This window comes from Treponema pedis (genome assembly GCF_017161325.1).
GTDB classification, from domain to species: Bacteria; Spirochaetota; Spirochaetia; order Treponematales; family Treponemataceae; genus Treponema_B; species Treponema_B pedis.
Map to the genome: position 1 here is coordinate 2,825,900 of NZ_CP045670.1, position 57,671 is coordinate 2,883,570.

Consider the following 57,671-nt stretch of genomic DNA (forward strand, 5'->3'; position numbering starts at 1 on the left):
AGAGCTTGTAACCATAACAAGGGCGATTAAAAAACCCAATTCTGCAAGCATATTGAACTTTGAAAGCATTAAAACCGCAAAGCCCGCTCCTACCGAAACTGCGTTAAATAAAATAGCTTTTCCCGACCCTAAAAATGCCGAATATAAAAACGACCCGGTATCCCCCATTTTTAAAATACACTTATGATATGCCGCCAAAAAGTGAATTGTGTAATCCACTCCTATTCCTATTGCAAAACTTGCCACCATTGCCGTTCCTATATTCAATTTTATTCCTAAAAAGCCCATAAAACCGAAGTTGGCTAAAATTGAAAGACTTAAAGGAATTATTCCGATTATGCCCGCAATTGCGGAGCGGTAATATACGGAAAGAATTAAAAAAACTATAAAAAGAGAAACCCCTACGGAAATCAATTGCGATTCCACTACAAGATGATTAAGAGATTTTTCAATTAAAACAAAGCCTCCCGTTTCCACTTTTACATCTTTAGGAAATTTCATTTCGATGAATTTATTTATTGCGCTCATAGCCCTATCGGTATCTTGCTGCCCCACCGTTCTAAGCTGAATATTTACTTTTAACATTTTAGGAGAAGCCGTATTATCTACAAATTCTTCCGCATTTTTTCCCAAAAGAATAAGATAATTTTCTATAACTCCTATAAGCTCACTTTGAGTCTTTTTTCCGTATTTTTCAGGACTCACAGGAATTTCATAATATGCAAGTCCGTCATAATTTGTTTTTTTTCCGAAGCCTTGCAATAATTTTTCTGCGGAAATATGGGCCGTATTTCTTTCTCCGATTATATCGGTTAAAAAATTCATAATCTCTCTTTGGCTATAAAAACGTTCGGACTTTTTATCTCTTACCTCTAAAGAAGTTTCTTCTTCAAAAGAGACCGTATCATTTTCCGCTTCTCCGAATCCCCAAAAATCTTCGTCTTCAGCGTTTTTACTATCCGTATCGGAAGACTTATTTTTTTCCGCATCGATAATTTCTTCCGCACTTTTTACCGAAAGCCCCTCCGGAAGTTCATCGGCATTGTACACTTGATTAATCCGCTTTAATAATTCCGTAATTGAAGTTACCTTTCCGACTTCGCTCACTTCCTCTTCCAAAAAAACCGCCATATCATCAAGAGCTTTTAAAATATCCGGACGTATAACCGTACTTCCGTCATTTACCGTAATAAGTAAATTAAGCAACTTTGAACCGCCGAATTTTTCCCGCATAAATAAATCCGATTGAACTACGGAAGTTTCCTTATCAAAATATTCCATTAAAACATTGTCTATGACCAATTTTTTTAAGCCGAACACGGAAATGACCACTATTACTGCTGCAAAAACCACAACGGAACGGCTGTGCTGTGCAATTATTACAAAGGTATTTGAAATACCCCTATCGAATTTACTGGATTTTTCTTCATTATGTTTTCTTGCCCATTTCATAGAAGCCTTTTTGGGGCCGCGTATTATTAAAATACTGGGTATTAAGGTAATGGAAATTAAAAAGGCGGACATTACTCCGAAACTTGCAAAAATACCGAATTCAAAAATAGGAACAACCGAAGTAAAACAAAAAGAGACAAAACCTGCAAAAGTCGTAAGAGCCGCTAAAAACACGGGGCGTATTACCTCCCTTAAAGCCCTTATAACCTGCGTTTTATGCTCTTCTTTTGAAATTACATCATCTTGAACGACTTCATCATAATAATTGTTTATAACATGTATTCCGTAAGCGGAGCCGACTGCAATTAAAATAATCGGCAATATAGTTGAAAGAATGGAAAGAGGCACTTGAAACAGGGCCATTGCTCCCAATGCCCAAATTACCGAAACAATTACGGTTAAAAGAGGTAAAAATACTCCCGAAAACCTGCCGAAAGATAAAAATAAAACCGCTACTACTATTGCAATTACAAGAGGCACTAAAACGGTTAAATCATGTGCCGTAGCCTGATTTACTATTTCGTTAAAAACGGGAGTCCCCGTCAAATATATTTTTGAATCCGGGAAACTCCATGCATCGGTAAGAGCTATTATTTTTCTGCAAGCCTCTACAGCTTCAGGCGAACCGCTTTCTTCGTTTGTTACATTTAAAAAAATTAGAATTTGAGTAGCTTTTACGTCTTCGGACACTAAGCTGCGAGTATAAAGCGGCCAGCTTCTAAGTTTACGCTTTACTATTTTTACTTCTTCTTCCGTTCCGGAAAAATTTTCGGGAATTAACGGCTCGGTAATAATTTCTCCGTTTCCGGCTTCTATGTGTTTTGTATTTGTAAGAAGGACGATGTTTTTTACCAGCTCAAGTTTTTTTAAATTTTCCTCCAATTTTTTTATCTCATCTAAAAAAGGTTTTTCCAAAATAGAGGAAAATTGCCGCTCAAGGCCGATTAAAATAGGCACTTCATCTCCGAAAATATCGGTAATTTTTTGGGTATTTACACGGGACACATCATTTTTAGGAATAAAGCGAAAGTTATTATTATCGAATCTGAGCCGTATAAGTTGAAGAGCGAAAAATAATGTAATCGCTAAAATTGTTATAAGCATTGTTTTAGTATGCTCATAAAAGCGTTTTGTAGAAAACACACGTTTAAATACGGTATTTTTTTTAATAGTATCGTCTTTTTTATCCATACCTTCTCCCGTATATTCCGGTTATCGGAATTATCTATTATTATAAGGATAAAAGGGAATTATCCGCATTATCCGAAGCCAACCCGCGCAATATAATTTCAAATACGGTGCGCATTTCCGAAATAATCGCCTTTGAATTCCGCATATCTTCAGGCAAATTTGCCGTATTCTGCACAACCGCAGAGGCAATGAGAATTAAAATTCCGGTGATTTTTTGCGGATTGATTTTTTTAAGAAGAGTTCCGTCTTTTACACCCTTTTCTATTATTTTTTCAATCAGTTTTACAAGTCTGAAAAAAGGTTCTTCTTCGGATTTTAAATTTTCTTCAGCTTTAAATTCGGCATTAAAGCTGTTTTTTAGGCCTATACATATAAAAATATCGCCGAATTCTCCGAAAATATCTATATAGCTTTGCCAAAGGGTACGCAAGGCTTCAACTCCGCTCATTTCAGGTTCAATTCTTGCATTTACGTAATTTACGAAGTCCTGACAAGCCTCGCTTACCAAGGCGTCCATTAAGTCTTCTTTACTTTTAAAATAAAGATAAAGAGTTGCCTTGCTTACCTCCGCACGGTTTGCAATATCCTGCATACTGCAGGAAGCCGCCCCGCATTCGTGAATCAGTGTCTTTGCATGGGATAAAATAGCGGCTCTGCGCTCTTCTTTTTCCCGCTCTTTTCTTTCATAAATTCCCATTACGGCATACTCCTAACTATCGGTCATTATATAACCGCCGGTTAGTTTTGTCAAGCGGTAAACCGCAAGACAATTTATATATAATTACGATTTTATTTTTTTTCTACAAAAATATTTTCTAAAAGCAAGACGGAACAGGATAAGTTTTTTCCGTCCAATAATATTTCGGCTAAACCCGAAGCTTCATTTTTGTTTATTAAAACCGCTTCGGAGCCTAATTTTAAATTTATTTTTTTGTAATATTCAAACCGCTCTTTTGAACCGGTAAGTTTTACTACATTTAATTTAATTCCGTACTCCGAATCTTTTAATGAAAAATCCGATTTTATATATTCGCTTTGGTTTTTTTTAGGAATAACCGCACCGTGAGGGTCCCGTTCGGGATTTCCCAAGTATAAATCTATTATATCTATCAGCTTATCGGAAGCGGCATGTTCAATATTTTCCGCTTCGTTATGAATATCTTCCCAATTCATATTAAGCGTTTTATATAAAAAAGTTTCTATCAATCTATGCCGCCTTAAAATATTAAGACCGTACATTTTTCCTCTTTCCGTTAAAGAACAGCCGGCACGGCTTTTGTGCATTATGTAACCGTCCTTTTCCAATTTTTTTACCATAGAAGTTGCGGTGCCCGGGGTTACATTTAAAAGTTTTGCAATTTCTCCGTTTGTAATTACCGTACCGTTATTATCCGATAAATATTTTACAATGGCTTTTAAATAATTTTCAGCAGTTATTTCGGAAATAAGCGACATAAAATCCTCCTATAAAAACTTTAAAAAAAATTACTCAAAAAAAGTTTTCAGTCCATTTGTAAGCCCTTGCCCTACAAACGGGCTTGTAACAATCGATGTTTGCCGAAACGACAAACTCGAAAAATAAACGGAAAGACTTCACTTAAATATTTAAAAGAGAATTTACCGCCTCCGTTTTTCCTTTAGGCAGTAAAACTAAAATTCCGTTTTCTTTTTTTATATATTCCATTTTTTCGGCTTGCATTACAACCGCCCCGGCCGTTTTTTTACTCATATTTATATGCTCGGTTAAATGTTCTTCTCTGCATTCATACTTCATACTTTCGGAACCCTGATGATGAAGTAAATGAATAACAAGCATTTTTACAAAAAATTCGATTTTTAATTTTCTTTTTTTATTTGTTTAAAAATAAGTCCGTGCCCGGGTGAAAATAAATAGACAGCCGCAAATATAATTCCCGTCATTAAGGATATTGCCCCGGCGATACTGCCGTCTATTTTAATTGCAAGGTAAAATCCGCTTATTGATGCAATACATGCGATAATTACGGAAACAATCAGTGTGTAAAGCAAGTTATCGGTAAGCAATAAAGACGCTCCGGCAGGAGCAATCATTAAGGCCGTTACCAAAACCGCTCCTGCGGAATCAAAGGCTCCTACGCAGGTTAGCGTTACCGCAAACATTAGCCCGTAATGTAATTTAGCGGGACTAAAACCGGACAATTGCGCGGAAGCGGGGTCGAAGGTTGTAAATTTAAGTTCTTTAAAAAATAAAATTATAAAATTAAATCGAAGATTAAAATTAAACTCATTTGAATCAAGCTCTTAGGTAAAGAAAACCCTAAGAAATTTATTCTATCGAACGGAGCAAATGCAATTTCTCCCAATAAAACGGAATCCGTATCCAAATGAATATTGCCTGCATACAGCGAAACGGCTATTACGCCCAAACCGAATAAAAAAGGAAAAACCAAACCTATTGCCGCATCGCTTTTAATAAGTTTTGTTTTTTGCAAAAGCTCTGTAAATAAAACCGAAACAAACCCGGCAACAACGGCACCTGCAATCGGAAGCATCGAATTAAAGCTTTTACTTATAAAAAAGCCCAAAACTATTCCTATTAAAATTGAATGACTTATAGCGTCGCTCATTAAAGACATTTTACGTAAAACTAAGAATACTCCGCATAAAGCGCAAGATGAAGAAACAAGACTTGCAATAACTATAATTTCCATATTCATAAATTTTACGCCTTAAATCTTTTTAAATATTTATGTAATATACCGCGTGTAGGACTTAAAAAAACGGAAAGCACCGCTATAGCGGTTAAACAACAAACAATAACGGGCCCTGTAGAAAGTTTTACTACCCTTGAAGAGATAACCGAACCTACTATTCCTGAAACGGCACCGAAAACCGATGAAAGGGTACACATAATACCCAGCTTGTTTGTCCACTGTCTTGCGGCGGCGGCAGGGGCCATAAGCAAGGCGCTCATCAAAATTACTCCTACAGCCTGTATCCCTATTACTATAGTAATAACAATTAAAACCGTTAAAACGGCTTCTATAATTTTCGGAGGGAATCCGATGGAATGAGTAAAATCGTTGTCGAAGGTGGAAACTTTTAACTCTTTCCAAAACAATAAAATAACTGCAAATAAAATCAATTCGGTATAAAAAATGATTGTAACATCGCTGTGTATAATTGTCGCCGCCTGTCCGAAAATAAATTTATCCAACCCCGCCTTTGCGGCACCCGGAAATTTTTGCACATAGGTTAAAAGTAAAATACCCAGACCTAAAAAAACACCCAAAACAATCGCCTGAGCGGCATCGGTATCCAATTTTGAAGTGTTTACAATTAGGTTTATAAAAAGAGCTCCCAGCAATCCTGAAATACCGGCACCTATTAAAAGCGGAAGGGTAATTTTTGAACCCGTAACTATAAAAGCAATTACAATCCCCGGAAGAGCCGCATGAGAGACGGCATCGCCCAGTAAACTTTGCTTACGTAAAACTGCAAAAGTTCCGACAAAGCCCGAGCCCATTCCTAAAAACATTGTACCTAAAAAAACATTCCGTAAGGTATAATCCGAAAAAAAAGCCGTTATACCGCACATATCTGCTCCGAAGAATACGCAGCCCGCCCGCCATAAGTTATACGTAAATTATCCTGTGTAAAAACCTCTTCTACCGCCCCTTCTTTTATTAAATGAACATTTAACAAAAGAACCCTGTCAAAATAATCTTTTACGGTTTGTAAATCGTGATGAACTACCAAAAGAGTTTTGCCCGATTGCTTTAATTCTTTTAACAATCTTACTATTGCCTGTTCCGTTGCGGCATCTACACCTTGAAAAGGCTCGTCCATAAAGTAAAGCTCCGCATTTTGAACAAGTGCCCTTGCAAGAAAAATGCGCTGCTGCTGTCCGCCTGAAAGCTCGCTTATTTGCCTTGAAGCAAATTCTGCCATACCGACTTTTTCAAGAGCCGAATAAGTTTGTTCTTTTTCAAGTTTACCGGGACGTTTAATCCAACCGAGTTTTCCGTAAGAACCCATAAGCACAACATCGAAAACCGTAGTGGGAAAATCCCAATCTACCGAGCTTCTCTGAGGAATATAAGCTACACGCTTCCGTTGGCTTTTAAAGCTTTTTCCGAATACCCTTATCTCACCCGAAGCGACGGGAAGAATTCCCATTATAGCTTTTAACAGAGTGGATTTTCCCGCTCCGTTAGGCCCTATGACGGCTTCCATCGAGCCTTGAGGAACTCGGATATCGATATCCCAAAGTACCGGCTTTTCGCGATAAGCCATTGTTAAATCGGAAACGGAAACCGCAGGGCAATCCTTATCGGCAGCCGATTGACTATTCTTATTGTTTTTTATCATCGCAAGTGTTTTATCTTTTCTTAGGTTAAAACCGAATCGGGAGCTATGTTTACTTAAAGACAGAGCTCCGTTTTTAAGCCGGTACGGTAACCCCCGCACCGGCGGCAAAAATTATTTTTTCATTGCTTCCGCAATAGTATCTATATTGTGCGTAAGCATACCGATATATGTTCCTTCAAAGGTTCCCTCATCTCCCATAGCATCGGAAAACAGCTCTCCGCCTATTTGAACCTCATACCCGCGGGAGCTTACTGCGGATTGAAGGGCTTTTATATTTTTTTCCGGGACGGAGCTTTCAACAAAAATTGCAGGCAGTTTTCTTTCTGCAATAAAATCCGCCAAATCCTGAACATCTTTCGTACCGGCTTCGGTTACCGTACTTATACCCTGTAAGCCCCTTACTTCAAAACCGTAAGCCTTACTGAAATAGTTAAAAGCATCGTGAGCGGTAACTAAAACCCGTTTTTCTTCAGGGATTTCAGCCGCCTTCTTTTTTATATAAGAATCAAGCTCTTCAAGTTTTTTTAAATAAGCGTTATAATTTTCGGTAAATATATCCTTTTTTTCGGGGGCGGTTTTACACAAACCTTCATAAACCGAAGTTACCGCATACTTCCATAAAGAAACGTCAAACCATACGTGGGGGTCGAATTCGGATTCTTCAAACGGAAGAAGATTTTCCGAAGGTATACTTTCGGAGACGGCAACGGTATTACGGGTTTCGGAAAGTTTTTTTAAAACATCGCTCATTTTCGCTTCGAGATGAAGCCCGTTGTAAAAAATTAAATCGGCTTTTTCGAGCTTCGTAATATCACCCGCGCTTGCCCTATAAAGGTGAGGGTCAACACCCGCTCCCATAAGAGCCGTAACCTCAACTTCTTGCCCGCCGATTTCCTTTACCGTATCCGCAATCATACCGACGGTTACGGTAACCCGTATTTTTTTACTTTCCCGCCCCATACTTGCCGCTTCGTCTTTTTTTGTGCAGCTTAAAGTAAATAAAGCGGCAGAAAAGGCAAGCATTATAAAAATAATTCTTTTTGTTTGTTTCATAAAATTTCTCCTATTTTTTGATATATCAAAATTATATTTATAAGTTATCAAAAAATAAAAAATAAGTCAATAGGAAATGTAAATGCCGCTTATTTTAAGCGGAAAGCAAAAAAAATCCCTGCAAACAAAAAAGTTTGCAGGGATACTTGCCGCAAAACGGCAAACTAAGCTAAGTTAAACAAAGCCTTAGTATGTGATTTTTGCGGAAAGAATAAAGCGTCCGTTATCGGCTTTATGTTGACAAGGAGCTGACCTCCATTGACCTGCACCGAACATTAAACCGTTTCCCATTACAGCACCCGGAGCAAAAGCCTTTCCGTGTGACCAGTTTAAATCAATGGTAAGTCTTTCCATAGGGCTAACGGCAAGACCTACTTTATAAGCTAAACCAAAGTATCGTTTTTGTTCGCTTTTAGGAGTATCATCACTATAAATACTGCTGTTTGTTTCACCCCACAAGTCTGCATAGGGCTTAATCCAAATGGAATCCGTAAGCATAGCCTTATAACCTGCACCTACATTTAAACCGAGAGGGAGAAGCCAACCGTTCTCTCTGTCTTCTTTTGAAATTTTATGAAGAAGACCGAATACATTTAACCTTGCATGTAAATCCAAGCCTTCAACTGCAGGAAGACCTGAGTATCCGACTGTAAAGGCAATATCGGTAATACCGCGTCCGGGTTTACTTCCGTCAGCAAGAGGCTTTTCTTCAACTCCGCCTTTTCCGTCAGATACAAGATTTAATTTATACGGATCAAATGTACTGCCGTTTCCGTAAGGAGTTCCGTCCGAAGATACATATAAACCTGCATCTATTGTTCCGGCCTTTGAATTCTTATATTCCGTTCCGAAGCCCAATGCCCATGCAAACAGGGGAACTGAAACATCCGAGGTCTTCTTAAAGGCATGGCCTCCGTCAAAGCCCAACTTAAACATTAATCCGTCAATAGGCTCGGATTTAATCATTGCGCCTACATTCATAACGCGCATATCATCAAAATTGGATTCGACATCCGTTCTGTACGAACCGGCCGTGTCAAATGTCATATTGAAATTTGCATCAACAGTTAAATATTTTTCGACGGGAGCCATGTGGAAGTCTATACCTAAACCGTAATGACCGTTCATCCTGTATCGATAATAAGAGCTCTTATATATCATGTACTGACCGGAGGGAACACGTTTCCAACCCGGACCTGTTGCTACAACCTTACCGCTCATATCTCTAAGTTCATGACCGTCTTTTACATATATTGAACCTGTTCCGTTAACACGGTTAGCCTTTACGGTAACCGTCTCAACATATTCGGCACCTAAAGATCCGTCTCTGTCCTTCCATGAACCGTTTGAAGTAAATTTAATACCTACGTCAAGGTCCATCAAATCGGGGTTTGCATAACCGATTTTCGTACCGTAGCCGCCGAAACCGGAATTAAAAATACCGTAGTTATCATCGGTTATTAACGAAGTTGCGTCCGCCGCATACTTGGTTTTCATTTCGGGAGCATTGTATACGGTAATATATGCACCGTAAAACACGATTTTGGCTTCAACTTTATCAATTTTTCCTGTAGCCTTTGCTGCTTTTAAGTCGGCTTCAAGTCCGAGTTTTACGCCGTCAAGGTTAATAAGAGCATAAACATCTCCTTCACCTTTTTTAGAACCGCTTTTTACAAAGGGCAAACTGACCGAAGCCGTTGCTTCATTTAAAAAGCCGTGCGAAATCAGTGCCGAACCGTATTTATCGGTACCGTAACCGAGATCAATACCCCACGACAGTGTAGCACTGCCCTTAAATACAGGCGCAGGCATTTCAGGTGCATCTTGGGCAAATACAGCTCCGCCCACTAGAACCAAAGCAATTAAAATTGACAGAATTTTTTTCATAGAAAAAATCCCTCCTTAATTTAAGTGATGAGATAATTCTAACATAAAATTTTTCACCTGTCAAGCAAAATTTAAAAAAAGTTACACAATTTTAAAAAAATTATTAAAATTTATTTATCGCCCGAATTTTAAGTATGAAGGAAAAACCCATACACTTATTCCGAAAATCCTTAGCGGTTAAAATAAAACCGCAAAGCTCGCAGAGTACGCAAAGAGGGAATAGGGGTCTTGCACACGGCACCACAAAAAGCCTTAGCGTCCTTAGTGCTCTTAGCGGTCTTAGCGGTTATAAAAACAAACCGCAGAGCACGCAGAGTACGTAAAGAGGGAATAGAGGGGCTTATTAAACGCACAGTGTAACGGTATAAGGTTAGTCGGTCTTACCACATAAGGTAAGACAGACGAACCACATAGGGTAAGACAGACGAACCACATAGGGTAAGACAGAGTTACCGCATAACGATGGACGGTCTATACACGTAATGGGGAATTGGACATTACCCGTTAAAAAAGGAGGCTTATTTTAGACAATGCAAATAGCATTGTCTAAAAATGCCGGTCGAGTTTGTAAAACAAACTCTCAATATTATATGCCGTTTCTCACTACGTTGCGAAACGGCGGAACATAAGCAAGCGGAAAAATATCAATTTTTGAGCCTTGCTTATTTTATAGGAACATCGGCAAAGCAAACGCCTTACCGATTGGCAAACCACCCCCTCGTACACAAGCAAAGCGCGTCAGCGCCTTTGCCGCAAACCTAAGCGGGAGCGGACAGGACGTCCGCCGGAACAGCCCCGGCGCGAGTTTTCTTGTAAGAAAACTCGAAGCCCAAAAAGGTACAGGACGTACCTTTTTAATCGAACATCACACGGTTAAATACCGGGGATTCCAAAGGGGACACCCCTTTGGCAGCGTTGAAAAGGAGATAGGGGGTCGTAGGGGGAAAGAGGGAAACTTGCGTCTGACAAGTGTCTCTCTTTCCCCCTACAAAACCGAAGGGGGCTAAGGGGAACCTTCCCCTTACAACACGGTTCGCCTCTCCCCCTTTTAAATCCCCGCATATTATGCTATACTTAACAGTGAGGAGGGACAGACCTGATGAGTAAGAGCTTTGACGAACTGACAATTGTCGATGATTATATGTTTTACCGCGTTATGGAAGACACCGATATCTGCAAAACGCTTCTTAACATCGTCTTGCGCGGTAAAGCCGAAACGATAACCGAAATCGAACTGCAAAAAACCCTTGCCGACGCTGGCAGAGCCAAAGGAGTGCGCTTCGACGTATGGGCAAAAACTCTAAGCGGTACAATCTACGATGTGGAAATGCAGGCAATCAATAAAAACGACCTTGCCCGCCGTATCCGCTACTACCAATCGGCAATCGATGTAAGCGTGTTGGAGCGGAACCAACCTTACGAAAACCTGCCCGACTCGTTTATCTTGTTTTTCTGCACCTTTGATTATATGGGAAAAGGCTTGCCCGTTTACACCTTTAAGAGTACATGCGCCGAAAACAAAAATCTCTTACTTCCCGACGGTATAACGAAAATCATCATCAACAGCAAAGCGGCGGAAAAAGAAGCAAACGCAGAGTTAAAAGCATTTTTACACTATATGAATGGGAAAGAAAGTAATGACGGCTTTATCCGAAAGATAGAACAGCGGGTAAGAGAAATAAAAGAAAACGAAACATTGAGGAGGGAATATATGCTAATCAACTCATTTGAAAGAGATGCCCGAAACGACGGCTGGAAAGCAGGTATGCAGGCAGGTATAGCACAAGGCAGAAGTGAAGGTATAGCACAAGGCTTTTCCGACGGGGCGAGGCAAACAAAATTGGAAACGGCAAAAGTATTAAAACGGCTTGGCGATTCGGTACAAAAAATAATGCAGGCTACAGGTTTAACCAAAGAAGAAATAGAAAAATTGTAAAAGCCCTTAGTGTGTACACTTAAAAACAAGCCTCAAACCATAACCGTAAGCGGGCTTCCAAAACGATTACAAGCCGATACGGCAATCTAAGCAGTTCGGCAAACCGAAAAAGATAAAAATTGCTTGACATAATATACAAATAGCTGTATATTGTATGCGGGAGATGACTATGCCTTTATTACAAGTAATAGCCTGTCTTGAAGACGTTCATAGGAAAATTTCATACCGTTGTAAAAGGTAAAAATAGGACTACGGCCTAATAAGCTGTAGGTTTACTTGAAAAGGGCTTAAATCAACAAAAAGCAAATACCGAAAGACGTAAACGATTGGTGAAAAACTTAAAAAGAGGAAAAACGGGTAAATTTAAAAATGTATATAATCAAGCTTCTTGAATTATTGCACACGATTTATTTATAGCCGAAATTACAAATATTTTATGGAAATATTATAAGGCGGGAGTACTAACCGATATGGACTGTATTCAATAAGTTCAAGATGAAATCGATATGATTGATGACTTTATCGGTGTTAGAGAATTACGGAAAAAATCTTTAGCGGAAGGAATTAAAAATAATAATTCGATTTATAATATGTATTATGCCGTATTGGACAAGAAGAAATAATGCGGCTTTAATCACAAATGACGGATATTTGTTCGGAATCTGTGAAAAATTATCTATAGCAATTTGAGCAATTTGTAACTGAAAAAAGATATTTAATTCCGCGGTTTAACGCCGATAATGTTTCGCAATAATCGGATTAAAACGGATAAATTTTTAAATTTTAAGGAAAAGCAAATGAAAAAATTGAAGATATTTTTACATCATCAAAATTTAAGAAGGCGAGCTGCCGGTATTGCAGGAGGAATAGAAATAGCCCTTTCTTTTGCAATGCTTGTAGGTATTCTGCTTCTTTCAATTCAAATCTTTTTCGATTTAAAAGATATGGTAATTGCAGCCGTAGAAAAAAAGACAATGCCGCAGTTTTCCGATTTTTTATCCATGATTTTCTCCCTCGTAATAGGGCTGGAATTCGTAAAAATGTTAATAAAACAAACTCTTAGCAGCGCCATTGAGGTTGTTCTGTTTACTCTTGCAAGAAAAATCATAGCCGACCACGGAAGTATGATAGACGCTCTTTTAGGCGTTGCGGCAATTGCCGTTCTTTTTGCAATAAAGAAATTTTTAATTCAAAATACCGAATATACGGGCGAAGAAGAATGCGATTACATCGTAAACGGAGGAACCAGTATTCGTGAGGTAAATCACCGTTTGGATTCCGATTTTGATGAAGCCTACGGAAACACGGTTGCAGGCTACTTATTCAACTATTTAAAACGCGAAGGCAAAACCCCGCACTTCGGTTTGGAAACGGAGATAGGCGAATATAAATTTATAATACACGAAATGGATAATGACCTTATCCGCTACATAAAAATCGTACCAATTCAGCATTAGCAATGGAGCTTTTAAAAGACCTTTCATAAGGGGGAAAATATGAAAGATGAAGAAAAATACGAACAACTTTTTTCGATGATTGTAAATGCAAAACATTTTGTAGCATTTACGGGAGCCGGAATAAGTACCCTTGCAGGTATAAAGGATTTCCGCGGAAAAGACGGGTTATATAAACAGCCCGATACCGAAAAAATGTTCGACATTGACGTATTTTTCCGAGACCCTTCCGTTTATTACAGCATGGCAAAGGAGTTTATCTACGGGCTTGATGAAAAAAAGCCTGCGGTAGTCCATACCGTTCTTGCGGAGCTGGAAAAATCAGGTTTTTTAAAATGCGTTATTACCCAAAATATAGATTTACTTCACCAAAAGGCGGGAAGTAAAAATGTTTTGGAAATTCACGGCTCTCCTTCCGTTCATTATTGCATTAACTGCAATTATACCGAAACCTTTGAAGAGGTTTCAAAAATTGCAAAAACCGGCGCCGTACCCGAATGCCCTCACTGCAAAAGCCAATTAAAACCTGCAATAACTTTTTTCGGAGAAGCTCTGCCGCGCGCAGCTCTTTTTAATGCCGAAGCGGAGTGTTCAAAGGCCGATTTTTTGCTTATATTGGGAACGAGTCTTCAAGTTTATCCTGCCGCAGCCCTGCCCGCTTATACTATAAGAAACGGCGGAAAAATTGCCGTAGTAAATAATCAACCTACACAGTTCGACTCCTATGCCGAAATCTTACTTGAAGACTTGGGCGAAACATTCGAAAAACTTGAGGAAAGGTTAAGAAAGCAAAAGCTATGATTGAAATGCAATATGCTTAATAGGCTGCAAAGCTTCTATTTCTTTAGAGTGTTTTCCGACAGCAATATCAATATCATATTTATTTTGAATATTAAGCCAAAAAGCCGCGCTCGTATCAAAAACTTTTGCCAATCTCAACGCAGTATCTACGGAAATTCCTCTCTTTTTCTTTATAATCTGACCTATACGAGTTTGAGACATACCGGTATACTGTGCAAGTTTATAAACAGTTATATTAAGAGGTTCCATAAATTCCTGCAATAAAACATCTCCCGCATGTACGGGTTTAAGTTTATATTTCATAAAAACTCCCATAAAAACCTTTTTTAAGTAGTATCAATTCTTACAAAAAGTTTTCAAACACTTTTGTAAACCCGAGTTAAAAAAGCATATACAATATACAATATTTGCCTTAGGGCAAATTCCAAGATAAATAAAGATGCTATATTTTACCTAGCCGATTATCATGACTCCTTAATGATAATCTACTATATCGACAATAATAACATTTCCATTATTCCAAATAAAACATATTCTCCATTGGTTATTTATCCTTATACTGTGTTGCCCCCTTCTATTTCCTTTTAGAGCTTCAAGCATATTTGACGGCGGATTTTCCAAGTCTTTCAACGTAATAGCAGAATCTATCATTATAAGTTTTACACGCGCCCGTTGTTGTATTTTAGGCGGTAACTTTTTTGCCAGTTGCATATTCCATATTTTTAAGGCCTCTTTATCTTTCCACCGAACTATCACAACCATATACTAACCGATATGGTAAGTATTGTCAAGAATTTTAATTTTTATAAAAAAATGCAAGGCAAAGCATATAATAAAACCGATAAGATTTCGGAAACATACATCAATTTAACGGTTTTTAAAATATCGTTTTTTTCTATTTGTTTAAGAGCGTCTCCTATATACGGTTTTTCCTCCAAAAAGCCGTCATAGTAATTGGGTCCCGCCAAGCGTATTCCCAGTAAACCTGCGGCGACGCTTTCAGGGTGAGCGGCATTAGGGCTTGCGTGTTTAAGGCGGTCCCTCCGCCAAATTTTAAAGCCGTTTTTTAAATTAAACTCCGATTTAAAACATAAGCAGGCGCTTATAAGCATAAGCAAAGCACAAAGACGGGCGGGAATATAATTTGCAGCATCGTCCAGTTTTGCAGGAAAAAAGCCTAAATCGGAATACTTTTCATTTTTGTATCCCAACATAGAATCCATTGTGTTTATCGCCTTATAAGCCATACCGCCGGCCGCGCCGAAAAGCATTATAAAAAAAATAGGAGCTATTACTCCGTCTCCGGAATTTTCCGCAACGGTTTCTACACAGGCCCTTATAACTCCCTCTTCGTCCAAGTTTTCGGTATCCCTTCCTACAATATTTGAAACCTGTTTTCTCGCTTCCTTAATTCCGTTTTTAAAAGAACGGAAAACCTTTACCGCCTCTTTGTGCATACATCGGGCGGCAATACAGGTGTAACAAATTAAAACCGAAGTACAAAAATAAATAAAGCGATGAGCTCTTATTAATTCCAGCGGAAAAAATATTACACAAAAAGCCGCCGCCGTATTAAACAAACCGATAAAAAAGCCGCTCAGTCTTAACCCCTGTCCGTAAGAGCCGCATATTTTACGCGCCGCTTTTTCCTCAATCCGTATAAGTTTTCCAATCAGTTTTACGGGGTGAGGAAAGGAATAGGGGTCTCCCAAAATAAAATCGAGTAAGCATGCGAAAATCAAAATTCCGGCATTAAGCTTATAATTAAAAAACACAAGGTTCCTCGAAAGAATTTTAAAGTGCTTTTAAAAAACTATATCATAGTTGTAGGCTGGCCGGTTGCATCAAGAGCGTCCCGCCAAAGCGAGCCTTCAGGGTTTACATAATTTCTTTTCGATACGATTTGCTCTATCGGCAAATGAACGAACTTATTGTTTACCAAGCCTATCAGCATACGGGTTTTTCCGGCCATTGCCGCATGCACGGCGTTATTTCCCAGCCTCTCACAATAAATTGAATCAATCGGTGCCGTAACTGCGGAACGGATTTGATAACTCGGGTCTATGTATTTTATATTTATGTGCATTTTAATTTTTTCAAAATATTCGGCAATTTCTTTTTTTAAAAAGGCTCCTATATCGGCAAGTTTTTTATTTCCCGAAGCGTCGGTTTCATCTTCAACTTGCATTAAATTTTGTCCCGCACCTTCGGCGGCTACAATTAAAGCATAACCTGTTTCGTTAAGCCGATTTTCAAGGTGTTTTAAAAAGCCGTTTTCACCGTGAAGCGCAAACGGAACTTCCGGAATAAGCACAAAATGAGCTTCATGGCTTGCAATTGCGGTATGAGTTGCTATAAAACCCGATTCTCGCCCCATAAGTTTTACAAGACCTATACCGTTAATTTGCGAACTTGCTTCCATATTTGCAGCCGAAACCGATTCAGTCGCCTTTGCAATTGCGGTATCGAATCCGAAAGATTTTTGAATAAATGAAAGGTCGTTATCGATTGTTTTGGGAATACCGATAACCGAAATTTTTAACTTGCGCCGCTCTATTTCACGCGAAATTTCCAAAGCACCTTTTTGCGTACCGTCGCCGCCTATTAAAAATACCATATTTATATTCATTTGCTCTATTCCGTCTACAATTTCGGTAACCCGATTACCGCCTCCGCGGGAAGTACCTAAAAAAGAGCCTCCGGTTTTATGAATCCCGTTTACAACTTCCGGCGTCAGAGGAATGGGAGAAAACCCGTATTCGGAAATAAAACCTTTGTAGCCGAATTTTATTCCGCTTATTCTTTTAACTCCGTATCTGGTACGTAAACAACGGACTATTGCGCGGATTACATCGTTTATTCCGGGACATATTCCGCCGCAGCTTGCTATTGCCGCATGCACATAATTGGGACTGAAATATATTTTTTGCCGCGGACCGGCTTTTTCGATTATATCGGCATTGGTAAGAGGCTCTCCCGTTTCGCCTAGACTTGCGTCTATTTTATAACGGATAAATTCCGTATCTTCAACATAATTGGCAATGGAATCTCCGTGAATTTTCGATAAGGCGATGGGAGATTGAATTTTACATTCTCCTAAAGATGAAATTAAAAAATTCGGTTTTTGCATAAGGTCTCCTTCCCGCGTATTTTATTGCAATTGCATTTTCTTGTCAATAGAAAGTTTTTTTATCTTTAATTTTTCAAAAAAACACCGTTTTGCCCGCTTCCGGAAATTCATCTATTGAAAAATACTCTAGAAAATATTAAAATGGAGGGTATGAAAGACATAACCAAAACAATATCTGCGCTCAAAAAAGAGCTGAATGAAGTTAATTTGGAGCTTGCCGATTCTTATAAGGTTTTAGGGAATAAACTTATGCTTGACGCGGCGGACCCCGCCTCGGAAAAAAGTACTCCTTCAAAAAATGAGCTTATAAGTTGGCAAAGACTGCGAGATGAACGCTCTTTTTGTACCAACAGCATTTTGGAAATAAAAAATAACTCCGCACGGTTTGCCGAAATTGAAAAATTTAAAGCCCAAATTAAAAACGGTAAAAATTCTTCAATAAAAAAAATTGCCGAAATCAAGGGAGCCTTTTTAACAAAACTTTATAAGGACTTTTTCCCTAACTGCCCCGCTCTTTTTTCAAGCGTAACAGATAAAACACACCCCGTTGAAGCGGTAATAGATGAAGCAAATACCGCAATCGCATCTTTGGAGCAGCAAAAAGCGAAAGCAAACTTTTTTTCGCGCTTGGGTCTTTCAGGTAAAATTACGGCACAAAAATCGAAAATAAAAAATGCCGAAAAAAGTATAACCTCAATTCTTGAAAAAAATATAACGGATATTCAATCTTCTGAAGAGATTAAAGCCGTTATACAATCGGAAAATACCGATAAAAATTTAAAAACCGAATATGAAGAACTTACCTCTCTTTACAATTCTTTGTCCGATTCCGACAACAGGATTAAAATGCTTGAAGAGGAAGGAGAATTTATAAATTCCAAACTTGCGGAATTGGACGCTAAAAAAAATCCTTCAAAGCGTATAAATACTATAACAAACCGCATTAAAGAGCTTGATTCCGTCATAGATTCCGTCCTGCAAAGAACGGCTCTTAATTACACAAACGCATTTTACACCGAAGAAGGTTCTTTTATTTCAGACGTAAAAGAAGAAAATTTGGGAGTATATCACGAATATCTAAAACGGATAAGCGTAAACAGAAAACGGGCGGCACAAATAAAATATAACATAGAATATTGTGAAACTCTTCAGGATATTAAAACCGAAGAAACAAGAATTGAAAATCTTAACCGCATTATAAAAAATTCGGAAGCGGCAATTGAAGAAGCAAACAGAAAAATTACGGACTCTAAAACCGCAATTTTAAATGCCGAAAATAAAATTACCGATTTAACGGCGGCGGCAAATGAGCTTTTTAAAAAGTTTTCAAATAAAGATGCAGCCGAAAATTGCGATGAGGAGACCTGCTGATGGCGGAAAAAAAAGCGGCTAAAAAAACGGTTTACGATGAATCAAAAATAAAAACCCTCAGCTCGCTGGAGCATATACGCTTACGCACGGGAATGTACATAGGACGCTTGGGCGACGGTTCAAACCCGGACGACGGAATTTATATTTTAGTAAAAGAAGTTATAGATAACTCCATAGACGAATTTATAATGGGAAACGGCTCCCGCATAGATATTCAATTGGAAAAAGATAAGGTAATAGTACGCGATTACGGGCGGGGAATCCCTTTGGGAAAACTCGTAGAATGTGTTTCGGTTATTAACACCGGAGCAAAATACAATGATGAGGTATTTCAATTTTCGGTAGGTTTAAACGGAGTCGGAACAAAGGCGGTAAATGCTCTTTCGGAGCACTTCAGGGTAGTTGCAGTCCGTGACGGAAAATATGCGGAAGCCGTTTTTAAACGGGGAAAACTTGCAAGCGAAAAAAAAGGTAATGCAAAGGCGGGAGTTAAAAACGGAACTCTTGTAGAATTTATTCCGGATACGGAAATTTTCGGAAAATACAAATTCAACACGGATTTTATCGAAAAACGTATATGGAACTACGCTTATTTAAACGCAGGCCTTGTTTTAAGTTTTAACGGAAAAACCTTTAAGTCGGAAAACGGTCTTTTGGATTTATTGGAAGCAAATGTCGGCACGGATACTCTCTACGATGTCTGCCGCTATAAAGAAAAGCAATTGGAATTTGCTTTTTCGCATACGAACAATTACGGCGAAACATATTATTCTTTTGTAAACGGGCAGTACACCTCCGACGGAGGAACCCACCTTTCCGCTTTTAAAGAAGGTTTACTTAAAGGTATAAACGAATATTTTAGAAAAAATTATAAAAGCGAAGACGTCCGTGAAGGAACCTGTGCCGCAGTTTCGGTAAAAATTCAAGCACCGGTTTTTGAAAGTCAAACAAAAAATAAGCTCGGCAATACCGAGGTACGCAGCTGGATTGTAAACGATACAAAATCCGCCGTTGTCGAATGGCTTCAAAAAAATGCCGATGCGGCTTCGAAACTTGAAAGTAAAATTATTGCAAATGAAAAACTCCGCACGGAATTAAACACGGTAAAAAAAGAAGCAAAGGCGGCGGCAAAAAAAATCGCTATAAAAATTCCTAAATTAAAAGACTGCAAGTTTCATTTGGGTGACGGTAAATTCGGTGAAGACACAATGATTTTCGTTACGGAAGGAGATTCCGCAACGGGTGCTATGGTTTCAAGCCGCGATGTATTAACACAGGCAATTTTTTCGCTCCGCGGAAAACCTGAAAATATGTACGGAAAAAAACGGGCTCTTATTTATAAAAATGCGGAGCTTTACAATATGATGATGGCCTTGGGTATAGAAAACGATATAGAGGGTTTACGATATTCTAAAATAGTAATTGCCACCGATGCCGATAACGACGGTTTCCATATACGTAATTTGCTTTTGACCTTCTTTTTAAGCTATTTTGAAGAGCTTGTAACTTCAGGCAGGGTTTATATTTTGGAAACGCCCCTTTTCAGAGTGCGTACAAAAAAGGAAACTTGTTATTGTTATTCCGAAAAAGAGAGAGACGATTCCGTTACCCGCTTAGGCTCTTCTTCCGAAATTACAAGATTTAAAGGTTTGGGAGAAATAAGTCCTAACGAATTCGGGCAGTTTATCGGAAAGGATATAAAACTTTTACCCGTAACGGTACAAACATTAAAAAAAGTACCGAATATTCTGGAATTTTATATGGGCAAAAACACCCCGGAGCGCAGGAAATTTATAATGAAAAATTTACTTGCCGAAATAGACGCTTAAAAAAAGACCGATAAAAAACATTGCGGTTTACGGGAACCTTATGTAAACCGCATTTTAATTTTAATCCGTTGTAAAAGGTAAAGAATCTTAAAAGCATAACTTTTATTTTTTAGATTTTTTTCCGCGTGTGCTTTTTAACCCGGCAGCTCTTTTAGACGATTTTTGCACGCTCCATTGTTCAAGCGATTTTTCATAGTCTTTATTTAAATCTCTAATAAAAACATATCCTGAGTTTTCCACTTTTACCGCGTTTTCTGCCGAACCGTCCGGCTTCCACACACCAGCTTTTTCGGCATCTTTTGCAGCTTCTTCCGTTTGAGCTTTTTTCCATTCGGTTTCTTTATGATTTATACATAAAAATGCATCTTGAATTTTTCCTGTTTTAGATGTTTTCAACAAAAATACATTCGTTTTTTGCACGGTAAATCTTTTTATCCTGCACCAAAAATCTCTTATACCGCTAAAAGCCTCATCTGCCTTACATTCACCGTCGGAAGTTATTTCATCAACGGCCGCTTCTGGAATCGAGGGTAAGTGTCTGTGCAAAACTATAACCTCTCCCTTAGACACCTCCGCTGCGGGAAACGCATAGTTTTTATCTTTTTCGGCGGCACTGTAAAGGTATATACCGAATAAATTCCCGCCTTCCGTTACGGTAAATTTAATATAAGAATTTTTTGCCTTTGTGCCCGGTCTTATTTCCGAAAACTTAAGTTGCGCAGGTTTTGCATTGGCGCCTTCAAACGGTAAAGAAAAATCCAAAATACTGTTTTCTCCGCAAGCTGCCGAACCGATAACGGTAAACTTTTCCCCTATTTCAAATTCCGAAAGAGGAGAAACTTGAAAAACGGAAACGTCTTCGGGAGCTTCCATTTTTTCAAAACTGCAAGCTACTTCTTCGGAAGTGTTTTCCTTAACGGCTCTTACCGTTAATGATGTAACCTTTCCGCCAAAGGTAAGTAAAATTTCGTTATTTCCGGATTGTATAAAATCTTTAAGTACCGCTGTTTTCCCTTCGTCCGAAAAAACCGAAATAAAACCGGGCTGTTCAACGGAACCTTTGCAGCCGGCCGCAGCTGCAATAAGCAGCATAAATGCCGCAGCATGGATAAATTTCTTATAAGCCATATAGACCTCCTATATTACTTATAAGAAATTTTCAGTAATTTGTAGAAAATTTAAAAAAAAGAGGCTTAAAGCCTCTTTTTTTTTAATTTATTTTACTTCAAGCAGTTCAAGCTCAAATACAAGATAAGCATTGGGAGGTATAACACCGCCTGCTCCCGCAGAACCGTAAGCCAAAGCGGGAGGAATAATAATAATACGTTTTTCGCCCGTTTTCATCTTTACGGCTTGGCTGTCAAACCCGGAAATTACCTGCTGAGCTCCCGCAACAAATTCCAAGGGTTTATGCATATCGGAATCGTCAAACACCTTTCCGTTTTCCAAAAGAGAGCCCTTATACTTCATTTTAAGCTTTTTACCTTTCTCAGCTTTAGCTCCCTTTCCTTCTTTAACTATAAAAAAGAAAACTCCGTCATCGTCTTTTTTTGCAGGCGGATACTTGGAGCTTATTAAACTTTTAATTTTCTTTTCAGCATCTTCAATGCGCTTTGCTTCTTTTTCTTTAGCCGGCAAAAGATAAGAGTAAAAAGCTTTTTGGTCGGTTTTAAAAGATTTGGCATCTTCTCCCACCCTAATTATAGTAACGGTTTTAATTTTATCGCCTTGGGCAATTGCATTAACAACGGATTGACCTTCAACTACCTTACCGAAAATCGTATACTGTCCGTCAAGCCACGGAGTTTCCACATGTGTTATAAAAAACTGCGAGCCGTTAGTACTCGGACCTGCATTTGCCATAGATAAAACGCCGGGGCCGTCATGTTTTAAACCGTCCACTATTTCATCGGGAAATTCATATCCCGGTCCTCCGGTTCCCGTACCTTCGGGGCAGCCGCCCTGAATCATAAAATCGGCAATTACCCGGTGAAAGGTCAAACCGTTATAAAAGGGTTTTCCCTTTGCAGCGTCAAGAGTTCCCTCCGCCAAACCGACAAAATTGCAAACGGTAAGCGGCGTTTCTTTGTAATAAAGTTTTACGACAATAACGCCCTTATCGGTGTCGATGGAGGCATATAAACCGTCCTCTTTAAGAGCTTCAATTTTTCCACTCATTTTTCCATCTCCTCGTTCTGGATTATTTGTTATCATAATAGCAGCCGCAGTTGCCGCAGCTATAACCATAAAAATTACCGCAATGATAATTACCAACATTTTTTTCATTCTCATTCTCCTAACTCCCGGTTTTGTTATATTCCTTTATAAACCACTTATAAAGAGCTTCAGCCCGCGACGAAAAAGAATTTTTAAGTTTTTTTTCGAGGCCGGGTAATTTTGTAAAATCGGCAGCCGTGCAGCAATACACCGCAAGATAACCGCCCAAATCGTGTACGGCAAGAACAACTCTTAAATTTTTCGGAGCAATAACTTTAAAGATGGAATATTTAAGCGTTTCATTATTAAGGCAAACCATACCGCAAGAATGTCCGTCCGTGAAGTATTCGTATTCATAAATATAATTTCCGAAAGTTAAATCTTCTTGGCGGGCTAAAATTTTTAAACCGTCGGCACTGCCTTCAAGCACATCGGAAATCTTTTCATAATTTATTTTCTCACCGCTTTTAACTTCTTTTACCGTAAAAGATTTTGAATAAAGGGTTCTCATCTTGCCTCTGGAATGGGAATAATACTGTATTCCCTCAAGGCCCGAAATACTTCTTAAAATTTTGGAAATATCGAAAGATTTATCGTTTGCTTTTTTATAAAGATAAAGACCTTCCATCAGAAAGACCGGTTTTAAATTCGATTTTAAAAAAGATGCGGTTATTTTTTCCATTAAACCGGAAGAAGGGCTCAATTCCGGCGTCATATCCGCCGTTTTATATTTATAGGAAAAAACGGAGCCTTTTTCAAAAAGCTCTTTTGCGGTATTTTTATCCAAAACCGGCAAAAGAGCTTTTTCAATATCAATATCTTGACTCTCCGCTGCGGCTGACCTTTTAGAAGCGGCGGTTTTGCCGTCTGCGGAATTATCTTCCGCAAAGGCAAAACTCGAAAAAATAAAAAAGAATAGAAACAATACTTTAAATTTCATAAATATCCTTGCGGGTTTAAAATTAAAATCCTTTATAAAGCACCCGCACCTGTTTATATAAACCGTTTCCCTCGCTTTTAGTTTCAATATCGTGAATGGCGTTTAAAGTTGTATGAATAATACGTCTTTCATAAGGATTAAGAGGCTCCAATAATTGGGAACGCTTCGACATGCGCACCCTGTCGGCAGTATCGTAAGCCATACGAACGAGAAGCTCTTCCCGCCGTACTCTGTAACTTTCGCAGTCAACCGAAATTCTTGCATGAGAACAGCCTATCGTAGAAGCATAAACATTGGCTAAAAGCTGAATGGAATCCAAACTTTTCCCTTTTTTACCGATTAACACCGCGGCATCTTTAGATTCTATCCTATAGGCAAAATGTTTTTTATCAGCCGAAAGGGTTACGGTTTTACAATCATATCCCATTTTTTGTACAACAGTTTCGATAAAAATACGTGTTTTTTCGGCGCCTGCACTAATATCTTCAGGTGCAGCCTGCATTGACTCCGACTCGGATTCGGACAGCCTTTCATTCCCGCCTGCAACAACATCTTTTCGTAAAGCTTCATCTACATGTACGCGGATTTTTGCATGTCCTTTTTTAAACAGGGAATTCTTTTGAATTTCCAAGATTTCAACATCAAACTGATCCTTTTCAAGACCTAATTCGGCTACGGCAAGCTCTATAGCTTCTCTTTCGGTCTTAGCTTCAAATTCATAAGTCATAAAACACATCCTAAATTATAAAATTTTATTTTGCCTGCATCGATTTATTGATAATAATCTGCTGCAATAACATCAAAATATTGGAGAAAATCCAAAACAACAACAAGCCCGACGGCGCATTATAAAGAATAAAGAATAAAAACAGAGGCATAAAATAAAGCATTATCTTCATTGAAGGGTTTTGCTGAGTTTGCCCCGGAGTTTGCGTCAATTTACCGTATAAAAGCTGGGAAACCAAATAAATTACGGGTAAGAGCCTTAAATCGGTCCAGCCCAAAAACGGAAGAGCAAACCCGAATTTTAAAATACTGTCGCCTAAGGATAAATCGGGAATCCAGCCCGGAATAAAACTCGCACCTCTAAATTCAAAATAGTTATTAAATAATCTGTACATGGCAAACCAAAACGGGATTTGGATAAGCATTGGCAAACAGCCCGAAAGCGGATTATGTCCCGCTTCTTTATAAAGTTTTGCCATTTCCGCATTCATTCTTTGGGGATTATTTTTATACTTATTTTGAATTTCGGCAATTTGAGGCTGCATTTCCTGCATTTTTTTCGTCGCTTCGGAACTTTTTTTCGTAAGCGGAAAAAATACTATCTTCAATAAAATTGTAAGAAGAATAACCGCAACACCCCAGTTCGGAATAAATTTATACAATAATTCCATCGCTTTTTTTAAGAGCCATTCAAGAGGATATAAAAAGCCGCCTGAAGAAGCAACTTCATCAATTCGTAAATTGTTAAACCCGTAATTATTCGTTAAAGCCGAATTATATGTATTAAGCAATTTTTCGGAGCAGGGGCCTATATAAACTCGATATAAATCGTTGGCGGCGTTTCCCGCAACGGGTTGACGCGAAATAAATATTTGTGAGTTTTGAACGGCATTATTTTCCGCCTTAAACCCGGAGAATGTCATTTTTTTAATCGGATTGTCGGGAATTACGATAAAAGTAAAATACTTTCCCGAAACGGCAGTCCACGAAGCCAAATCGGTAATTGTCTTTTGTTTTCCGGCCGAAATTCCCCTTTCCTCATATTTTTTACCGTTTGCAAAATAAGAAAAATAACGGTATTCATTTTTATCCTGACTCTGATTCCATTCAGGCCCTATTTGAGGCGCAGTTCTTAAAGTATAAGCCTCATCGCCGAAAGAAAGCCCCTTCATTCCGTCTTTTCCGTCAATAGTTATCTCGAGAGAAAACATATAGTCTCCGGGAATAAAAGTATAGCGTTTTGCCAAAGTAAAAACGGAAGAACTGCCGTCAGCTTTATTTTCCACCGTTATATCGCGGAAAAATCCGATTTGCTTTTTTCCGTCCGGAAGCGTTTCCTGTTTTACATGAAACAGGAAATTAATCGGAGCGCTTTCAGCTCCTCCGAAAGCCAAAGATAAGGCACGCTCCGAACCTCTTGTATTTTCAATCATTTCCACGCGCTCTTCGCTGCCTGCGGAAGCGTGTTCTTTTAATTTGTAAGATACAATATCCCCGCCCTTATTTGTAAAAACGGCGCGGATTAAATCGGTTTCTACGGTATATGTTTCTTCACGTAAAGACTCATCGGCATTTTCCGATGCGGTTACGGCGGAAATTTCATTACTTTCAGACTGAACAAAGGTATTTTTCGGAACCTCGGTATTTTCGGTAACGGCGGGCTTAGACTGCATAGTATTTTCTACGGGAAAATACTTTTGCTGAATATACATCCAAACGCCGAAAACAATCATAGATAAAACAATTGCCAAAACGGTATTCTTTTTCAATTAAAACTCCTTAATTTTTCCATAGTGCGGAACAACTTTTCAAAAATCCGATTTACGGGACAGGGTCGTAACCGCCTTTGTGAAAGGGGTTACATCGTAAAATTCGGGATATTGCCATCGCAAACCCTTTAAACGGACCGTATTTTTTTATGCTTTCAAGAGCATACTCCGAGCAGGTGGGATAATATCTGCAACAAGAAGGAAAATGAGGAGAAACGGCTTTCCTATAAAAGATAATACAAGCACATAAAAACCTTTGCAAAAGTTTTTTCATAAGCCTCACATCTTATACATTTCCGCCTTGGTAAAAAGATAAACCAATTGATTAAAACGTTCAAAATAACCGTCTTTTGATGAAAACACCAGCAAAACAAAATCTTTGCCGGTTTTAAGCTGCGGTTTAATCTTTCTATACGCTTCTTTTGAAATTCTGCGGGCCTTGTTCCGCTCTACGGCGGTACCGAACCCCCTCTTAAAAGTACATAAAAACCTGTTATACTCCAACCCGTTCGGCACAATAAACAAAGCGGCTCCGCGGCAAGTTATTTTTACACCCTTACTGAAAACGTGTTTTATAGCTGCTTTGGAGCGAAGACGTTCCTCTCTTGGAAATGTGAAATTATCCACACCGGAGAAAAAAATTAAAACGGTTTCTTTTCGTCGGAAGCTGAAAGCTTTCGTCTGCCCTTTGCTCTGCGGCTGCTTAAAATAGCCCTTCCGCCCTTTGTTTTCATAAGCGCACGAAATCCGAAACGTCTTACGCGCTTCATTTTACTTGGTTGATATGTCCGTTTCATAAACTAGACTCCTTATATTTTAGAATAAGATGCAAAGTTTTACTCCGCCGCTTATTCAAAGATGTAAAGCTAAATGTACGGTGAAGTCCGTACAATACGGGAAAATGAATATAACACTAAATTGAATAAAAGTCAATAGGCGGAAAAGTTTACAAAACCGGAATACGAAAACACGTATACCGACTTACAATAAACCGAAACCGTACGGCCTAAAATTTAAATCGGGAGTAACCTCAGATTACTCCCGATACATTGAAAGCACCCTAAAAAGGACAGGGTAAAATTTTATAAGACCGTGCCGGTTTTAAAAATTCTTAAAAGAATAAATGAGCCATTACTACAACTACCGGAATTGTAATAATCGTTCTTTCCAAAAAGATAATAAACAAATCGGATAAATTTACGGGAAGTTTTGAACCTAAAATAACGGCTCCGGTTTCGGACATATATAAAAGCTGAGTTACCGAAACGGCGGCAACTATAAAGCGGGTCATAGGCGATTGAATACTTGCCCCTAAAATCGAAGGAACAACCATATCGGCAAAACCTACAACCATAGTGGAACTTGCGGCAGCCGCTTCCGGAACCCTTAACAAATTAAAAATAGGCTCAAACGGTTTTCCAAGCCAAGTAAATACCGGAGTCGCCTCCGATAAAATCAAAGCAAGCGTTCCCGCAGCCATAATAATGGGAACAACACCCAACCACAAATCAAGCACGGTTTTTGTTCCGTTTTTTAAAAACTGAACGGGATTCCCGTTTGTTTCAGCCTTTTTTACCGCAAGATGAAGCCCCCATTGGTGCCTTGAAAATCCCGGAGGAATTATTTCGGTTTTCGCATTGGGCTGCATTTTTAAATATGTATCTTTTTTTAAAGAAAGCGGCGGAATACGCGGCACTATAATTGCAGCTACGACACCCGCAACACTTACCGTCAAATAATACTGTGCAAAATAATCCGTAAGGCCTACATTTTGAAGAACAACCAAACAAAAGGTAATGGAAACGGCGGAAAAGGTTGTGGCAATAACCGCAGCTTCTCTTGCACTGTAATATCCTTCTTCATACTGTTTATTGGTAAGGGCTACGCCTATAGTTCCGTCCCCTATCCAGGAAGCCATACAGTCTATCGCCGAACGTCCCGGCAAACGGAAAATCGGGCGCATAACCGCAGTTAAAAATACACCTACATACTCCAACAAACCGAATTCTATTAAAAAAGGCAAAATAAAACCCGCCGTTAAAAATATAGTAAATAAGCCTCCGATTAAATCGTACAAAATAAGTCCGCCCGTATTTTCACTATAAATAATTTCAGGGCCGAGCTTAAATGCCGTCATTAAAGCCAGCGCAAGACCGGCAAAACGGGCTATAACCCAAAAATAAGATACATTACAAATCCTCTTTAATAATTCATTATTTTCGATAAAAGAAGGCTTTGCAATTTTATAAATAAGCGTAAGCAAACACGAAACCGTTATGGCAATCAACACGAGGATATAAATCGGCACAACCGAATTTATTCCTTTATTAAGCAGTTTTGAAATAACCGATACCATAACGGTTGAAGCTCCGTCAAGTTTAAACGGAGTCATTAAAAGCAACACACCTACTACGGAAGGAACTACAAATTTTAAAATTTGTAAAATTGAAAATTTTTCTTTTTTTACGTCGTCCATAAAAAAATCTCTCCTATTTTTTTTATTTTATGATTGCCTCAAGAGCAATCTCCATCATATTTTTAAAAGTTTTTTGTCTTTCTTCAGGTGTTGTAATCTCATGCGTTACAACATTATCCGAAATCGTAAGTACCGCCAAAGCCTGCCTGCCGTATTTAGCTGCAAGGGTATATAATTCGGCGGCTTCCATTTCTACTGCAAGAACTCCGTATTCCGCCCAAAGTTTCCATGTTTCCAAATCATCGTAAAAAACGTCGGAACTGGCTATCTGTCCCACAAGCGGAGTAACTCCCATTTTTACCGCATAATCGTAAGCATTTTTTAAAAGGCTCCAATCCGCAGAAGGCGCATAATGGCAGCCTCTAAAACGGTGAGTGTTTATCCCCGAATCGGTACAAGCGGACATACCCAGTACTACGGAGCGAAGTCCGATATCTTTTTGCAATGCACCGGCGGTTCCTATGCGTATAGCCTTTTGAATACCGTAATCTTTAAACAATTCATTTACATAGATTGAAAGAGACGGCTGCCCCATTCCGGTTCCCTGTACCGAAACGGGAACACCCTTATAGGTGCCGGTAAAGCCCAGCATTCCGCGAACATTGTTGTAGCATTTAGGATTTTCCAAAAAATTCTCGGCTACAAATTTGGCGCGCAGCGGGTCTCCGGGCAAAAGGATTTTATCCGCAATTTCGCCCTGTTTTGCTTCAATGTGAATACTCATTTTTTCCTCCTGAGATTTTATTTAAAAAGTATACATCATTAGTAAAGAATAATCAATAAGAAAATAATCAATTTTAATTGCTTGAAATTTGCCGGGCGTTGTGCTATTATAAAACAATAGGTTACTGTTTTAACCTAAAATTTGAATCTTTGGAGGATTAAAATGAAAAAAATTATTTTTATTTTGGCGGCATTATGCTGTGCGGCTACCTTACCGGCATTTAATTTAAGCGATATTTCAGGCGATGTAAGTATAGGCTATATGAACCATACTATGGTTACCACCTACAATTCCGAAACCATTAAACAGCAGATTGAAGTTCCTCTTCAAACCGCATTGGGAACAGGCAGTCTTACATTAGCCGACCAAAAATCGACCGATGTATATAATGCCTTTGTTGCGGGGTTAAGCTTAAAAATAAGTTATCTTTATCTCAATTTAGGAGCGGGCTTTCCTTCAAAATCGCTGCCCACAGGCTTTGACCCGTTGGGAGCAAAACTTAAAGCCTTTAATGTTTCCGATAAAATAAAAGGCTCCGTAATTATAGACGGTTTACTCGGCGCCGGAGTTACCCTTTTTAAAAACACTCCGTTTAATATCGTTCTCGGAGGCGGTTTAGGTGTAAACTATATTAGAACAAAAAGAGATTTGCCGGAGGCTTTTGTAAAAACTATAGTGAACGACAAAGGGGAAGCGATTGCAAAACAGTTTACCGAAATAAGGTCTACTGCAAGTATAGGAGTAGGCGCGGATATAGGTATCAGATACTACTTTACTAAAAATATCGGAGTTTCTTTCGATATAAAAGATACCGTATATTTTTTACCTGTAATGAACCAGCGATATTATAACGGAACCCTTGTCAACGGACAAGCGGTTACTTACAAAATTACAAAAGAGCAAAAACAGGACATTAAATCTTTAATTAAATACCAGTGGTCCAATAATTTTACCGCCCGCTTGGGTATTGCATGGAAGCTGTAATAAAATTCTGTTTTTAAATAATAAGGCGGTACGGTTTAAATTTAAAATTGTACCGCTTTTTTTGTAACTATAGGATAGGGCTGATATTTATATTATTAAGACTACATTTTCCTTTCGGGGAAGTAATTTTTACGGAGGTGTCTATGAAACACAAAAAAATTTCATTATTTTTATCATGGCGGCAGCCTGTACGGCAATGCTCTTTGCCGATTTGGCTATTTCTTTCGGTCCCGCTTACACAAATTATCTTGTAAAGCCTAAAACCGAAGAAGGAAAACTTAGCGGGAATGCGGTACAGGATTCCATCATAAGCCAGTTAAAAGGCGCAACAACGGAAAAAAACAATGCGGCAGGTTTTGCAGTCGATATCCGCGGAGATTATTTATACGGCATGCTTCAGATAGCCTTCCCTTCAAAAACTCATACCGACCTTATAAAGGGCGGAACTGCGGGCCTTAAAAAAGGCGCATTTATCATGGATACGCAGGTAGGTGCAGGATACACATTTTTTAAAGACAGCCGCTTTAACCTGTTTTTAGGAGCCGGTTTGGGCTTTAATCTTATGTCTTCCGAGCAAACGATAAGCATTCCTTTAGCGGGAGATTTTAATTATAAAAAACTTGATGCTATGATAGGCGTCGGCGGGAATATAACTGCAAGTTTTTACTTTACAAAACACGTAGGTATTTTTGCAGGCATCGCCGATACCGTATATTTCGCACCGATAAAAGCTAAAAAAACTTTTACCGTAGCGGGAGAAACAATCAATTTAGATGAAAAAACGGAAGGCACAAAACTTTCAAACAGCTTTGCAAACAGCCTTAATTTAAAAGCCGGTATTTCATTTAAACTGTAAAAATTAAGGCCGAACGGCATAAAAAAAAGCAGCCTTCTAAGGCTGCTTTTTTTTATTGATGTCTTTACTTTAAAGAATTAAGAACACCTGAAAGTTTATTCTTATCGTATAAATCGAGCGGCCGTCCTTCGGCATAACGCAAAGCCTCTTCCGTAAAAGTTCCGGCGCTCATACAAATACCGGTTCCGCCTTTTACCTCCTTAAGACGTGCATGAAGTTCTCTCAAAAGCAGCTCTCCTACCGTACCCTGCGAGCGGAAAAACCTGAAAATAACCGTATCCGAAAAACGCGGCGTATCCACTTCGGCAACTATATCGGTATACGTCGCTAACACGGAAATATCCAGAATTTTTACCTTTGCTTTAGGATAAAACCTGGCAACAATTTTTCTGCATAAACCGACAAATTCGCTTTGTCCCGACATTAAATAAATTTGTAAATTTCTATTTTGGTTCAGCTCCTGATACCTCATAATCAATGTGGCGGCATCTTTATATCCGGGGCTTATCATTTGAATTTCTTTTAATAAATGGAGAGCCTTGCCTATATCCTGTGTCTTTATAAATGCCTGTGCCAATCTGTATTTAAGCTCGTTGGAAGTTTCCATAGGAATATTTTGGTGCTTTAATCCTATTTGAAAATCTTCGATAGCACGGTCAAGCTGATTCGCCTTTGTTCTAATCATTCCGGTATATAAAGCCGAGCGGGGGCCGAAAACAGGGTCTACACGCAAATGTGTTAAAATTTTCAAACATTTATCGTTTGCACCCGCCTCATAAAAACATTCTCCCATTGAAAACAAAACTTCTTTGTCATCGGGCTTTACATCCAATGCTTTTTTTAATGCGGGAAGAGCATCGTTGTATCTGTGCAAATGCTGAAAAGTATAGCCTGCATACTTTGTCGCCAAAAAATTATCCGGTTGAGTAATTAAGGCTTTTTTAAAATACGGGAGGGCTCTCTCATAATCTTTTTCCATATAGTACACATAGCCCAGCGTATAATTTACATCAAAATGTCGCGGATTTAAAGTTTCCGCCAACAATAAGCCTTTTTTAGCTTCAGGCATTCTATTCGTTTTTAAGGCGCAAATACCGTACCTTAAAGGAATATCGAATTGTTTTTCAAGGTCCAAACTTTTAACATGGTCGATTAAAACGGAATATGCGGCATAAGCTTTTTCCCATTCCTGCCCCTGATATTGCACATCGCCCATAATTAACAGACCCTGAATATCCCGAGGATTTTGATTTAAGCGGCGTGCCGCATCTTTCATTAAAGCAGCCTTTCCTTTTACGGTTTTAGCTCTGCCCTGACCGCCGGAATTTGAGGTTTTTGAAGCAATAAAATAAATAATCCCCAGTACAACAATAACAATAAAAGCCGATATAATAATAGTTGCCATTCTTCTATTATGCGTTTTATTTTAAAATATGTCAATGGAAGAAGCCCGTAAATTGTTTTAAAATATGAAAAAATGTCAATATTTTTATTAAAAAGTATTGACATTTTTTTTTACTTTTGCTAGAATACGCAAGCCTATGGGGGCGTAGCGAAGCTGGTTTATCGCGCTGGCCTGTCACGCCGGAGATCGCGGGTTCGAGCCCCGTCGCTCCCGAAAAAGCTCACCGCCTAACGGTGAGCTTTTATTTTTTATAGCCGTCCTAAAACGGGCAGTAGCGCAGGGGTAGCGCGCTTGGTTCGGGACCAAGAAGTCGGGGGTTCAAATCCCCCCTGCCCGACTATTTAATTATAAAAAATTTCCGATATTCCTTATCTAACAAAAGGGAGCAATACACGAACTGAAAAAATCCGTCATATTTAAATCTTCGGAAGAGAATTCTTTTCTTCTTATGGATTTGAGAAGATAAATAACGGCTTTTATTTTTCCTTCATATATAACGGGAGCAGCTATTACCGAATTCCAATTGGGTATTCCTGTAAGTTTATCTTTCCCGACGGCATTATCCCAATCAACTCCGGAAAAACTTTTTTTGGAAGTTACGGTTTCTTTGATAAAATTCTTATTCAGTTTAAATTCCGCACGCGGAGTTTGCTCCGGTTTTAAAATACGCTCCGAAGGTTTATTTTCCCTTATCGGAATAATAACGGCGGTATCGGCATCCGTAAGCTCTTTTATTTTAGACAAACAGAATTTCAAACGCATATCTTTGCCAAGTTTTTTTCTTATTGAGGCGGTAACTTCAGTAAGTATTAAAATATTTTTCGCATCCGTTAAAGAATCCCCCGTAATTACACCCGTCATTCTGTCGGTTTTTAAATCTTTATATACAAAGTCGGTATTCCAAATACATACATTGTTTCTGCCGGAATTCTTGGCATTATACAATGCGGAGTCCGCTTTTAATAAAAGGTCTCCGGCAGTTACCGCATGCTGCGGAAAAGAAACGGCTCCTATGCTTACGGTTATTTTTATTTCAGGATTTTCGAATTTCAAGGCTTCTATTTGCTTACGGATATTTTCAGCGATAAAACCGGCCTGATTTATTTGAGTATCGGGTAAAAGCACAAGAAATTCCTCTCCTCCGAAACGTCCCAAAATTTGTTTCTTTTTTAGAACTCCCATTGCAGCCGAAGCCGTCGCCTTTAAAACCTCATCTCCGATTTGATGGCCGAAAGTGTCGTTTATTATTTTAAAATGGTCCAAGTCGTACATTAAAACGGAAAAAGGTTTACCGGTATTTTTTGCGGCATCAAATAATTCATTAAAAGCCATATCAATATATTTTCTTGTAAATGCCGATGTAAGTTTATCGGTTGAAGCTTCATAATGCAATCTATAGCTTTCAATTAAAAATGCAAAAATATTTTCATAAATTTTACAAAGCTCTATTCCGAAAGTATTGCAATTATTTATTTCGCGTTCCGATATAAACACAAGATATGCGCATATATTATTTTCCATAGGATTTATATTTTTGCATTTTATCGGCAGTAAAATATGAGCGGGTAAATTTTCGTTTTCTAAAACATTATCCTGATTCCCGACCGAATTTTTTAATATCTGAGCAATTTTTTCTATGCTTTTACATTGCCCGAAAGAAAACAAAGACTCTATATTATTTTCATTATCAACTATAAAAACATCATAGGCGGTTGCCAGCAAATTCAATGAAATAAAATCCAAAAAAATTTTTATATTTTGTAAAAAATTATTGGAAAATTTTAATATAACATCTTCTGCCGTTTTATTTTTAAATTTTGTCTTAGATTTTTCAATATTTACAATATCGGTTAAAAACTCCCTGTTATTTTTTAATAAGGTAAGTGTATTTGCCGTTAAAACGGTTTGTATCCGCTTAAGCGAAAATTTCTTATTATAGTTGCGGTAATCCGGTTTAAGTTTTTTGTTAAGATAATCGTCTATAATATCAAAAGCTCTTCCGTAACGGTTTGAATTAAAAAAAGCCCGTTGTTTATTTATCGGCATTAAATTCATTACCGTCCCTATTATTTTTTGCACTTCGGCAAATCTTACAATTCCCATTACGGTATTGCCCGAATTTAAATACAACAGGGCCAACTCCGTGTTAATATCGATACTAAAGCTGCAAAACTCTTCGGAATTTAAAGCGAGGGCTTTTAATAAATGTTCTTCGGCTTTTTCTTTTTCAATAAATGAAAGAATAAAAAGCATTCTGCTCTTTAATATATCCGATAAATCGGATATTTTGTTTTTTACTATATATTTCAATATAGGAGTAAAGTCCATATCGCGCCTTAATATTATAAGTCTTCTAACCGATTCCAATACATTATAAAAGACAAGATGCAGCAGTTTTACATATTTAGATTCGGTAAACATTGCGGTATAGATATTTTGCAACACACTTATATCGTCCGTCTTTTTACTTATCAATTTATTTGTTTCAAGACAGGCTTCCATAAAAAGTTTTTTTATCGCAAATCTAAAGTTATTTGCCTCCAAACACTTTTCCAATAATTTTTTTTCTTTTTCATATTCCGCAAATACCGAAGCTATTTTTGCCGAAGTTTGCGTATACGATATAATATATGCAGGACGCTGCAAAATTCTTTTATCCTGCATCATAGTATCTATTTTTATTTTACACGCCAATGCGGCATTATAATCGTCAAATACCGATAAAAAATCATACAGTAAAGTGTAAGCGAATAAATAACGGTTGTATAATTGATTTTGCTTTATTTTTTTTATAGCGTCCATACATAAATCATAAGCCTCTATATATTCGCCTGCGGAGGCTTTTAAAGTGCTTATGTTCAGCATAGCCAATACCTTAGTTGAAACATTATTGTATTCTTCGCTTTTATCGATTATGTCATTATAAAAAGATAGAGCCTTGGAAAAATTTTGATATAAATTTAAATAGATTATAGCAAGGTTATTAAGCGCAAAATTCTTAACTTTAAAATTGCGGGCTTTTGAAGCCGTCTTTACCGCTTCAATATAAATTTTTTCAGCTTTATTAAAATTACCGGAATAATAAAAATTATTTCCAAGTTCAAGCAAAGCGCCGGCTTTTAAAAATTGATATTTTTTTATATCACCGCAAAGTTTTACAACTTTTTTTGCAACCCTGATTCCTTCAGCATGCCTCCGACTGTATTGTAAAAATTTAGATTTAACTTTTAAAAAAGATAAGGTTACGAATTTATCTCCCGCTTTTTTAGCCGCCTGCTCCGCTATGTCGAGAGTTTTTTCGATTGAACGGGAATCTACATTAATTAATATTTCATAGTTCGTTTTAGTTATATAAAGAAGGGCAATCAGGTTTTTATTGCTTATCCGTTTATTTAACAGCATTTCAGCCTGTAATATTTTATTTGCACAATCAAAAACATTTTCGGTATCGATATAAGCTTCTGCAAGCAGCAATAAAACATATAATTGCTTGTCCGTATCGGTTTCACATATCAAAGTATATATTTTTTCAAAAATCGAAATGACTGCGGAAACCGTGTGTGTTTTTTTTATAACGGCCTCGTGTTTAATACAATAATCGACAACTTCTTCAGCCAAGCCTGCACGTTCCGCATGCCAAATATATTCATTTATATTGATTTTAGATTTTTGTTTTATTATGCCGGCTATTTTTTTATGAAGTGCAACTTTATATTCCGGGTCCAATTCGGCATATAAGGTATTGTGCAATATATTATTAACAATAATATATTCGGAGGAAAGCCCCGAATCCGCCTTGGCTATGATATTATTTTCTAAAAAATTATAAAAATATTTTTTTATATCCGCTTTTTTAAAAGCTGCAATATTTACAATATCATCAAGAGTAAAAACGTTTTGAAAAATACTCATTGCGTTTAAAAGTAAAAGCTCTTCGGTATTTAAATTTTTAAGATGAGTTTTAACGGCTTGTTCTATATTGGACGATATTTGAATCGGCAGCGAGACATCTAAAATATTATTCGAAAGCATACATATTTCGGTAATTTCATTCTTTTTAATATCTCCGTTATATACCAATTCTTTTACCACTTCGGTAACAAACAGAGGGCTGCCTGAAGTATGCGAGTATATTTTATTTATCAATACATACGGTACATGTCTTACCTGTAAAAGGTGCCGTATTAAAACACCGGTTTCATATTCGGATAAATTGCATAAATTTATCTTTTGGGTATTATCTTGGGCGGTCAAGACTTCAACCATTTTTTGCGCCTGAACGTTTTGCTTAATTCCGAATTCATCGTAAGAAAAAATAAGCATAATTTTTTTATGATTTACACTTTCAACGGCTAAATGTAAAAACAAATTTAAGATAAAATCCGCTCCGAGGTGAATATCGTCTACAATAAACACTGCAACTTTTGAAGCCGTCCTTTCGGCGATTAAATTTGAAATGCGGTTTATAAGTCTATACTTCAGCATATTAAGCTTATGCGCGGGATATTTACCCTTTGTCAAAATTTCAATTCCTTCAAGGATTTCTTTTTCCAAAACATTTACGGTATTTAAGGGGACGTTCATCAGCATAGTGCGCATTAAATGAATCAAGAATTGCTCTTCGTTAAAATTACCGAGATTAGGAAAAATTGTAAACATCGCATTTTTCTAAAGAAAATAAAAAATTAAGCTCGGCAAGAAAAGACGTTTTGCCTGCACCCAACTGCGCCGTTATAAAACATACATTATTATCGGATACATTATTGTATAAATTATAAAAACTTGAAAGAAGCTTATTTTTTTCTTTATATCTTCCTATAGTTTTAGGCGATATAAATTTATCCTTACGCGCCGCCTTACAGGCGACGGAAAATGTACGCTGTAACTGTTTATTTATATCCAGTATAATATGGTGAAATAAATAAGTTGTGTGGTCGGTCATACTGGAAATAGCTTTATTGCAAATACCGAATAAGCACTCCGCAATTTTTTTATCGTTTTTATCGGTACAAAGTTTTAAACAGGAAGTTTTTATCGATGAAAAATCCGGTATATCCAAATTTGAAAGCTGACGTCTTGCAAGTAGAGACAACAAAATAACCGCAAAGGACTCTACATCATATTCAAAATAGTCTTTATTTATATTTTTATATTCAATTAATTCTATATTTTCCAAAAGTTTATATGTGATAATATCTTGAAGTTTAATTGTAAGTTTTTTTTCGGTTTTTAGAACATAAATATTTTTTAAATTAAAATTTTTGTATTCCATTTCATATTTACAAAGATAATTTAAAGCCTTGCAGATAAGAACCGTAATTTGTAAAATCTCTTCCCATGAGGCGGTTTTTAAAAATTCCAAAAGATAAGTTGCGGAGTCTACTTTTTCACAAGTATAAATATAAGAATCTTCAATCGTTTTAACGCCGTTTATGCTGATTAATCTCGTAAAATCATATAATTTAGAAAATAAAGAGCAGTCTATTTGTTTTATTAAAAAGAATTTATTTCTTAAAAATTCCATAAAAGAATTTTCAAAGGCGGTTGTTTTTACAATGTTTAATTTAAACCGTTTTCTTTCGGAGGAGTTTAAGTCTTCCGCTATAAAACTGCGGATATCGTTTGTCTTTGAATTAAGCTCTTTTATTATTCCGTAACGCTCGTTAATTATATCCATAAATGTGCACCTAAATATTTGCGGAAACGATATCCGCAATAAATTTCAGCAAGTTTAAATCGGTAGAATTAAACTCCCGTTTCTTTTCAGGAGAAGCCAAATATACAACGCCTGCGATATTTTCGTTTTTAGTTAAAGGCGCAACGGCTACCGAATTCCATTCGGGTATATTGCTTACAATATTTTTTCCGGCAACATTATCCCAATCTATTCGACAAAGACCTAAGCCCGTATTTAACACCGAAAAAACAAGCTCTTCGTTTATAGTGTATGTAACAAAGCCCAATTTTGCGGCTATATTAAGTTTTAAGGCTTTTGTTTTTTTATTTTGCGAAACCGTAATAACGGCGCAGCTTTCAGCATTAAATAAATGCATAATTTTAGCGGCAAAATCGGAAAACATTTTATGGCGCGGCTGCTTTATTTTGGGAATATCCGCCAACTCAGCGGCGGCATTAACGGTTTCGGAATATTTTGTTTCATCTGCAAGCAATAAACCGCCTATTGCGGTTGAAGTTATTTGTTCCGACAAAATACTATACGACCATAAACACGAACGATTTCTCCCGGAATTTTTTGCTTTATATAATGCCTGGTCGGCTTTTAATAACAAATCGGGAATTGTTTTACCGTGTTCGGGATAACAGGAAATTCCCAAGCTGACGGTTATTTTTATCTCATCAAAAACAGCTTCTTCAACTTTAGTTCTAAAGTTTTCGGCCGCTTCACACACTTTTTCCATTCCGATATTCGGAAGTATAATAACAAACTCCTCTCCGCCGAATCTTCCTAAAAGCTGTCCTTCTTTTAACTCCTTAAAAACGGTTTTAGCTACATTTTGTAAAACCATATCACCTATATGATGTCCGAAAGAATCGTTTACGGTTTTAAATTTATCCAAATCGTATATTATAATGGAAAACACCGAATTCGTTTTTATAGAATTCTTTAAAATATTTTTAAGAGATATATCAAGATATTTTCTGGTTAATGCTCCGGTTAAAAAATCATAAAATGCCGTTTGTTTAAGAATATTATTTTCCAATATCATTGCCAAAAAATGCGAAACGTCTTTAGCCGTTTTAAGTCCGCCGCTCGAAAAATTATTTACAGTATTTCCGGAAACAAAAACCATAAATCCCAACAAGTCATAAATTTTACCGTTAGAATTTTTCTTTTTAATCGGAATAATCATACATTGTTTTTTAATCTTCTTTTGAACGTTACCGATTTTATCGTAACCGAATTTTATAATTAAATCATATAGAATTTTTACATCTTTATGGAATTTCGATAAAGCGACACTTTCCAATTTACCTATTCTGTTTAAAACGAGTAAGCCGAACTGAGGTGCAAGAAGCTGAAAAGAAAGAAATTGCATAAATTTCCGCATTTGCTCTTCAAAATTATTATTAAATTTTGCAAATATGCCGGTATGAGTCATATTGCCGAAACCGTTTATTTGCATTAATCTGGAAGTTAAAGCCTTTTTAAATTTAATATCTTTTTGCAAGAGCTTAATATGAGAAGCCGAAATAATTGTATTCAGCTCTTCTTCGGAAATCCGCTTTTTGACAGGATTTATTTTTGAAATATCTTTTCCTTCAATAAATTCCTGTACCGCATTAAACGGAATATTATAAAATGAATTATTATATAAGGGTAATCTATACTCTTTCGGAATATTTTTAAATAATTCCAGAATTTCGTCTTCCGCTTCCAAAAAGTTAAAAACGGCAAGAATATTATCACCCTTATTTTTGTGATACAGCCCCAGCCTTATATCAAGCGGTATAAGCAAATTGGTATTATTTTTATGTTTGCTTATTTGAATAGCCCTTGATAATAACTCACCTTCATTTTCTTTGTCAATATAAGCTTCAAAATAAAGCATCGCAATATATTGAAATGTACTTAACCGTATATCTTTATATTCAAGTAACTTTAAAATAAGAGGAGAAAAATCTATGTCGCTGCGCTGTATGGTTAATGCAATAGTAAATTCCAATAAGCTCTTTGAAATTATTTTAGAATAATCGCTTTGAGAATTTTTATTCAGTTTTTTTGCATAAATATCGAAATATTTGATAAGGTTTCCTATATCCGTTTTTCTGTTTAATATAATACGTGAAGCTTCTATCCTAAAATAAATAAGAGCTAAGCTGACATCGCTTCTGTAGTCTTTAAGTTTTAAAAGCCTCTTTAAAAGGCGGAAGCCTTTAGTATGACACCATAAATATTGGCATGTTTCCGCAAGCAAGTTATAATAAAGGAAATCGTATAACAGTTTATTTTCAAGTTTTGTATTTTTTAAAAAATGAACGGCCTCTTTTCTGTATTTAAAAAAATCATTGTATTTACACAAATTCATGGAAGTATTCATAAAGGTTAATATTTTAGGATACTCAAGTGTAAGGATATTGTTTGCAATAATTTTTGCGGAAGCTTCTTTGACATATTTATATGCCAATTTACTGTTATGAATTTCCACCAGCATAATAGCATAATTTAAAAGAGCATAAATTTCAATCGAGATAATATCCATTGAGCGCGCTTTACTTATAAGTAAGTGCATATATTTAAAGGCCTTATGTATACCGTTACGGCTGAAAGCATAAGCTATTGCAATATTACATAAAGCCGTAAGCTCGCACTTTGTATAATTACATTGCCTTGTAGTTTCCAAACAATATTTATAGTATTTAAAAGACTCTTTATAATTCCGTTTTATATAATTTGCATAGCCTAAAAAAACCAAGGCATCGCACTTATAAATTAAATACTCTTCTTTATCGCCGCAAAGTTTTAAAACCTTATAACTGTTTTTTTTAAGCGCTTCTATATTTTGCGATAATTTATAATACATACAATTTACGCCGTGTAAATTTATAGTTATAATCGGAGTTTTACATTTTTCGTATAACAGCTTTAACTTTTCCGAATAATTAAGAACCAGCGCTTGGTGTTCCGAAATATATTCGTAATTTGCCGATTGGTAATAATAAAGAGATAACAGTTCATAATTATTTATTTGAGGGATAATTTCGGATATAATCTGAAGAGTTTCTCTTTCTTTTTCTCTTAACCCAAGCTGATAATACAATTTTGCAATTGTAAGCATTGTCTTGCAGCGCATTTCAATATCGGATTCTTCCATAAGCTCCAAAATTTTACCGTAATTTAAAATAGCTTCATTTATTTTTTTATTCTTAAGAGCGTTATCTACATTTTCCATACAATATTTTGCGGCCAAACTTTTATTACCGGACTTTTCCAAATGCCAAATTAATTCATTCCGGTTAACGGCTTCATCTTTTTGTAAAATTTTAATTATTTTTTTATGCCCTGCAATTTTTATTTTTTGATTCGTATCTTCATATAAAATATCTCTGAGAGTTTTGTTCGTTATTGAATATTCGACTTTATTTCCGGAGTGTATTTCAAATATAAGTGCCTTATCTATTAAAATCTTAATCGACTTATCTATTTTATTTTTAGGCATAGGAATTAATCCGTATAAATACTCCAACTTAAAAGTATTTTGAAATAAGGCCATAGTAAGAAGCATCTCTTTTTCTTTTTCTGGCACGAATTTAATTTGATTTTTTAATGTTTCTTCTATATTTAAAGAAATTTTCTTTGATATGTTTTCATTAAAAAACCGTTCCCTAATATGCCACATACCGTACCGCTTATCGATATACATAATATTATTCATTATCAATTCTTTAACGGCTTCTATTATAAATAACGGATAGCCTTTAGTTTGTTTGTATAAAACGGAACCTGTTTTTTTCGGAGCATATTTTAACAGTAAAATGTTTTTAAGCATAATCGTAGTTTCTTCTTCGGAAAAGTTGGAAAAAGAAAAAGTTTCCACGTTTTTATGCAGCTGCAAGGTTTTTAAAAATGATTCGAATTTTGAAGATGCCGGAGCGGCCGTTTCATCATAAGAAAAAATAATTCCTAATTTTTCCTGTTTTGTAATTTCAGCCGATAAATATAAAATTGTTTCAAGCACAAAATCATTTGCAAGATGTAAATCGTCTATTATAAGAAAAACAGGCATTCGGCCTACCAATTTAAAAAACAAATTTTTTCCTTCATTAAATACTTTAAATTTTAAATGCTCGTATTTATGCGGTATATCTTTTTTTTGCCGTTGATTGTTTATATATTCTATATTTTTTAATATCGCGGTTTTTTCCGAAATATTTTGCGCAGGCAGGTTGTTACAAAAGGCTTTTTCCAAAAAATCGTCCCAAAAATGTTTGGAACCGTGTGTTTTTAAATTATAGTTAAAGTATACATTTATACATTCAAGCGATAATTCGTATCCGGCCTCTCCTAAAAATCTTGTTTTACCTATTCCGAAGGGGCCTTTAATAATAAACACGTTTTTTAAAGCATTACCCGAATTTATTTCTCCGGCGGATTTTAATACGGCTTTTATATACCGCTCCCTTCCTACTATGCGCGGACGGAAGGTAATAGGTTTCATAACTTCCCCGGCGGTTATAGTATAGTTTAATCCTAGCGCAACGTTTATATCCGAAAGCAGAGAACTTATTTTCAGCTTATTGCTTTCTTTTGTTTTTACGGCGGCTTTTTTAGCAACATTGCATAAACATTCAAATATTTTTAAATCGGATTTATTAAGATTTTTCTTCTTGAAGTTTTTTTTTAATTCCGCAAGCGAGCGCAAAAAATTACTTTTAATATATTTTCCCGCCAATATTGAAAGAATAAGATAACCTATCATTTCTATGTTTTTATCTTCATAGGCGGCATCGGCAGCTTCCGCAAAATGAACGGAAAACGGGTCTTCCAATTTTTTTGTTATAATATCCTTAATTCTAATCCTGAACCCCGTCTTGGTTTTAACTACAAAAATATCGCTCGGGGTAAATGCCGTATACTCAAATCCCATATTTCCGATATAGGTTAAGGCTCTAAAAACCGAAACCGTTATTTCAAGAAAATCTTTCATCGAGCAGGAATTAACAAAGGTCAGCAAGGGAGTGTAATCGGAAAGATATTCCGTAGTAAGTATATAACATTTTTCTTCGGGCCTCGTAGAAAAAGACCTGAATAGAGATAAATATAAACTTGCAAATCCGTAGTTTTTTAAGTAAAAATAGTTGTCTATTGTTCTTATATTTATAAATCCGTCTTTTATAAAAGAAAAAACTTCATCGGAGAGAGCTGAGGCAGGAACAATTTTCAAGTTAAGCTCCCTTTCTTTTGACCAAAGGTCTACAGCCAAAAACTCTTCTACATTATGAATGTGAGAATCAAGTTTTTTTAAAATATGATACCGGTTATTTATGACGTCCATACAAGTTATGCAAATTTTATGTTCGACGGTAAAATTTACAAGAGAGATGTTAGCACATTTAGATAAAAATGTCTACCAATAGGGTAAACCCCGAACACGGGTAAACTTCAGTACAGGCAGTTATATCGGGAATTTTCATTTGCGTTTTCAATTTAAAGGAGTAATCATCAGGAGTTTCCCGTATATAAAATAAAAAACCCGACAGGTAAAAACCTGCCGGGAAACTGCAAAGGAGGTAAATTGAACACTATCATCTCGTTCAATGTACACTTAATAAAACGAATTATCTTATTTTAGTTACAAAAATTTTTAAATTTTTTACCAAATAATTCAAAAGTTAAGATTTATTTACTTACAGCTGTTAAAATAATAACTTCCTTTATTTACCTCTTTTTAAAAAGGCTCCTTCAAAGCCCAATTTTTTAAACCGTTCTATTACAGCCCCGGTTTCTTCACGCTGCAGGGGACCTATAAATACGGTATAAACGGTTTTTCCTCTTTTTTTGTCTTCTTCGACAAATACGGGATATTGTTTACCGTGATTTTTTACGGCGGAATCCGCAGAGTATTTATCGTTATAAACTGCAATTTGAATATACAGTTCTCCTTTTTTTAATTTTTCTGCCGGTTTATCGGATTCTAAAGACTCTTTAACGGGAGGTTTTTCCTCAACTGCTGCGGGAGCTTCTTCTTCCGTCTTTACAGGTTCCGTTACCTCATAAATTTCTTCGGTTTCTTCTTTTGCGGGGCTTTCAGGTACACTCTCAGGCTCCATAATATGACCGACTTCTTCAGGCTTTTTATCTTCCTCAGGTTCGTCAGCCTTAGGCTGCACAATAGAAGCGACATAACCGACCTCTTTATCAGGTTCGGTTTGAGGTTTTTCGGGCTCCGTTACAGGAGGTATTACCGAAACGGCAGGTTCTTCCGCCTCTTTTTCTTTTTTAGGAGCTGCGGGCTCTTTTACGGTAGTTACGGGAGGCTCCGCTTTTTCTTTTTTTTCGGCAGGTTTTAAAATGCCCGATATTTCTTTTACTTTTTCAGGTTCTTTTTCGTTATTTTTTTTAGGTTTCGTTATTTTTGAAACCACAATCGGCGGCCTTAAATCGGCAGGCTCCATATAAACCGTTACGGGAGGCTCAGGCACGAGTTTAACTTCAGGCTGTTTTTCCGGAACAGGCTCAACCGGAGGAGGAACTGCCGGAGCGGGTTCCGGTTCGGTTTCTTTAACGGGAACGATTTCTTTTTCAGGTTCCTCCGGTTTAGGTTCTTCAGCGGGAGGAACGGTTTCAGGCGGTTCTTCGTAAACAATGGGAGAGCTTACAGGTTCTTCGGCTTTTGAATCGGTTTCGCGAGGTTTTTCCGCTTTATATTCGGGAGATTCGGTTTCGGACGCTACTAAGAGGGCCGGATTGGAATCCAAATCCATAGATTCGGGGGAAGATGTCCCGGCGGCAATGCCGTCATCGCCTATTTCCTGTACGGGAGACGGAGTAACAACACGGACGCGAACAACTTTTCCCGAAGCGATAGCCAATTTAGCTCCAAGCTCTGGGGATAAACTTATTAAAAGCCCCGGAATTCCGGATTGCCCTACAACTACAGCCCTAAGCGTTATGTTTTTTTCCAAATTTGTGATTTCCAAAAGGGTGTGTTTGGGAAACATATCGCTTCTTACAAAAAGACCTTCGGCGGGAAAGTCCGAAGCGGCGCCTATACCGCCGTTTCCTTCCCAAACTGCCCATATGCAGGAAAATGAGAGTATAAATACTATTGAAACAATCAGTTTTTTCATTTATTTCTCCTTTTATCTTTATTTATAGTTTCGATAGCCTCTTTGGCAACTTGTACCGAAACGGTTTCGCATTTTTTTTCGGGGTCTATTTCTTTAAATTTGGTCATATCAAATATTTTTGTGTAAATTTCTTTTCCCGTAGAAAAATTTACGAGAGAAACCTTTAAAGTTTTCCAATCGGGAATTTTTCTATCGAGGATTTTATTAAAAACAAGGTCTTTTCCGTATTGCATACGGCAAATTAAAATATAATCCGAAGGTTCTTCAAAAAATTTCTCTATTTCGCCTAATTTTATTTCTTTTTGCGGTTCCAAATCGGCGGAAGGAAGGCTTGTAACAATAAAACCGCTTTCAAAAAACGGTTCAAACAGTAAATCTTCAAATTTGCCGGTAACGTTTCTGCATTTATCATCTATTTCCTCATTTTGAAAGCAGGCGATAGCCAAGGTTTCGGTAAATGCGGATAAAGTTAAAATAACGGTAAATACCGCAAAGCAAAAATACTTCTTAAACATATCTTAGTCCTCGAATTAAATTATCGGTATAGTTATATCCGACTTTATCTTAAACTTGCATTTTTAGTTAATATTCGGTATAATTACCCTTTATGAATCTTGAAGCTTTTATTTTAGGCTGCGGCGGAATGATGCCGCTTCCATATAGACATTTAACTTCCGTTTTGTTAAGACGCGAAGGCGATTTATTTTTATTTGATTGCGGTGAGGGTACTCAGGTAGCATTAAGACGGCTTAATTTGCGCTGGAAGAGGATAAACGCGATTTTTATAAGCCATACTCATGCAGACCATATTACAGGCTTACCCGGCTTACTTATGCTTTCTTCACAGGTAGACCGCGACGAACCTATGTATATTTTCGGACCGCCCAAAGTTGCCGAATATGTAGAATCAAGCTGCCGAGTTTTGGATATGTATATAAATTACGAAATTATTGTAAAAGAAATAAACGAACCCGGAATTATTTTTTCTACGGACGAGTTTCAAGTGAGGGCTTTTAAGCTGGACCATACAAAACCGTGCCTAGGTTATACTTTTGAAGAATTTGAGCGACCCGGAGAATTTAAGCCTGAAGCCGCAAAAGAACTCAAGGTTCCGTGCGGCCCCTTGTGGTCTAAGCTGCAAAGCGGGTTTTCCGTAAATGCGGAAGACGGCAGCCTCGTTACTCCGGAGCAGGTTATGGGGAAAAAAAGGAAGGGGCGCAAGTTTGCGTTTGTAACCGATACAAAATACCTTCCCTCAATTGCAAATGAGGTAAGAGGGGCTGATTTTTTCGTATGCGAGGGAATGTTTGAAAAAGGTATGGAAAAAGATGCCGCCGAAAAAAAGCATATGACGTGTACCCAAGCCGCTAAAATTGCAAAAGATGCGGAAGTAAAAAAAATGGCCCTTATTCACTACAGCCCGAGATATACGGATAACGATTTAAAAAATCTTGTCGAACAGGCGCGGGAGGTTTTCCCCGAAACTATTTTATCTAAAGATAAAATGACGATAAAACTTGAATACGAGGATTAGTATGAGCGATATTGAAAGCAGAATGCTTGAAAAGGGGCTTATAAAAGTACCCGTTGACGAAAAACCGAAAGAAAGCCCTTACAGGCGCGTTGCAAAGTTTTTATTTATAATAGGAACGGAACAGGCGGCAGGCGTGTTAAAACAGCTTACAAAAGAACAGGTGGATAAGGTCGTTGCGGAGCTTGTTACAATTCAAAGTATAGATAAATCGGAAGCTCTGCAAATTTTAAATGAATTTAATGCCGTTTATACTAAAAATAAAAACTCTTTAGGGGGTGTTGAAACTGCAAAAACTATGCTTACCGAAGCTTTCGGCAGTACCAGAGCGGAAGAAATCTTAGAAAATGCGGTACCTGAAAAAAAGCCTGTCCCTTTTGAATATTTACAGGGAATGAGCGGTGAAAATTTAACCCGTATCTTGGCAGGAGAGCTTCCCTCTTCAAAAGCAATTGTTTTATCACAGCTTGAAGCCAAACAGGCGGCCGAGTATATAAGCTCTCTTTCCGATGAAGAAGAAAAAAAAGAAATTGTTTTGCGGCTTGCAAAAATGCAAAAACTCGACTCTGGAATTCTTTATCAGGTAAGCGAAGCCTTAAAGAAAAAAATGGTTGATGTTAATTTAAACAAAACGGCCTCGATTGACGGGGTTTCCGTTTTGGCTGAAATACTCAGGCAAGTAGACTATAAAACGGGAAGCAATATCTTGGATTCCATAAAAGAACAGGACGAAAACCTTGCGGGAACTATAAGCGACAAACTCGTTACACTTGACGACATTATAAAAATGAATCCGAAACATATTCAATATTTAATTTCACCTATGACGGGAATAGAACTTGCCCGTCTTATCCATGCGAAAAGCCCCGAATTCAGAAAGGCGATTTTAAGTAATCTTTCAAAAACCCGCGCCGCCCTTGTTTTGCAGGAAGAAGAATTTATCTCTCCCATTTTAAAAAAAGAATTAAACGAGGCTGCCGATTCTTTTTTAGCTAAAATAAGAGCCGAGGCGGAAAAGGGGCGCATTATTCTTAATTTTAATGAAGAAGAATACGTGTAAACTTTAAAATACAACCCCTTTTTAAAAGCTGTGAGGAATTTTCAAATTCCTGTCATTGCTTATTTTTGCAGTTTTGTAACATTTAGAGAAAAACGGCATACGATAATGCAAGTTTGCCGCACAGTATTCCGATTCCCGATTAAATTTATCTAAACCTGCCTTAAAATCCTGCCGAAAATATAAATAAGACCGTTTTTTACGTTTATTATTATAAAGTGTAAAACTAAAGCGTAAAACGGGTCAATTCCTAAAATCGGAAAAATATCGGGAGAATACTTATGGTTAGAAGTTTATGGACGGCAGCTACAGGCATGAACAGCCAGCAGGCTAATATCGATACCGTTGCAAATAATTTGGCAAACGTAAACACAAGCGGCTTTAAAAAACAAAGAGCCGAATTTGAAGACCTTTTATATCAAACGGTAAAAACCGCAGGTACTCCCGCCACGGAAGATACCATTACGCCGGTAGGAGTTCAAATGGGACACGGTGCAAAACTTGCCGCAACGCAAAGAATTTTTGAACAAGGCTCTTTACAGCAAACTGGTGTAACAAGCGATATTGCAGTACAGGGAGAAGGTTTTTTCCGTGTACTTCAGTATGACGGCACCTATGCTTACACAAGGGACGGCTCGTTTAAAATCGATGCGGACCGCCAGCTTGTAACTTCAAACGGCTTACGCGTTTTACCTGAAATTATTTTTCCTGAAGGATATAGAGAAAATACAATAACGGTAAGCCGGGACGGAAGAGTTACCGTAAAAGTCGGAGACATTGACGACCCTATAGAAGTCGGGCAAATAGAACTTTACCGATTTCAAAACAATGCGGGCCTTTCGGCGGAAGGCACCAACCTTTTCCGCCAAACACCTGCATCGGGACAGGCTATACCCGGAAGACCGGGCTTTAACGGTTTCGGAAAAACGGAACATAAATTTTTAGAAATGTCCAACGTTTCTACAATAAGCGAAATGGTAAATATGATTGTTGCCCAAAGAGCCTACGAGTTTAACTCAAAGGCAATTCAAACAAGCGATAATATGCTGGGTACTGCCGTAAGTTTAAAACGGTAAAGCCTGAACAAAAAAAATAACCGGAGAGTAAAATGAATATTGCGGAAATAAAGGGTAAAGCGGAATATATGGGGACAAACGGAAATTCAATAACCGAAAAAAAACGTCAACCCGGAGAAGAAAGCGGACAAAGCAGTTTCAGCCTAATAATGGATAACCTTAGAACCGCACAAAATTCCGCAAATATAATTTCTCAAAATACAAACAATTCCGCCTTCGGCGATACCCGTCTTCCCGGCGATTATATAAGCTCGTTTAAACTTCAAAACCCGGGCAAAGCCGATTACGAGAGAACCGCTCAGGGTATGGCCTCCGACTTCGGAAAATCGGGAAACATGGTTATTCAAAAAAATGAAATAGATAAAACCGGCGAGCTTTATGAAAAAGCCCTCGAACTTGAATCTTATTTTGTAAAAATTATGCTTGATTCCATGCGGAAAACCTTAAGCGGAAAAACGCTTTCAGGCGATGAATCTTTTGCAGGCAAAATGTACACCGATATGATGTATGAAGAACTCGGAAGAAACGTAACTAAAAATGCAGGCTTCGGACTGGCAGACCAAATTTATCTTGAACTTTACAGAAAAAAATAACTTATAGATGGACTTAAAACAAATACCGAAAAAAAGCGGATTACCTGAAAATTCTTTACAATTTAATTACCCTTTAAAAGAATTAACTTCGTTTAAAATAGGCGGCAATGCCGATATTTTTTTTACTCCGCGCACCGAAGAAGAATTACAAAACGGTGCCGTATTTTTCCGTTTAAACGGCATTCCCATTTCCGTCATAGGCGGCGGAAAAAATCTGCTTATTTCGGATAAGGGAATAAGAGGGGCGGTAATAAGCTTACAGCATTTTTCCGAAATAAAAATCAAAAACGAAAACAAAACGGAAATCCTTATAGAAGCGGGGGCGGGAGTTTTAATAGACGAGCTTGCAGACAGGGCCGGAGAAAATTCTTTATCCGGTTTTGAAGACTTCGGCGGGCTTCCGGGAACGGTCGGAGGAGCGATTTTTATGAATGCAAGGTGTTACGAAAAATCAATTTCCGACATACTTGTTTCCGCACGTACTATGGTTTTTAACCCGTCAGGCATAGAGTTTGAAACATATCTTTTTTGCGCCGATGATTGGGATTATAAAAAATCGCCTTTTCAAATTCACACGGAAGGCATAAAAATTCCGGAAAACGGAAAAATTATTGTATCGGCGGTATTTAAAATGAAACGCGCCGATAAAACGGAAATAAAAGCACAAACCGAATTAAGGCGTAAAGATAGAATTCAAAAAGGACAGTTTAGGGCACCTTCGGCGGGAAGTACTTTTAAAAACAGCAGAAAGATAGGAAGCCCGAGCGGAAAGGTTATTGAAGAAGCCGGTTTAAAAGGTTTTTCTATAGGAGGTGCTCAAGTAGCTCCGTGGCACGGAAACTTTGTTATAAACAAGGGAAACGCTTCTTCCGCCGATACTCTTAAACTTATAGAATATATACAAAAAACGGTCTTGGAAAAAACCGGTTTTTTACTTGAACCTGAGGTTATTTTTGCAGGGGAAAAATAAGCTTGTTAAAAATAAACGGGCGATAAAAGATAAAAAACGGCCTGTATGGAAATTTTAAAATTCACATACAGGCTTCAAATTTTATAAAAGCTTTAATATTTTAAAGCATCATTTTCACTTATTTCAGCGGAACAAGAGGAACTCGTTCAAGCTCGGCATCTTCTCCGTATCTTTTTTTTACGGCAAGAGCCGCGGCATCAAAATTATCTGAACGTTTTACCTCGCTTATATCATAAAAAGGCGTCTTGCATTTTACGATAAAGTCCCCGAGATAAACATATTTTACTCCTTCCCGCACTTCTATTTTTGAGTGTATAGGCAAATTTATAAAAGCGATTCCGGAGCCCGCAAAAAGGTATAAAAGATTATGTATTTCGATATACCGTTTCCCGTATGCAAAAGGAAGTTTATACATACTGAAGTCAACACTCTTTGCGTCCTCGTCCGATATAACCGAAAGTTTCATACGCCTGTTAGCTCCTTCTAAACGTATCTTGTCCGCAATAATCCCGTCGGCACCGCTGCCTATTCTACCGAATTGTACATTTCTATAATTTGAAAAAAAATTCAGTATTCGGCGCCGGTAAGACTTTTACAGAAAACACGAGTACTATTTCATTTTTCGTCGGAGGCTTTGTATCTTTCGTATCGGCAAAAATAAATCCTGTAAAGATAAATAAAATAATACATAAGACAATAAATTTATTTCTTTTCATTTTTTAACTCCTCTATTCTGGCTTCGATAAGAGGAAGCCATGCGGTATTTTTCAGCTTGGATTTTAATTTGTTCAGGCACTTTAATTCGTAATTTGCCTGTTTATCACGGGGAAGAGGTACCAGAGCTCCCGCCGTTCCCTCGGTTTTAAAATCGTATGCTCCTATAAAGTATAATCCTGTTTTGCGTGTAATAAACGATATATTACCGTTTGTTCCCAATCCGGGTGAAAACGTAGTTGTAGTTTTTGTCCAAAAATTGTCATACCACATGTAACTTAACTGAAAACTTAAGTCCGTTTCAAACGGAGGAAAACAGTAATATCCGTCTCCGAGGGAAAGCGGGGTGGTATAAATAGCGGTCTTTGAAGAATCACATTGGATATACATCGTTTCAGGTTTTACTTTTAAATAGTAAAACGAAAGACAATGTGTTTCGGGGCTGCCCAGGGTCTTGATATTAACTTTTTCTCCGTTTATGCTTGCATTGCCGGATTCGGAAAGAGCCTTAAGCCCTGTGAACAATATACAGGAAGATGTCGATAATACCGCCAATACCAACACGGACAGCATAAAAAACCTTTTAAGTAATTTTTGCATGAAATTTTTCTCCTTAAAAATTTATAATTAAAACGGAATATTCTCCCGCTCTAAAACCTGAATGAAAACGACAGCAATAAACCGGCTTCGGTTTGTTTTACGCCGGTTAAATAACTGCGTAAAATACAACCGGCTTCAACGGACAAAGTATTAAAGGCTGCGGGAATAAATTCCAATCCTGCCCCATATTGCATAAAAATATCTATATCCGGAAACAACATTCCGGCACCGCCGAAGGCATTCGGAATAATATATACCTCTTCTTTTACGTTTATAGGCAGATGTATACGAAATTCCGGTTCAACGCCGACGGCGATTTTTGAAGGTTTTGAAAGAAACGGTTTTACAACAGACCGAGGTTTACCTATAATTATTTGGCCGCCCAACTCAAAATATTTAAAAGAATAAAACAGCCCCGCCATTCCTCCGGACCTCCAACCGTCTTCTTTATTTTTAAGCCCCGTGTAGCTTAACTTTATACGGAATCTTGAAGGCATTTCATCTATGTAAACACCGGCATTAGCTTTTTTATCGTTTTTCTTACCGCTTTTTTTATCCGTTTTTCCGGGATTTTCCGCAGAGGCTTTTGCTTCACTTCCGAAATTAAAGCCGTCCAGCTGCCATGTCGCAAATGTATTTTTCCAAACCGTAAAAAGCTTTTTATTTTTTCCCTCCGATTCCGTTAAAACAAATTCATAATTTTTACCGTCTTTTTTCAGAGTTGTAATAGACGGTTCTTTTTCCGGTTTATAGTTATTTTTTTCAGGGTTAAGCGAAGTATAAAGCGTATAAGCTATCGCAGTTCTTACTCCGTCTATAGGATTACCGAAAACGGTTGCGGAAAGGATTTCGCTGCGGAAGCGTTTGGGAGCCTTTCTTAATGTTTCCATATAAATATCAAGCCCGTTGTTTATCGCTTCATCTTCCGAAATAAAAAGAGCCAGTTTGCGCAAACGCCGGGATTCTTCTTCATGCTTTTCTTCTTCATTTTTAATTTCAAAATGAGTAAGAATATCGGTAAATTCTTTCAAAGCGGTTTCTACGGAAACTTCAATATTTTTTTGAGAAGCGAATACGCGTTCCGATAAAAAAATTTTAATTGAAGAAATGGGAATAGAAAAATTTGCCGCTTGGCGAAAAATTGCACTTGATGAATTTATTCCTACTACGGTGTAACCGTTAGGAGATTTTGAATCTTTTTGTAAAAGCGGCCCTCCCGAATTGCCGGAATCTATTTGTGCCGAATGTTGAATAAAATATGATTTTTTAGGGTCTATTTCTTTGGGAAGACGGGCTTTTGCATTGGTTACGGAGCCTTTCCCCAACTGCCACAAAGGTTTTTTACCCAATGCAGGGTAACCGGCAGACCACACATCGGTTCCTTCAGGCGGCTCGCTTTCGGCAAAAGTTAAAAAAGATTTTACCTTGCCGGCAGGAACTTCCGCAGCTGCAAGGTCGAGCTGTTCATTAATTGCAACAATCGGACATCCATCGATTTTCGTAATTTCACCTTCGGCATTTTCTATTTCCACGGTAACGGCTGAAGCATAGGCTACTACATGGTAATTGGTAAGTACATACACATTACCTTTTTCCTTGATAAAAAATCCCGAGCCGAATATCCCTTTAGCCGCACCCCTAAAATATTCCGCTATATCGAAATAACCCGAACGGGAAAGCTCCCCTTCAGCCTCTTCCATAAAACCAGTTATTTTTTTGCCGTATTCGGGTTTAACTATACATACGCAATCACGTATATCGGCAAAACCGATTGAACCTACCGCAAAAAGAAAACATAACATAAAAACTTTTATTTTCATAAACTAACAAGCCTCCAAATTTTTATTGTTGTTCCGGATAATATAATATCGTTTATTATTAAAATGTTCAACAGGTAAATTTAACGACTCCTATTGACCAAGTGTAAAATTTAATTGATAATGCTCCCAAGGTGTACATCGGAGGCAAAATGAAAAAAACAATCTGTATACTAATTTGCATATCGGTTATTTTCGTTCAGGAAATGTTTGCGGATAACGAAGCGGGCACTAATAAAATAGGCGTGTACGCAGGCTATCCTTTCGGCATTTCTTTTTCGCATAATTTTACAAAAAAAGACCAGCTGGATATTCAGGCCGCTCCTAATATGAGGTTTATTATCAAAAACAACGACTCATATTTTCATTTCGGAGGAGATTTTTATATAGGCTATCTACGCTCCGTAGCCGAACCTATAATACGGGGAGCCGTTTGTCCCTTTGAAATAGGCGCCGGTATCGGGTTATTCCCCGGAGTCGAACAAACTTATCCCGATAAATCTAAAAATTTTGCTTTTTACGTGGGAACCTTTTTTGATTTACGCTGGGAAGTTTTTTTTACAAATGTCCCTAAATTTAGCTTATTTTTGGATTTTGCTCCGGGCGTATATTTTAACCCCACTGCATTCCGCTACAACAGACACCTTGCGGTCTTTGCGGCAAGGGGCGGTATAGGCTTACGATATGTTTTTTAATTTCGGTAATTACTCATGAATATTTTAACCGATAAATTCAAAGAAGTTTTAATGTCGGTTTTACCGATTGTTATTCTTACTACTGTTTTAAATTTTACTTTTATTCATATAGACTATCATATTTTTATCCGCTTTTTACTTGGAAGCGTATGTATGATAATCGGCCTCGCTTTTTTTCTTTTCGGAATAGATATAAGCGTGGCAAAAATCGGTGTTCACATGGGCGGCGAAATTACAAAACGGAATAAACTTTTTATTCTTATTGCGGGAGGCTTTATTCTCGGCTTTTTAATTTCAATTGCGGAACCCGATTTACAAATTTTTGCAGACCAGGTAAAGGATGCAACACGGGGTGAAATACCTTCGATTTTCCTTGTGCTTGTAGTTTCCGTAGGCGTCGCTCTTTTTGTTATGCTCGGTCTTTTACGGATTGTCTTTAACGTTTCGCAAAAAATATCCTTTTTAATCTCTTACGGAATAATTTTTATACTCGCTCTTTTTTCATCTGCCGAATTTATTTCGATATCGTTCGATTCTTCGGGAACGACAACGGGAGCTATAACGGTGCCCTTTATTCTCGCCTTATCCTTAGGAGTTTCGGGAATGAAAAAGAATTCTACCGAATCGGAAGAAAACTCTTTCGGGCTTGTCGGCATGGCTTCCGCCGGTGCAATTCTTGCAGTTCTTACTCTAAGCGTCTTAAACAGTTCCGCTCAAATTTCAAGTGAAGGTTTCGAATTCAATTTGGATATAAGTACGAAAATATTTAAACCGTTTAAAGATATTTTCCTTCATACCTTGCAGGAATGTTTTATTTCCCTTCTTCCTCTTTCGCTGATTTTCTTTGTAACTAATTTTATAAGTATAAAATTAAGACGTAAAGATTTAATGCAGATTGTAAGCGGTCTTATCATTACGCTTATAGGTTTATTCCTTTTTATGTGGGGTGCAAAATCGGGTTTTTTAGATGTCGGTATTTTAATAGGCAATAAAATAGGTGAAGCGGGAGTCCGCCCCCTTATTCTTTTTATAGGGGCTTTAATAGGGCTTGTTACAATTCTTGCGGAACCCGCCGTTTATGTTTTAACCGTTCAAATCGAAAACGTAACAAGCGGACACATAAGGCGCAAAGTAGTTTTAATTTTTTTGTGCATAGGTGTAAGTTTGGCGGTAATGCTTTCTATGCTGCGGATTATAGAACCTGCTTTTCAATTATGGCATATTCTTTTACCCGGCTATATAATTTCACTTATTCTTTCGTTTATCGTACCGGACTTATTCGTAGGCATTGCCTTTGATGCAGGCGGCGTAGCTTCAGGCCCGATGAGCGCAACCTTTGTTCTTTCGCTTGCACAAGGCTTGGCGAATGCAACCCCGTCCGCAAATGTATTGATTGACGGCTTCGGAATAATCGCTGCAATTGCACTGGCTCCGATTATTTCACTTCAAGTACTGGGTTTGATATTTAAAATAAAAAGTGCAAGGAGTAAAAAATGAAGGATTGTTCGCTTCTTATAATTTTAGTTCCCTTCGGACATGCGCCTAAGATAGTAAAGTACGCAAAAGAAAACGGAATGGTGGGAGCTACGGTTATGCTTGCCTTCGGTACCGTTAAAAATAAAATTCTCGATTTTTTAGGCATTAGAGAAATAAGAAAAGAATTGATTTTAACTGCCGGTCGCACCGAATTTTTAAATGAACTTATGGGAAAACTCGAAAACAAATTTAAAATTACACGTAAAAATTTCGGGATAGCCTTTACTATTCCTTTGATGTATATAAACCATAAACAATTAAACAATGATGAAAAAATTAATTTTAAAAATTTTAAAGATGAGGAGATTAAAACGGTGAAGTCTGCAATATTTACAATAGTTAATAGAGGAAAAGCGGGAGAAGTGGTAGATGCAAGTTTACAGGCCGGCGCAAGAGGCGGAACAATTATAAATGCACGCGGTTCGGGCTTAAATCAAACTATGCGTATTTTCGATATGGAAATAGAACCTGAAAAAGAAATTGTTTTAACTGTTGTTGATGATACAAAACTCGACGGTATTGTACAATCCATACGGGAAAAATCCGATGTGGAAAAAGACGGACACGGAATTCTTTTGTACTGCCCGTAAGTAAAAGCTACGGAATAAAATAATAAAAACGCCAAGATACTAACCGTTAAATACCCGCATATCGTAAAGTTTTGCAAATTTAACGGTTGGAAATTTAAACTTTTATTATCTTACGCTCTTTTATTATATTTTAAAGCCTACTAAAACTTAAATCCTGAAAGGAAGTACAAAGAATCCATAAATTCCTTTTTTTTCGTTTTTAATAAATCGAAAAATATTTTATCAATGCTTTCCACTATCGGAACGGCTTTTTTTAAGACTTTAACACCGTCTTTTGTCAAACTCACGGATTTTGCGCGTGTATCCTTTGAATGCTCTTTCCGTAAAACAAACCCCACCCTTTCCAATAAACCCAATACTTGAGAGACCGACATTACGTCCATTCCCGATATTTTCGATACCATAACCTGAGTTATCTCGGATTCCGTTTGGGATAAATAACCGATAGAAGTTAAAACTACAAATTGAGGATGAGTAATTCCTACATCTGCCAGCCGTTTTTTTATTTCGCCGTGCCATTTATTGTAAGTACGCATAAATAATAAACCGGCCGATTGTCCGCAGTCGTTTTTATATTCGGACGGAAAATCTTTCATTACAGTTCCGCCTGCTGTTTTAAAAGAAGCACGGCTTCAGGCACGTTTGAAAATACCTGCCGTAAAAACGACAGTTTTTCAGCGTTCATTGTATCCGTTTCCAAACGTACCGAATGTTTAACTGAAACTTTTTTATCGGCGGCCTCAATAATTTCATGATTAAAATAAAGATTTCCGAAAGGAGTTTCCGTTTTATCACAAAACCCGTAATTTTCTTTTACAAAACTTAACGCATAATGAACAGGAGGCATTCCCTCAAGTTCCATTACTCCCTTAGAACCCGTTTTAAACCCCTTATCCAAAGAAATCGATTTTAAATCTTTTTCCCAAAGATACCATTTTTGTATATCGGAATAATATTCCCATATCTTTTCTTTTGCGGCATGTACCGCAACCGTAAATCCTAACTCCATAACATTCTCCTTACTTTATGGCTTATTATATGTATACTTATAATAAATGTCAATAGGATTTTAAATAAATTTGAAAACTATAAACTCTAAGAATATAAAGAGCGTTTATATTACGATTTAAA

50 protein-coding genes and 2 tRNA genes (1 of these 52 cut by a window edge) are annotated in these 57,671 nt (G+C 37.4%); 17 read left to right on the top strand and 35 right to left on the bottom strand.

The genetic code is table 11. The annotated features are described in order from the left end of the window. From DYQ05_RS13050 to msp, 10 genes are all read right to left on the bottom strand, one after another. On the bottom strand, window positions 1-2,643 hold the 5' portion of the coding sequence (locus tag DYQ05_RS13050; RefSeq protein WP_252723406.1) for an efflux RND transporter permease subunit. The gene continues 84 nt to the left of window position 1, outside the view; 2,643 of the gene's 2,727 nt are visible here — the first part of the coding sequence; its start codon is at window positions 2,641-2,643; its stop codon lies beyond the left edge, outside the window. Window positions 2,644-2,683: 40 nt separating this feature from the next. Further along, window positions 2,684-3,340 (bottom strand): TetR/AcrR family transcriptional regulator, encoded by a 657-nt coding sequence (locus DYQ05_RS13055; protein ID WP_020966519.1) that lies wholly within the window; start codon window positions 3,338-3,340, stop codon window positions 2,684-2,686. 92 nt (window positions 3,341-3,432) lie between these two features. Further along, complete coding sequence (locus DYQ05_RS13060; protein WP_206183579.1) at window positions 3,433-4,098, bottom strand: metal-dependent transcriptional regulator; 666 nt, start codon at window positions 4,096-4,098, stop codon at window positions 3,433-3,435. Window positions 4,099-4,240: 142 nt separating this feature from the next. Further along, window positions 4,241-4,459, bottom strand: a complete 219-nt coding sequence (locus DYQ05_RS14400; protein WP_290121746.1) for a hypothetical protein — start codon at window positions 4,457-4,459, stop codon at window positions 4,241-4,243. A gap of 20 nt (window positions 4,460-4,479) precedes the next feature. Further along, window positions 4,480-4,821 carry a metal ABC transporter permease gene (locus DYQ05_RS14405; protein WP_290121747.1) on the bottom strand — a complete coding sequence of 114 codons (342 nt, stop codon included), beginning with the start codon at window positions 4,819-4,821 and terminating at the stop codon, window positions 4,480-4,482. Window positions 4,822-4,874: 53 nt separating this feature from the next. Further along, window positions 4,875-5,339: a metal ABC transporter permease gene (locus tag DYQ05_RS14410; RefSeq protein ID WP_290121748.1), complete on the bottom strand. Its 465-nt coding sequence runs from the start codon at window positions 5,337-5,339 to the stop codon at window positions 4,875-4,877. Between the two features lie 5 nt (window positions 5,340-5,344). Further along, entirely contained in the window at window positions 5,345-6,220 is an 876-nt protein-coding gene (gene troC, locus DYQ05_RS13070) for a metal ABC transporter permease (protein WP_206183580.1), read from the bottom strand. Then, a complete protein-coding gene (locus DYQ05_RS13075) occupies window positions 6,208-6,993 on the bottom strand; it encodes a metal ABC transporter ATP-binding protein (protein WP_024465648.1) in 786 nt (261 codons plus the stop codon). The genes troC and DYQ05_RS13075 overlap by 13 nt, the downstream gene beginning before the upstream one ends. Before the next feature lie 111 nt (window positions 6,994-7,104). After that, window positions 7,105-8,016: a metal ABC transporter solute-binding protein, Zn/Mn family gene (locus DYQ05_RS13080; RefSeq protein WP_144299238.1), complete on the bottom strand. Its 912-nt coding sequence runs from the start codon at window positions 8,014-8,016 to the stop codon at window positions 7,105-7,107. A gap of 216 nt (window positions 8,017-8,232) precedes the next feature. Continuing rightward, the gene (gene msp, locus DYQ05_RS13085) at window positions 8,233-9,933 is read right to left on the bottom strand and encodes a major outer sheath protein Msp (RefSeq protein ID WP_206183581.1); all 1,701 of its coding nucleotides are present in this window, start codon (window positions 9,931-9,933) and stop codon (window positions 8,233-8,235) included. Window positions 9,934-11,032: 1,099 nt separating this feature from the next. On the opposite strand from msp, the gene DYQ05_RS13090 reads away from it, so the two are divergent. The 3 genes from DYQ05_RS13090 (at window position 11,033) to DYQ05_RS13100 (ending at window position 14,124) form a co-directional block, all read left to right on the top strand. Further along, complete coding sequence (locus tag DYQ05_RS13090; protein ID WP_206183582.1) at window positions 11,033-11,869, top strand: Rpn family recombination-promoting nuclease/putative transposase; 837 nt, start codon at window positions 11,033-11,035, stop codon at window positions 11,867-11,869. A gap of 797 nt (window positions 11,870-12,666) precedes the next feature. Continuing rightward, a complete protein-coding gene (locus DYQ05_RS13095) occupies window positions 12,667-13,326 on the top strand; it encodes a transporter associated domain-containing protein (protein WP_024465258.1) in 660 nt (219 codons plus the stop codon). Window positions 13,327-13,365: 39 nt separating this feature from the next. Next, window positions 13,366-14,124 carry a Sir2 family NAD-dependent protein deacetylase gene (locus DYQ05_RS13100; protein ID WP_206183583.1) on the top strand — a complete coding sequence of 253 codons (759 nt, stop codon included), beginning with the start codon at window positions 13,366-13,368 and terminating at the stop codon, window positions 14,122-14,124. Here the strand turns inward: DYQ05_RS13100 and DYQ05_RS13105 are convergent. From DYQ05_RS13105 to DYQ05_RS13120, 4 genes are all read right to left on the bottom strand, one after another. After that, on the bottom strand, window positions 14,119-14,427 hold the full coding sequence (locus DYQ05_RS13105) for a HigA family addiction module antitoxin (RefSeq protein WP_024465257.1): 309 nt from the start codon (window positions 14,425-14,427) through the stop codon (window positions 14,119-14,121). The two genes, DYQ05_RS13100 and DYQ05_RS13105, sit on opposite strands and share 6 nt — an antisense overlap. 171 nt (window positions 14,428-14,598) lie before the next feature. Continuing rightward, window positions 14,599-14,886: a type II toxin-antitoxin system RelE/ParE family toxin gene (locus tag DYQ05_RS13110; protein WP_080653138.1), complete on the bottom strand. Its 288-nt coding sequence runs from the start codon at window positions 14,884-14,886 to the stop codon at window positions 14,599-14,601. A gap of 41 nt (window positions 14,887-14,927) precedes the next feature. After that, window positions 14,928-15,899 (bottom strand): adenosylcobinamide-phosphate synthase CbiB, encoded by a 972-nt coding sequence (gene cbiB, locus DYQ05_RS13115; RefSeq protein ID WP_252723407.1) that lies wholly within the window; start codon window positions 15,897-15,899, stop codon window positions 14,928-14,930. 38 nt (window positions 15,900-15,937) lie between these two features. Beyond that, a complete protein-coding gene (locus DYQ05_RS13120; RefSeq protein WP_020966536.1) occupies window positions 15,938-17,254 on the bottom strand; it encodes an ATP-dependent 6-phosphofructokinase in 1,317 nt (438 codons plus the stop codon). A 150-nt stretch (window positions 17,255-17,404) separates the two neighbouring features. On the opposite strand from DYQ05_RS13120, the gene DYQ05_RS13125 reads away from it, so the two are divergent. Both DYQ05_RS13125 and DYQ05_RS13130 read left to right on the top strand, forming a co-directional pair. After that, window positions 17,405-18,625 carry a V-type ATP synthase subunit I domain-containing protein gene (locus tag DYQ05_RS13125; protein WP_206183584.1) on the top strand — a complete coding sequence of 407 codons (1,221 nt, stop codon included), beginning with the start codon at window positions 17,405-17,407 and terminating at the stop codon, window positions 18,623-18,625. Then, window positions 18,625-20,454, top strand: a complete 1,830-nt coding sequence (locus DYQ05_RS13130; RefSeq protein ID WP_024467384.1) for a DNA topoisomerase IV subunit B — start codon at window positions 18,625-18,627, stop codon at window positions 20,452-20,454. Before DYQ05_RS13125 ends, DYQ05_RS13130 begins: the two co-directional genes overlap by 1 nt. A 102-nt stretch (window positions 20,455-20,556) precedes the next feature. Here the strand turns inward: DYQ05_RS13130 and DYQ05_RS13135 are convergent, their stop codons facing one another. The 10 genes from DYQ05_RS13135 to deoD all read right to left on the bottom strand — a co-directional run bounded on the left by DYQ05_RS13135 (window position 20,557) and on the right by deoD (window position 29,306). Then, the gene (locus DYQ05_RS13135; RefSeq protein ID WP_206183585.1) at window positions 20,557-21,582 is read right to left on the bottom strand and encodes a lipoprotein TP_1001-related protein; all 1,026 of its coding nucleotides are present in this window, start codon (window positions 21,580-21,582) and stop codon (window positions 20,557-20,559) included. A gap of 87 nt (window positions 21,583-21,669) precedes the next feature. Continuing rightward, window positions 21,670-22,740 carry a peptidylprolyl isomerase gene (locus tag DYQ05_RS13140; RefSeq protein ID WP_206183586.1) on the bottom strand — a complete coding sequence of 357 codons (1,071 nt, stop codon included), beginning with the start codon at window positions 22,738-22,740 and terminating at the stop codon, window positions 21,670-21,672. A gap of 10 nt (window positions 22,741-22,750) precedes the next feature. After that, entirely contained in the window at window positions 22,751-23,611 is an 861-nt protein-coding gene (locus tag DYQ05_RS13145) for a DUF6675 family protein (RefSeq protein ID WP_206183587.1), read from the bottom strand. Window positions 23,612-23,633: 22 nt separating this feature from the next. Next, entirely contained in the window at window positions 23,634-24,338 is a 705-nt protein-coding gene (jag, locus tag DYQ05_RS13150; RefSeq protein WP_206183588.1) for an RNA-binding cell elongation regulator Jag/EloR, read from the bottom strand. 25 nt (window positions 24,339-24,363) lie between these two features. Beyond that, a complete protein-coding gene (gene yidC, locus DYQ05_RS13155; RefSeq protein WP_206183589.1) occupies window positions 24,364-26,106 on the bottom strand; it encodes a membrane protein insertase YidC in 1,743 nt (580 codons plus the stop codon). A gap of 52 nt (window positions 26,107-26,158) precedes the next feature. Further along, a complete protein-coding gene (gene yidD / locus DYQ05_RS13160; RefSeq protein WP_024467380.1) occupies window positions 26,159-26,380 on the bottom strand; it encodes a membrane protein insertion efficiency factor YidD in 222 nt (73 codons plus the stop codon). Between the two features lie 5 nt (window positions 26,381-26,385). Continuing rightward, window positions 26,386-26,733 carry a ribonuclease P protein component gene (gene rnpA, locus DYQ05_RS13165; RefSeq protein ID WP_020966546.1) on the bottom strand — a complete coding sequence of 116 codons (348 nt, stop codon included), beginning with the start codon at window positions 26,731-26,733 and terminating at the stop codon, window positions 26,386-26,388. A 14-nt stretch (window positions 26,734-26,747) separates the two neighbouring features. After that, window positions 26,748-26,903 (bottom strand): 50S ribosomal protein L34, encoded by a 156-nt coding sequence (gene rpmH / locus DYQ05_RS13170; protein ID WP_024465253.1) that lies wholly within the window; start codon window positions 26,901-26,903, stop codon window positions 26,748-26,750. A gap of 314 nt (window positions 26,904-27,217) precedes the next feature. Beyond that, window positions 27,218-28,582, bottom strand: a complete 1,365-nt coding sequence (locus DYQ05_RS13175; RefSeq protein WP_029410312.1) for a YjiH family protein — start codon at window positions 28,580-28,582, stop codon at window positions 27,218-27,220. 22 nt (window positions 28,583-28,604) lie between these two features. Continuing rightward, window positions 28,605-29,306, bottom strand: a complete 702-nt coding sequence (gene deoD, locus DYQ05_RS13180) for a purine-nucleoside phosphorylase (RefSeq protein ID WP_206183590.1) — start codon at window positions 29,304-29,306, stop codon at window positions 28,605-28,607. 162 nt (window positions 29,307-29,468) lie between these two features. On the opposite strand from deoD, the gene DYQ05_RS13185 reads away from it, so the two are divergent. Both DYQ05_RS13185 and DYQ05_RS13190 read left to right on the top strand, forming a co-directional pair. Next, the gene (locus DYQ05_RS13185; protein WP_029410313.1) at window positions 29,469-30,290 is read left to right on the top strand and encodes a DUF2715 domain-containing protein; all 822 of its coding nucleotides are present in this window, start codon (window positions 29,469-29,471) and stop codon (window positions 30,288-30,290) included. Between the two features lie 175 nt (window positions 30,291-30,465). Continuing rightward, window positions 30,466-31,146 carry a DUF2715 domain-containing protein gene (locus DYQ05_RS13190; RefSeq protein WP_206183591.1) on the top strand — a complete coding sequence of 227 codons (681 nt, stop codon included), beginning with the start codon at window positions 30,466-30,468 and terminating at the stop codon, window positions 31,144-31,146. A 64-nt stretch (window positions 31,147-31,210) separates the two neighbouring features. Here DYQ05_RS13190 and DYQ05_RS13195 read toward each other — a convergent pair whose 3' ends face one another. Then, window positions 31,211-32,551 carry a tetratricopeptide repeat protein gene (locus DYQ05_RS13195; protein ID WP_020966552.1) on the bottom strand — a complete coding sequence of 447 codons (1,341 nt, stop codon included), beginning with the start codon at window positions 32,549-32,551 and terminating at the stop codon, window positions 31,211-31,213. Window positions 32,552-32,689: 138 nt separating this feature from the next. Between DYQ05_RS13195 and DYQ05_RS13200 the strand changes: the two genes are divergently transcribed. Both DYQ05_RS13200 and DYQ05_RS13205 read left to right on the top strand, forming a co-directional pair. After that, window positions 32,690-32,764 (top strand) — tRNA-Asp (locus tag DYQ05_RS13200). Between the two features lie 52 nt (window positions 32,765-32,816). Beyond that, window positions 32,817-32,888, top strand: a tRNA-Pro gene (locus DYQ05_RS13205). 35 nt (window positions 32,889-32,923) lie between these two features. Here the strand turns inward: DYQ05_RS13205 and DYQ05_RS13210 are convergent. From DYQ05_RS13210 to DYQ05_RS13230, 5 genes are all read right to left on the bottom strand, one after another. After that, window positions 32,924-37,210: a diguanylate cyclase gene (locus tag DYQ05_RS13210; RefSeq protein ID WP_206183592.1), complete on the bottom strand. Its 4,287-nt coding sequence runs from the start codon at window positions 37,208-37,210 to the stop codon at window positions 32,924-32,926. After that, window positions 37,191-38,228 (bottom strand): hypothetical protein, encoded by a 1,038-nt coding sequence (locus tag DYQ05_RS13215; protein WP_206183593.1) that lies wholly within the window; start codon window positions 38,226-38,228, stop codon window positions 37,191-37,193. Before DYQ05_RS13215 ends, DYQ05_RS13210 begins: the two co-directional genes overlap by 20 nt. Before the next feature lie 10 nt (window positions 38,229-38,238). Continuing rightward, the gene (locus tag DYQ05_RS13220; protein WP_206183594.1) at window positions 38,239-43,566 is read right to left on the bottom strand and encodes a diguanylate cyclase; all 5,328 of its coding nucleotides are present in this window, start codon (window positions 43,564-43,566) and stop codon (window positions 38,239-38,241) included. A 379-nt stretch (window positions 43,567-43,945) separates the two neighbouring features. Next, window positions 43,946-45,361, bottom strand: a complete 1,416-nt coding sequence (locus DYQ05_RS13225) for an SPOR domain-containing protein (protein WP_206183595.1) — start codon at window positions 45,359-45,361, stop codon at window positions 43,946-43,948. Then, window positions 45,358-45,876, bottom strand: a complete 519-nt coding sequence (locus tag DYQ05_RS13230; RefSeq protein ID WP_020966557.1) for a hypothetical protein — start codon at window positions 45,874-45,876, stop codon at window positions 45,358-45,360. The genes DYQ05_RS13225 and DYQ05_RS13230 overlap by 4 nt, the downstream gene beginning before the upstream one ends. A gap of 92 nt (window positions 45,877-45,968) precedes the next feature. Between DYQ05_RS13230 and DYQ05_RS13235 the strand changes: the two genes are divergently transcribed. The 5 genes from DYQ05_RS13235 (at window position 45,969) to murB (ending at window position 50,588) form a co-directional block, all read left to right on the top strand. Beyond that, window positions 45,969-46,895 carry a ribonuclease Z gene (locus DYQ05_RS13235; RefSeq protein ID WP_020966558.1) on the top strand — a complete coding sequence of 309 codons (927 nt, stop codon included), beginning with the start codon at window positions 45,969-45,971 and terminating at the stop codon, window positions 46,893-46,895. 1 nt (window position 46,896) lies between these two features. Continuing rightward, entirely contained in the window at window positions 46,897-47,952 is a 1,056-nt protein-coding gene (locus DYQ05_RS13240) for a flagellar motor switch protein FliG (RefSeq protein ID WP_206183596.1), read from the top strand. Between the two features lie 278 nt (window positions 47,953-48,230). Then, window positions 48,231-49,025: a flagellar basal-body rod protein FlgG gene (flgG, locus tag DYQ05_RS13245; protein ID WP_020966560.1), complete on the top strand. Its 795-nt coding sequence runs from the start codon at window positions 48,231-48,233 to the stop codon at window positions 49,023-49,025. Window positions 49,026-49,057: 32 nt separating this feature from the next. Then, window positions 49,058-49,618 carry a rod-binding protein gene (locus DYQ05_RS13250; RefSeq protein ID WP_206183597.1) on the top strand — a complete coding sequence of 187 codons (561 nt, stop codon included), beginning with the start codon at window positions 49,058-49,060 and terminating at the stop codon, window positions 49,616-49,618. A 7-nt stretch (window positions 49,619-49,625) separates the two neighbouring features. After that, window positions 49,626-50,588 (top strand): UDP-N-acetylmuramate dehydrogenase, encoded by a 963-nt coding sequence (gene murB / locus DYQ05_RS13255; RefSeq protein ID WP_020966562.1) that lies wholly within the window; start codon window positions 49,626-49,628, stop codon window positions 50,586-50,588. Between the two features lie 118 nt (window positions 50,589-50,706). Here murB and DYQ05_RS14250 read toward each other — a convergent pair whose 3' ends face one another. From DYQ05_RS14250 to DYQ05_RS13270, 3 genes are all read right to left on the bottom strand, one after another. Next, window positions 50,707-51,054, bottom strand: coding sequence for a hypothetical protein (locus DYQ05_RS14250; protein ID WP_252723408.1), 348 nt, complete (start codon window positions 51,052-51,054; stop codon window positions 50,707-50,709). Window positions 51,055-51,290: 236 nt separating this feature from the next. Then, complete coding sequence (locus tag DYQ05_RS13265; RefSeq protein ID WP_024465731.1) at window positions 51,291-51,902, bottom strand: hypothetical protein; 612 nt, start codon at window positions 51,900-51,902, stop codon at window positions 51,291-51,293. 50 nt (window positions 51,903-51,952) lie between these two features. Next, window positions 51,953-53,722, bottom strand: coding sequence for a S1C family serine protease (locus tag DYQ05_RS13270; RefSeq protein ID WP_020966566.1), 1,770 nt, complete (start codon window positions 53,720-53,722; stop codon window positions 51,953-51,955). Between the two features lie 149 nt (window positions 53,723-53,871). On the opposite strand from DYQ05_RS13270, the gene DYQ05_RS13275 reads away from it, so the two are divergent. Genes DYQ05_RS13275 through DYQ05_RS13285 form a run of 3 tightly spaced genes read left to right on the top strand, consistent with a single transcriptional unit; the run spans window position 53,872 to window position 56,540 of the window. Continuing rightward, window positions 53,872-54,414 (top strand): hypothetical protein, encoded by a 543-nt coding sequence (locus DYQ05_RS13275; protein ID WP_024466650.1) that lies wholly within the window; start codon window positions 53,872-53,874, stop codon window positions 54,412-54,414. Between the two features lie 15 nt (window positions 54,415-54,429). Continuing rightward, a complete protein-coding gene (locus tag DYQ05_RS13280; RefSeq protein ID WP_020966568.1) occupies window positions 54,430-55,911 on the top strand; it encodes a DUF1538 domain-containing protein in 1,482 nt (493 codons plus the stop codon). After that, on the top strand, window positions 55,908-56,540 hold the full coding sequence (locus DYQ05_RS13285) for a P-II family nitrogen regulator (RefSeq protein WP_252723409.1): 633 nt from the start codon (window positions 55,908-55,910) through the stop codon (window positions 56,538-56,540). The genes DYQ05_RS13280 and DYQ05_RS13285 overlap by 4 nt, the downstream gene beginning before the upstream one ends. A 140-nt stretch (window positions 56,541-56,680) precedes the next feature. On the opposite strand, the gene DYQ05_RS13290 is transcribed toward DYQ05_RS13285, so the two are convergent. After that, a complete protein-coding gene (locus DYQ05_RS13290; protein ID WP_206183598.1) occupies window positions 56,681-57,136 on the bottom strand; it encodes a MarR family winged helix-turn-helix transcriptional regulator in 456 nt (151 codons plus the stop codon). Continuing rightward, a complete protein-coding gene (locus tag DYQ05_RS13295) occupies window positions 57,136-57,549 on the bottom strand; it encodes an SRPBCC family protein (RefSeq protein WP_206183599.1) in 414 nt (137 codons plus the stop codon). The genes DYQ05_RS13290 and DYQ05_RS13295 overlap by 1 nt, the downstream gene beginning before the upstream one ends. Window positions 57,550-57,671 lie beyond the last annotated feature (122 nt).

Bases quoted from the DNA above. Each gene is read 5' to 3' on its own strand.
- DYQ05_RS13235 (WP_020966558.1), top strand. From the start codon at position 45,969: ATGAATCTTGAAGCTTTTATTTTAGGCTGCGGCGGAATGATGCCGCTT.
- DYQ05_RS13230 (WP_020966557.1), bottom strand. From the start codon at position 45,876: ATGTTTAAGAAGTATTTTTGCTTTGCGGTATTTACCGTTATTTTAACT.
- DYQ05_RS13080 (WP_144299238.1), bottom strand. From the start codon at position 8,016: ATGCTTGCCTTTTCTGCCGCTTTATTTACTTTAAGCTGCACAAAAAAA.
- DYQ05_RS13175 (WP_029410312.1), bottom strand. From the start codon at position 28,582: ATGGACGACGTAAAAAAAGAAAAATTTTCAATTTTACAAATTTTAAAA.
- DYQ05_RS13120 (WP_020966536.1), bottom strand. From the start codon at position 17,254: ATGCAAAAACCGAATTTTTTAATTTCATCTTTAGGAGAATGTAAAATT.
- DYQ05_RS13265 (WP_024465731.1), bottom strand. From the start codon at position 51,902: ATGCAAAAATTACTTAAAAGGTTTTTTATGCTGTCCGTGTTGGTATTG.
- DYQ05_RS13285 (WP_252723409.1), top strand. From the start codon at position 55,908: ATGAAGGATTGTTCGCTTCTTATAATTTTAGTTCCCTTCGGACATGCG.
- DYQ05_RS13195 (WP_020966552.1), bottom strand. From the start codon at position 32,551: ATGGCAACTATTATTATATCGGCTTTTATTGTTATTGTTGTACTGGGG.
- DYQ05_RS13270 (WP_020966566.1), bottom strand. From the start codon at position 53,722: ATGAAAATAAAAGTTTTTATGTTATGTTTTCTTTTTGCGGTAGGTTCA.
- DYQ05_RS13185 (WP_029410313.1), top strand. From the start codon at position 29,469: ATGAAAAAAATTATTTTTATTTTGGCGGCATTATGCTGTGCGGCTACC.
- DYQ05_RS13210 (WP_206183592.1), bottom strand. From the start codon at position 37,210: ATGTTTACAATTTTTCCTAATCTCGGTAATTTTAACGAAGAGCAATTC.
- flgG (WP_020966560.1), top strand. From the start codon at position 48,231: ATGGTTAGAAGTTTATGGACGGCAGCTACAGGCATGAACAGCCAGCAG.
- DYQ05_RS13215 (WP_206183593.1), bottom strand. From the start codon at position 38,228: ATGGATATAATTAACGAGCGTTACGGAATAATAAAAGAGCTTAATTCA.
- DYQ05_RS13190 (WP_206183591.1), top strand. From the start codon at position 30,466: ATGGCGGCAGCCTGTACGGCAATGCTCTTTGCCGATTTGGCTATTTCT.
- DYQ05_RS13060 (WP_206183579.1), bottom strand. From the start codon at position 4,098: ATGTCGCTTATTTCCGAAATAACTGCTGAAAATTATTTAAAAGCCATT.
- DYQ05_RS13250 (WP_206183597.1), top strand. From the start codon at position 49,058: ATGAATATTGCGGAAATAAAGGGTAAAGCGGAATATATGGGGACAAAC.
- DYQ05_RS13135 (WP_206183585.1), bottom strand. From the start codon at position 21,582: ATGGCTTATAAGAAATTTATCCATGCTGCGGCATTTATGCTGCTTATT.
- DYQ05_RS13125 (WP_206183584.1), top strand. From the start codon at position 17,405: ATGAAAGACATAACCAAAACAATATCTGCGCTCAAAAAAGAGCTGAAT.
- DYQ05_RS14410 (WP_290121748.1), bottom strand. From the start codon at position 5,339: ATGAATATGGAAATTATAGTTATTGCAAGTCTTGTTTCTTCATCTTGC.
- DYQ05_RS13105 (WP_024465257.1), bottom strand. From the start codon at position 14,427: ATGAAATATAAACTTAAACCCGTACATGCGGGAGATGTTTTATTGCAG.
- troC (WP_206183580.1), bottom strand. From the start codon at position 6,220: ATGTGCGGTATAACGGCTTTTTTTTCGGATTATACCTTACGGAATGTT.
- rpmH (WP_024465253.1), bottom strand. From the start codon at position 26,903: ATGAAACGGACATATCAACCAAGTAAAATGAAGCGCGTAAGACGTTTC.
- DYQ05_RS13140 (WP_206183586.1), bottom strand. From the start codon at position 22,740: ATGAAAAAAATGTTGGTAATTATCATTGCGGTAATTTTTATGGTTATA.
- DYQ05_RS13110 (WP_080653138.1), bottom strand. From the start codon at position 14,886: ATGGTTGTGATAGTTCGGTGGAAAGATAAAGAGGCCTTAAAAATATGG.
- DYQ05_RS13090 (WP_206183582.1), top strand. From the start codon at position 11,033: ATGAGTAAGAGCTTTGACGAACTGACAATTGTCGATGATTATATGTTT.
- DYQ05_RS13240 (WP_206183596.1), top strand. From the start codon at position 46,897: ATGAGCGATATTGAAAGCAGAATGCTTGAAAAGGGGCTTATAAAAGTA.
- jag (WP_206183588.1), bottom strand. From the start codon at position 24,338: ATGACTTATGAATTTGAAGCTAAGACCGAAAGAGAAGCTATAGAGCTT.
- DYQ05_RS13295 (WP_206183599.1), bottom strand. From the start codon at position 57,549: ATGGAGTTAGGATTTACGGTTGCGGTACATGCCGCAAAAGAAAAGATA.
- deoD (WP_206183590.1), bottom strand. From the start codon at position 29,306: ATGAGTATTCACATTGAAGCAAAACAGGGCGAAATTGCGGATAAAATC.
- DYQ05_RS13225 (WP_206183595.1), bottom strand. From the start codon at position 45,361: ATGAAAAAACTGATTGTTTCAATAGTATTTATACTCTCATTTTCCTGC.
- DYQ05_RS13100 (WP_206183583.1), top strand. From the start codon at position 13,366: ATGAAAGATGAAGAAAAATACGAACAACTTTTTTCGATGATTGTAAAT.
- DYQ05_RS13280 (WP_020966568.1), top strand. From the start codon at position 54,430: ATGAATATTTTAACCGATAAATTCAAAGAAGTTTTAATGTCGGTTTTA.
- yidD (WP_024467380.1), bottom strand. From the start codon at position 26,380: ATGAAAAAACTTTTGCAAAGGTTTTTATGTGCTTGTATTATCTTTTAT.
- DYQ05_RS13130 (WP_024467384.1), top strand. From the start codon at position 18,625: ATGGCGGAAAAAAAAGCGGCTAAAAAAACGGTTTACGATGAATCAAAA.
- DYQ05_RS14400 (WP_290121746.1), bottom strand. From the start codon at position 4,459: ATGCTTGTTATTCATTTACTTCATCATCAGGGTTCCGAAAGTATGAAG.
- DYQ05_RS13145 (WP_206183587.1), bottom strand. From the start codon at position 23,611: ATGAAATTTAAAGTATTGTTTCTATTCTTTTTTATTTTTTCGAGTTTT.
- DYQ05_RS13095 (WP_024465258.1), top strand. From the start codon at position 12,667: ATGAAAAAATTGAAGATATTTTTACATCATCAAAATTTAAGAAGGCGA.
- DYQ05_RS13055 (WP_020966519.1), bottom strand. From the start codon at position 3,340: ATGGGAATTTATGAAAGAAAAGAGCGGGAAAAAGAAGAGCGCAGAGCC.
- DYQ05_RS14250 (WP_252723408.1), bottom strand. From the start codon at position 51,054: ATGAAACTTTCGGTTATATCGGACGAGGACGCAAAGAGTGTTGACTTC.
- DYQ05_RS13220 (WP_206183594.1), bottom strand. From the start codon at position 43,566: ATGGACGTCATAAATAACCGGTATCATATTTTAAAAAAACTTGATTCT.
- DYQ05_RS13290 (WP_206183598.1), bottom strand. From the start codon at position 57,136: ATGAAAGATTTTCCGTCCGAATATAAAAACGACTGCGGACAATCGGCC.
- murB (WP_020966562.1), top strand. From the start codon at position 49,626: ATGGACTTAAAACAAATACCGAAAAAAAGCGGATTACCTGAAAATTCT.
- DYQ05_RS13275 (WP_024466650.1), top strand. From the start codon at position 53,872: ATGAAAAAAACAATCTGTATACTAATTTGCATATCGGTTATTTTCGTT.
- DYQ05_RS13075 (WP_024465648.1), bottom strand. From the start codon at position 6,993: ATGATAAAAAACAATAAGAATAGTCAATCGGCTGCCGATAAGGATTGC.
- msp (WP_206183581.1), bottom strand. From the start codon at position 9,933: ATGAAAAAAATTCTGTCAATTTTAATTGCTTTGGTTCTAGTGGGCGGA.